This window comes from Aureimonas phyllosphaerae (assembly GCF_900113065.1).
Classification (GTDB): domain Bacteria; phylum Pseudomonadota; class Alphaproteobacteria; order Rhizobiales; family Rhizobiaceae; genus Aureimonas; species Aureimonas phyllosphaerae.
The window spans coordinates 1-56,665 of sequence record NZ_FOOA01000011.1 but is presented as its reverse complement, the minus strand read 5'-3'; the positions used below and the strand labels follow the sequence as shown (position 1 = coordinate 56,665).

Here is a 56,665-nt window from a genome sequence, read left to right as displayed (position 1 = left end):
AGAGATCCCGCTGCTCGTCAACCTGCAGCCGGCCGGCGAGTATCTGGGTGAGGACTACTACCACGCCGGCGGCGTGCCGGCGGTCGTCAACCAGCTGATGGAGAAGGGTCTCATCAAGGAGGACGCGCTGACCGTCAACGGCCGCACCATCGGCGACAACTGCCGCGGCGCGATCATCGAGGACGAGAACGTCATCAAGCCCTACGACAAGCCGCTGAAGGAAAAGGCCGGCTTCCTGGTTCTGAAGGGCAACCTCTTCTCGTCGGCGATCATGAAGACGAGCGTCATCAGCCCCGAGTTCCGCGACCGCTACCTCATCAACCCGAACGATCCCAATGCCTTCGAGGGCAAGGCCGTGGTGTTCGACGGGCCTGAGGACTACCACCACCGGATCGACGATCCCGCGCTCGGCATCGACGAGCACACGATCCTCTTCATGCGCGGCGCCGGCCCGATCGGCTATCCCGGCGCGGCCGAGGTCGTGAACATGCGGGCGCCCGACTACCTCATCAAGCAGGGCGTCACCTCGCTCGCCTGCATCGGCGACGGTCGCCAGTCCGGCACGTCCGGCTCGCCGTCCATCCTCAACGCCTCGCCGGAGGCGGCGGCGGGCGGCAACCTCGCGGTGCTCAAGACCGGCGACCGCGTGCGTATCGACCTCGGCCGTGGCACGGCGAACATCCTGATCTCGGACGACGAGCTCGCCGAGCGCCGCGCGGCGCTGAAGGCCGAGGGCGGCTACAAGTATCCCGAGCACCAGACCCCCTGGCAGGAGATCCAGCGCACGCTGGTGGGCCAGATGGAGACGGGCGCGGTACTGGAGAACGCCGTTCAGTACCAGCGCCTCGCGCAGACGAGGGGCGTGCCCCGCGACAACCACTGAGGCCTCCGGCGATGCAGGATCCGCAGAACGGCGCAACGGGGGCGGTCGAGGCCGCCCCCCTCCACATCCTCGACGCCCCCGCCTGCCACCTCGGCGAGGGGCCGACCTACGATCCCGCGAGCGACAAGGCTTGGTGGTTCGACATCGTCGGACGCCGCCTTTTCGAGAAGTCGTCAGCCAGCCCGGACGTTCGCGTCCATGAGCTGCCGATGATGGCGAGCCAGCTCTGCACGGTCGACGACAAAACGCAGGTCATCGCGACCGAGAACGGCCTCCACGTGCGCGACGTCGCCACCGGACGGCTGACGCATCACACGGCACTCGAGGCCGACGAGACCGATACGCGCTCGAACGATGGCCGCGTCCATCCCTCCGGCGCGCTCTGGATCGGCACGATGGGCCGCAAGGCCGAAGCGGGTCGCGGATCGATCTACTGGTTCCGTGGCGGCGAACTCCGTCGTCTCTACGCTCAGATTACGATTCCCAACGCCATCTGCTTCTCGCCGGATGGGACGGTGGGCTATTTCGCCGATACCGCTCGCGGCGACATCCATCGCGTGTCGCTCGATCCCGAGACCGGTCTTCCCGCCGGAGAGCCGTCGGTTTTCGTGCCGGCTGGCGCTTTCGCGGGTGGGCCCGACGGCGCGGTGACCGATGCCGAAGGCAACGTATGGAACGCTCGCTGGGGCGCCGGACGGCTGGAGGTGTTCACCCCCGACGGCCGGCACCTTCGCTCGCTCTCCGTTCCGGCACGTCAGCCGAGCTGCCCGGCCTTCACCGGCCGGCACCTCGACCAGCTGCTCGTGACCACAGCCTACGAGGGCATGGACGAGGCCGAGCGGGCAGGCGATCCCAATGCCGGCCGGACCTTCATCGTGCAGGCCGGCGTGCGGGGCGTGGCCGAGCCGCGCCTGCGGTTGACGCCATGAGCCGGCGAGCGGCCTACGCTCTCGTCGACTGGGGCACGACCTCGTTCCGGGCCTGGGCCTGCGCTTCGGACGGCACGGTCCTCAACGAGCGTCGCACGCCCGAGGGGCTCACCGGAGTCATCGACGGCGACTTCGCCGGTGTCCTGACCCGGCATCTCGCCGCGATGAACGTGGCGGGCGATACGCCGGCCATCCTGTGCGGAATGGTCGGCTCGCGGACAGGCTGGGTCGAGGCGGCCTATCTGTCGGTTCCCACGCGGCTCGACGACCTCGCGAACCGCGCGACGCCGGTTCCGAGTGCGGGCCGCCCGGTTCACATCCTGCCGGGCCTCGCGCAGCGCGGCGATGCGCCGGACGTGATGCGCGGCGAGGAAACGCAGCTCCTCGGCGTCGTGGCCGATGGTTTCGACACCGGGCTGGTCTGCATGCCGGGGACGCATTCGAAATGGGTGAAGTTGGACGGCGGGGCCGTCATCGGCTTCTCGACATTCATGACCGGCGAACTCTTCCAGCTTCTGCGCACCGGATCGATCCTGCGCCAGGCGGTCGAGGGCGCGGAGCCGCCGAGACCGGATACGGACGGGTTTGCCGAAGGATTCGCGCGAGGTTTCCGGCATCCCGCCGAGGCGACCAACGCGCTGTTCCAACTGCGGGCTGGCTGGCTTCTGGACGGCGCCGCGCCGTCTGGGCAGGCGGCTCGCCTGTCCGGTCTGATGATCGGGCTGGAGTTCGCCGGCGCGACCACCGTTCATGGGACCGGCGATCGGATGGCGCTGCTTGCGTCGGGTCCGATCGCGACGCTCTACGAGGCGGCATTCGCGGCGGCCGGCCTCTCGTTGGCTCGCCGATTCGACGCCGACCAGTGCGTGCGTCACGGGCTGCTGGCCGCCGCGCACCGTCTTCATTCCGATCGGAGTCCAACATGAGCGATGTTCCTGCGCGGGTCGTCTGGCCCTCCTTCAAGCGTTCGCTCGTCGCGATTTTGCGAGGGATCAAGCCGGAGGAGGTCGAGGCGTCGGTCGAGACGCTGATCGAGGCCGGCTTCGAAGCGATCGAGATCCCGCTGAATTCGCCCGATGCGTTCCGCTCCATCGCCTCCGCCGTGCGCCTCGGCGGACCGGAGCACTACATCGGTGCCGGGACGGTTCTCACCCCGGAGCAGGTCGACCGCTTGGCCGAGGCAGGCGGACGGCTTCTCGTCTCGCCTAATGTGGATGCGTCGGTGCTGCGGCGTGCTGCCGCGCACGGGATGGTGACGATGCCCGGCGTCTTCACGCCGACCGAAGCGTTTCAGGCGATCGCGGCTGGCGCGTCGGCCCTCAAGTTCTTTCCGGCCAGCGTGCTGGGGCCGTCCGGCGTCTCCGCCATCCGCGCCGTTCTGCCGAATGACATCGAGATCGGCGTGGTCGGCGGCGTGTCGGAGGACGACTTCGAAGGCTACGCCAAGGTCGGCGTGCGCAGCTTCGGCCTTGGCTCCTCGCTTTACAAGCCCGGCATGTCGGTTGGGGAGATCCGCGAGCGCGCCGACAAAGCCGTCTTGCTCTACGACCGAGTTTGCGGTTTACGATAAATCAGAGCGCAGAAAAAATTCATTGGCGACGTGAACGTCAATGCGATAATTCATCAGACAATTGGTCGCCGCCGCCGTGTATTCGGGAGCATGGCGGGGGAGGGGCCGAGAAGCGCATGGGCAGGGCCCGTGACGGTTCGAAGAGCTCGGCGCGAGGGGTTCGCGCTTTCGGACGCTCGCTGAAGGCGGCGTCGCGATGGGAGGACGACTATGATTCGAATGAAGACCCTGCTGGCGGCGGTGGCCCTCGGCGCGATGACCCTCTCCGGTGGCGCGTTCGCGCAGGAGAAGGGCACCGTGGGCGTGCTGATGCCGACCAAGGCGTCCGCCCGCTGGATCGCCGACGGCGACAACATGGTGAAGCAACTGCAGGAGCGCGGCTACAAGACCGATCTGCAGTATGCCGAGGACGACATCCCGACGCAGATCAGCCAGCTCGAGAACATGGTGGCCGCCGGCGTCCAGTCGCTGGTGATCGCCTCGATCGACGGCACGACGCTGACGGACGTGCTGCAGCAGGCGCACGACAAGGGCATCAAGGTCATCGCCTACGACCGACTGATCCGCAACTCGCCGAACGTCGACTACTACACGACCTTCGACAACTTCCAGGTCGGTGTGCTCCAGGCGCAGTCGATCGTGCAGGGTCTCAAGCTCGAGAGCGAAGCCGGACCGTTCAACATCGAGCTCTTCGGCGGCTCGCCGGACGACAACAACGCGTTCTTCTTCTACAACGGCGCGATGAGCGTGCTGCAGCCCTACATCGACAGCGGCAAGCTCGTGATCCCGTCGGGCGAGACCGGAATGGACCGCGTCGGTACCCTGCGCTGGGACCCGGCCGTCGCCCAGGCCCGCATGGACAACCTCCTGTCGTCCTACTACGGCGACAAGTCGGTCAACGCCGTGCTCTCGCCGTATGACGGTCTGTCGATCGGCATCATCTCGGCACTGAGCGCCGTCGGCTACGGCTCGGGCGACAAGCCGATGCCGATCGTATCGGGCCAGGACGCTGAGGTGCCCTCGGTCAAGTCGATCGAGAACGGCCAGCAGTACTCGACCATCTTCAAGGACACCCGCGAGCTCGCCAAGGTGACCGTGAACATGATCGACGCGATCGGCCAGGGCAAGGAGCCCGAGGTGACCGACACCAAGACCTACGAGAACGGCGTCAAGGTCGTTCCGGCTTACCTCCTGAAGCCGGTGCTGGTGACCAAGGAGAACATCAAGCCGGTTCTCGTGGACAGCGGCTACTACACGGAAGACCAGATCAAGCCCTGATCTGACGCTCTGGCGAGGCGCCGTATCGGTGCCTCGCCTTCGCCTTCGCGGGAGCCATCGGCTCCCGCTCCGTCGTTCTGCAAGCCGGGGAAGAACGCTTTGGCACCGATTCTCGAGATGCGCGGCATCACCAAGACGTTCCCGGGCGTGAAGGCGCTCGACAACGTCAATCTCGTCGTCGAGAAGGGCGAGATCCACGCGATCTGCGGCGAGAACGGCGCCGGCAAGTCGACGCTGATGAAGGTCCTGTCGGGCGTCTATCCGCACGGCACCTACGAGGGCGACATCGTCTATGACGGCGAGGTTCGCTCCTTCCGCGGCATCCGCGATTCCGAGCACGTCGGCATCATCATCATCCACCAGGAACTGGCGCTCGTGCCGCTTCTGTCGATCGCCGAGAACATCTTTCTCGGCAACGAGATTTCCAAGGCCGGCGTTATCAACTGGGACGAGGCCTTCCGCCGCTCGAGCGAGCTTCTCAAGCAGGTCGGCCTGTCCGAGCCGCCGACGACGCTGATCAAGGACATGGGCGTCGGCAAGCAGCAGCTGGTCGAGATCGCCAAGGCGCTCTCGAAGAAGGTGCGCCTGCTCATCCTCGACGAGCCGACCGCCAGCCTCAACGAGCGCGACAGCCAGGCACTTCTCGACCTCCTTCTGGAGTTCAAGAAGCAGGGGCTTACCTCGATCATGATCAGCCATAAGCTGAACGAGATCTCGCGCGTGGCCGACTCCATCACCGTGATCCGCGACGGCTCCACGGTCTCGACGCTCGACTGCAAATCCGGCGTCAGCGAGGATCAGATCATCCGTGACATGGTGGGCCGTCAGCTCGACGACCGCTATCCGCCGCGTCATCCGAAGATCGGCGAGGTCCTGTTCGAGGTAAAAGGCTGGAACGCGTTCCACCACCTCAACACGCAGCGCCAGATCGTGAAGGATGTCTCCTTCAACGTCCGCAAGGGCGAGATCGTCGGCATCGCCGGCCTGATGGGCGCCGGGCGCACCGAGCTCGCGATGAGCGTATTCGGCAAGTCCTACGGGCGCCACATCACTGGCGAAGCCTTCCTGCACGGCAAGCCGGTGGACGTCTCCACGATCCCAAAGGCGATCGAGGCCGGGCTCGCCTACGTGACCGAGGACCGCAAGCACTATGGGCTGCTGCTCGAGGACGACATCCGGCAGAACATCTCGCTCGCCAATCTTCCCGGCATCGCCAAGGGCGGTGTGATTGACGAGGATCGCGAGCGCAAGGTGGCGGAAGACTACCGGTCGAGCCTTCGCATCCGCTCGTCCAACATCTTCCACAAGACGCTGAACCTCTCGGGCGGCAACCAGCAGAAGGTCGTGCTGTCCAAGTGGCTCTTCTCGAACCCCGAGCTCCTGATCCTCGACGAGCCGACGCGCGGCATCGACGTCGGCGCGAAGTTCGAGATCTACTCCATCATCGAGCGGCTCGCGTCCGAGGGTAAGGGCATTCTGATGATCTCGTCGGAAATGCCTGAACTGCTCGGCATGTGCGACCGCATCTACGTCATGAACGAAGGGCGCTTCGTGGCCGAGCTGCCGCGCGGCGAGGCGACACAGGAAAGCATCATGCGCGCCATCATTCGTACCGCAGGGAGAGACGCGGCATGAGCATCAAGACCGTGGAAGCCCCGGGCGGGCAGGGGGGCGGGGCCAGCCTCGACTACTTCAAGAACAACCTTCGCGAGTACGGCATGCTGGTCGCGCTGGTCGCGATCATCCTGTTCTTCGCCGCCTACTCGGCCGCGACCGGCCGTCCGACCTTCGTGTCGGCCTCGAACCTAACCAACCTGTTCCTCCAGAACAGCTACGTCATCATCATGGCGATCGGCATGCTGCTGATCATCATCACCGGCCACATCGACCTCTCGGTCGGCTCCGTGGTCGGTTTCGTCGGTGCCGTCGGCGCCGTCCTGATGGTGCTCTACGACATACCCGTGCCCATCGCGGTGGTGATGTGTCTCGTGGTCGGCGCTGTGATCGGAGCCATCCAGGGCTACTTCGTCGCCTTCCTGCGGATCCCGTCCTTCATCGTCACGCTGGCCGGCATGCTCGTCTTCCGCGGCCTGACCTTCATGACGCTCGGGTCGTCGTCGTCGATCTCGCCGATCCCGGCATCGCTGCGCGCGATCTCGACGGGCACGATCCCCGACATCCTGCCGGTCATGGGCCTCGCCAACTCGACGACGCTGATCCTCGCGATCGTGCTCGCTGTCGGCTTTGCTATGTTCGCCGTCACCAAGCGTTCGGCTCGCAGCCGCGTCGGCCCGGTCGCCGAGCCGCAGGCGTTCTTCTACGGCCGCGTGGCGCTCGTCACCGTCGCCATTCTGTTCATGGGATACCTGCTCGCGACCAATCGCGGCTTGCCGAACGTCCTGATCCTGATGGCAGTCCTGATCGCGATATATGCGTTCGTCACGTCGCGGACCACGATCGGCCGCCGCGTCTACGCGGTCGGCGGCAACGAGAAGGCCGCCAAGCTTTCGGGCGTAAAGACCGAGCGGATCGTCTTCCTCGCCTTCGTCAACATGGGCGTCCTCGCCGCCATCGCCGGCCTCGTGTTCTTCGCGCGCGTCGGTTCGGCCACCGCCAAGAACGGCACGGGTCTCGAGCTCGACGTCATCGCGGCCTGCTTCATCGGCGGCGCTTCCGCCTACGGCGGCGTCGGCAAGGTGACCGGTGCGGTCATCGGCGCCTTCATCATGGGCGCGCTGAACATGGGCATGCAGACGTCCATGCAGCTGTCGATCGATTATCAGCAGCTGGTGAAGGGCCTCGTGCTTCTCGCCGCCGTCTGCTTCGACGTCTACAACCGCAATAAGGCCTGACGGTCCGTCACTAACATCGGAAGGGCGTGGCGCCGAGACTTCGGCGCCGCGCCCTTTTTCGCGTCGAGTACGTGGCAGGAGGATTGCGGGGCGCCGTCGGAGAGAGGTACGGCTCGAACGACGCGAACCAAGGAAGTCCTCATGCCGACCGCACGCGCCGTTGTTCCGACGACCCACGCCAGTCGATACCTGCAGCAGCTCTGCAAGCACTGGTCCCACAAGTTTGTGGTGACCTTCGATCCGCAGGAGGGCACGATCGACATGTCTTCTGCGCGGGTTTCGCTCCTGGCCGGAGATGACCGGCTCGAGATCGCCGTCGTCGCCGACGAGACCGAGACGCTGGACCGGATGGAAGGCGTCGTTGCCGACCATATCCGCCGCTTCGCATTCCGAGAGGAACTGACATTCGACTGGAAGCGCGAGGGTTGATCGATCTTCAAGATCGAGCCAGCCAGACGCAACGGTTATCGCGGGATGATGAAAGAGCGAAGCGGGCGTCGGTATCCCGGCCGGGTCTGACCCTCCATCATTAGGATTGTGAGATTGAAGCACGGTCCCCGAACGATATGGTTGAAACGCATATCGATCCCATCTCCACTTGACCCGCGCAGGAGTAGAGGCTGGAGAATGCCCTGACGCGTCTCACCGGCTCACGGGACTGACCGAAACCGCCCCGTCCTTGGTGCGCCTCGCGTTTTGTGCTGCAAGCGCGGCCATCATCGCCTATCCCCGGAAGAACCACGATCCGGAGAGATTCGAAGCCGAGGGGCGCGACGATGCTGCACGATATGCCGTTGATCGAGACGATCGTGGCCGGACTGGGCCTCGCCTTCGTGTTCGGTACGCTCGTGAACCGCTTCGGCATCTCTCCGATCGTCGGCTATCTCCTGGCCGGCATCAGCGTCGGACCGTTCACGCCCGGCTTCGTCGCTGATCAGGGGCTGGCGACGGAACTCGCCGAACTCGGCGTGATCCTCCTGATGTTCGGCGTCGGACTGCATTTCAGTTTGGCGGACCTGATGTCGGTGCGCGCGATCGCCCTGCCGGGTGCCGTCGTTCAGATCGCCTGTGCAACGCTCCTCGGCATGGGCCTCGCCTGGCTTCTCGGCTGGTCGGTTGGGGCGGGCCTCGTGTTCGGGCTTGCTCTCTCCGTCGCGTCCACCGTGGTGCTCCTGCGCGCGATGCAGGAGCGGCGACTGATCGAGACGGGAAAGGGGCGCATCGCGGTCGGCTGGCTGATCGTCGAGGATCTGGCAATGGTTCTGACGCTCGTGCTGCTGCCGGCGTTTGCCACGGCGCTCGGCAGGACCGCGCCGAGCAGCGGGAGCGGCGTCTTCACCGATCTCGGACTCGGCGTCTCCGGCGTCATCCTGATGACGGTGTTCAAGCTCTGCCTCTTCGTCGTTCTGATGCTGCTGGTCGGACGGCGAATCATTCCATGGGCGTTGCAGATGACGGCCAGCTCCGGGTCGCGGGAGCTGTTTCGTCTTGCCGTGCTTGCGATCACGCTCGGCGTCGCCTTCGGTGCGGCCTCGCTGTTCGGTGTGTCGCTGGCGCTCGGCGCCTTCTTCGCTGGCATGATCATGGCCGAGTCGGACCTCAGCCACCGTGCGGCCGAGGACACGCTGCCGCTGCGTGACGCCTTCGCGGTCCTGTTCTTCGTTTCAGTCGGCATGCTGTTCGATCCGCGAAGCCTGATCGAGGATCCGCTTCCAATCCTCGCGACGGTGCTGATCATCGTCTTCGGAAAGTCGCTCGCCGCCTTCGTCATCGTGCGCGCATTCGGACACCCCGTGTCGACTGCCCTCACGATCTCCGTTTCGCTGGCGCAGATCGGCGAGTTCTCGTTCATTCTCGCGGAACTCGGCGGGCGATTGAACATCCTTCCGCCCCAAGCTCGCGACCTGATCCTTGCGGGCGCGATCCTGTCGATCATGCTGAACCCGATCCTCTTCTCCTCGATCGATCGCCTCAGGCAGAGGCTCGAGCGCGGGGCGCTCGTGGAAGCAGCGCCGTCGGTCTCACCGGCGACGTTCGGCGGGGGCAGGGGGCACGAGCCGCAGACACAGCCAGCCGGTACGGTGCCGACGCACATCCCGGCCGGCAGCGTTGCGATCGAATCGGAGAATTTAAGACCGACCGCTCTCGTCGACCACCTCGTCCTCGTCGGCTACGGCCGTGTCGGTTCGCGGATCGCCCAGCGATTGGCGGATGCAGGACGGTCCTTTGTCGTGATCGAGGACGCGGACAAGCGCGTCGCCCGTATCCGAACGGCGGGTCTGGAAGCGGTCGTCGGAAACGCCGTGAAGCCGGAAGTGCTCGGCGCGGCCAATATCGCCAAGGCGCGCGATATCGTCCTTGCGTTCCCGAACAGCTTCGAAGCCGTTGCGATCATCAACGCGGCGCGCGCCGCCAACCCGTCGGTCCGCATCACCGCCCGCGTCCATTCGGGCGAACAACGCGAGCGACTGATCCACGCTGGAGCGGACACGGTAATCAACGGCGACGAGGTGACCGCAAGGGCCATCGCGGAACACCTACTCGATGCCCGGTCGGACCTGCCGCCTGGCGACGGTCCGATTCTGCAGGCGGAGGAGCCGATGAACGGCGCGGCATTGACAGCCGGGTCGGATCGCTTACCCTGAAGGCTTCCAGGGGGAGTTCCGACAGGGAACTGAGAGGCCGGCTCGAATGCCCGGCGACCCCATGAACCTGATCCAGTTCGCACTGGCGTAGGGATGGAGTGACCCGCTCCAGAAGGGCTTGCCAGACGCCGTCGAACGCGTCCGGCCCTTTGCCGCGGCGGGCGATTTCCCTTCCAGCCGCCATTACGACTGATCGCGGCTGGGGAGCGGCGATGACCATCCACGTGCTGGGAGCCGGTGTGGCCGGGCTCACGACGGCGCTGCGTCTCGTCGAGGCGGGGAGCGACGTCGTGGTTCACGAACGGGGCGCCGATCTCGGCGCTTCGGCCTCTTGGCTGGCCGGCGGGATGCTGGCACCCTTTTGCGAGGCAAGCGTCGCGGATCGCAGCGTCATCGTGCCAGGGGTCGAGGGGATCGGGTTCTGGAAGGGCGTGACGGACGTCCGAATGAACGGCACGCTGGTAATCGCTTCAGGCCGAGACGCCGCTGATCTCAATCAGTTCGCCGCACGGACGCAGGCGCACCGCTGGCTGGACGCCGAAAAGCTGTCCGCGCTGGAGCCCGATCTCGGCGGCCGTTTCCCGCGGGCGCTCTTCTTCGATGGCGAGGCGCATCTCGACCCACGCCGGGCGCTGAACGATCTCTGCCGGCGGATCGAGGCGGCCGGAGGACGCGTTTGCTTCCGGTCGGCCGTCGATCCCTCCGGTCTCGGAGGCGAACGGGTCGCCGACTGTCGAGGGCTTGCGGCCGCCATGCCCCGTCTTCGCTCGGTACGCGGCGAGATGGCAATCGTGCGATGCCCGGATGTCCATCTCAAGCGGCCGGTCCGGCTGCTTCATCCGCGCTGGCCGATCTACGTCGTGCCGCGCGACGACCATGTCTTCATGATCGGCGCGACGATGGTCGAGAGCGAGGCCGCCGGCGGCATCACGCTTCGCTCGGCCGTGGAACTCCTGACAGCCGCTTTCGCGCTGCACCCGGCGTTTGCGGAGGCGGAGGTGCTGGAGGTCGGCAGCGGGCGCCGCCCGGCGCTGCCGGACAACCTTCCTCGCGTCGACCGCACCGAGAACGGCGTCGCCTTTTCCGGCCTCTATCGCCACGGATTTCTCCTGTCCCCCGCCTTTTCGAAGATCGCTGCCGACATTCTCGTCGGCGCCAAGGAGCCCGCATGAAGATCCGGTTGAACGGCGAGCCCTGCGAGATTGCCTCTTCTGACCTCGATGCGCTGCTTGCCGAACTCGACTACCGACCCGAGGCTGTGGCGACGGCGTTGAACCGCGAGTTCGTGCCGCGGGCTGCGCGCGGAAGCACAATGATCGCGGAGGGCGACGCCGTCGAAATTCTGTCGCCGATGAAGGGGGGCTGAGATGCGCCTGTATGATCGGACCTTCGCCTCGCGTCTGATGCTCGGCACGGCACTCTACCCCTCGCCGGCCGCCATGCGCGAGGCGATCGTGGCGTCGGGCGCGGAGATCGTCACCGTCTCGCTCCGCCGGGAGGCGGCCGGGATCGGGAAGGGCGGACCGGGTTTTTGGGACGAGATCCGCGACCTCGATCTCGCGTTCCTGCCGAACACGGCCGGTTGTCACACCGTGAAGGAAGCGGTGACGACGGCGCAGATGGCCCGGGAACTTCTCGACACGGACCTCGTGAAGCTTGAAGTGATCGGCCACGCCGACACGTTGCAGCCCGACGTGTTCGGTCTCGTCGAGGCCGCCCGGATCCTCATCGGCGAGGGGTTCAAGGTTCTTCCCTATACGACCGAGGATCTTGTGGTGGCCGAACGGCTGCTCTCCGCCGGTTGCGAGGTGCTGATGCCCTGGGGATCGCCGATCGGTTCGGGTCTCGGCCTCAACAACCGCTACGGGCTTCGGTCGCTGCGGGCACAGTTTCCCGATGTGACGCTGATCGTCGATGCCGGTCTCGGCCGCCCCTCGCACGCGGCCGACGCGTTGGAACTCGGCTACGACGGCGTTCTTCTTAACACGGCCGTCGCCAGCGCTGCGGACCCTGTCGCCATGGCCCGGGCCTTCCGGCTGGCCGTCGAGGCGGGACGCATCGCATTCGAGGCCGGCGGGATGGAGCCCCGAGATATGGCCGCGCCGTCCACTCCCGTTTTCGGAAAGGGGGTGCTGGCATGATCGCCCTCGATCCGTTCTATCCCGTGCTGCCCGACGCGCACTGGATCGAACGGCTGGTGCCGCTCGGCATCCGCCTTGTGCAACTGCGGGCAAAGGACATGACGGTTCCCGAACTGCGCTCCCACATCCGGTGTTGCCGCGCGGTCTGCGCAGCGCACGACTGCGTCCTCGTCATCAACGATCACTGGCGGCTGGCGATCGAGGAGGGGGCGGACTTCATCCATCTCGGGCAGGAAGATCTGGCGGAGGCCGATCTGTCCGCGATCCGCGGAGCCGGGCTTCGCCTTGGGCTCTCGACCCACGACGAAGCAGAACTCGCGACGGCTCTGGAAGCCAAGCCCGACTACGTCGCGCTCGGTCCGATCTGGCCGACGGTCCTCAAGAAGATGAAGTGGGCGCCCCAGACGCCGGCGAAACTGCAAGCATGGCGCAAGGCGATGGGGCCGCTGCCGCTTGTCGCGATCGGTGGAATCACGGTTGAGCGATTGCCATCGGTCTGGGAGGCGGGAGCCGACAGTGCGGCCGTCGTCACCGATATCGTTCGGCATCCCGACCCGGAAGCGCGTACCCGGGAGTGGATCAGCGCGACGCGCTAGCGGTTGCAGCCGACCGATTAAACCCTCAAACGAGGCGCGCGAGAAAATTTCTGCGCACCATCACCCTCATAGGTTGCATTCTCGCATAGGTTGCATCTACAGTGTGCCGTCTTCCGTAGGATAGTAGACAGGAAACGGCCGGTGTCGCTCGCAAAACCCTTCAATACCCGCCCGCTCTACCAGCAGGTCGCGGACGAATTCATCTCCCGGATCGTATCGAAGACCTGGGCACCCGGCCAGGCGATCGAGAACGAGGCCGAGATCGCCCGTTCGCTCGGCATCAGCCTCGGCACGGTGCGCAAGGCCTTCGACATCCTGACCGAGCACAAACTGCTCGAGCGTCATCAGGGCAAGGGCACCATCGTCGCCGACTTCGAAGGCGGCAAGATGCGCAGCCGCTTCTCCAACGTCTTCGACCGGTCCGGAAACCGGATTTCGGGCGAGGTCTCCGTGGCCAAGGTCGTCCTCGCGACGGCGCCGCCGGAGGCCGCGGACATACTGGGTGTGAACGGCCGGACTCCTGTCCTCCAGTTCGAGCGACGCCGCACGCATCTCGGCCGCCTGTTCATGACCGAGGAGGTGTTCCTCCGGGTCGATGCGTCGGCGAAGACCATGTCGCAGGAAGGCCTCGAGAGCATGGCGACAGCGCGATGGACCGGCCAGGATCTGGCCACCCACAAGCGCGAAAAGGCGACTGCGGAAGCCGCCACCGCGGCCGACAAGCGCAACTTCAAGTTGACCGGCGAGGCCGCGATCCTGCGGCTTCAGCGCGTCATCTGTTCGTACCAAGATCGTCCGCTCGAGTTGCGTATCGCTCGCTGTCACCTCGGCAACGATCTCGTCTACGCCACTAGCTGACGCGGGGAGGCGCCGGCTCGCCAGCGCCTTAATTTTCCCTTAACGGTCGAGGGGCGGCATGTTGGTCCGCGCTTCGACCGTCGAGGAGCCGCATGGCTGCGTCCCATTCCTATACGCTGCGAGGGCAGGTCGCCCGGCTCGAGCTGACCACACGCATGACGCTGGCCATCCTCGCGACGGCCAGCGGCATCTTCACCTATCTCGGCGTGCGTGAACTTCTGGACGGCGACGCGACGACGGTCTTCTTCGGCGCGGTGATCTATTCCGTGTCGGTGTCCGTCGGCATCTACGCGTTCTGGTCCTATCTGATCCGCATCATGCCGCATGTCCGCCGGCCCTCGGGCCGCCGCATGCTCTATCTCGCGATGGCGATCGGCTCCTGCATGATCATGGCGATGTCGGCGTGGCTGAACGCCGCCGCGCTGGCGGGCGCGGCCGCGCTTGAGCAGCACATGTCGATCACGACGGAAGAGTATCAGAGCAAGCTGAACGAGGCGCATGAAAACGCGCTGGCGGCCCAGAGCCTTCTCCCGGATATCCAGCTCGCAGCCCAGCGCTTCGCCCGCCTGTCCGACGAGGAGCGCTCGTCCGGGGCGCTGACCGGCACGTCGGGCTCGGGCACCGTGGTGCAGCTTCTCAGCCAGATGTCGACGCAGCTGGTGAACCTCGCGCAGGAGATCGAGGCCTCGCGCGATGACGTCAGCGCCCTGTTCAATGAGGGTGGCGACCGGCTCGGCGAGATGCGCCGGTTGGTGGCCGCCGACGGCAGCGTCAAGGAGCGCGGCACCGATTACGCGGCGCAGGCGACCGAGCTCGCCGGCATCATCGGCTCGTTGCAGCAGACTTCGGTCGCGCCGTCGGTCAAGCGCGCGGCGGAAGACCTCGGGCGAACGTTCATCGCTCCCGCGGCCGATGGCGGCAATGCCGGACTGCAGGATCGTCAGACGGCGGTCGTCGGACAGGTCGAGACGGCCGTTCGCCAGCAGAGCCTCGCGCTCGCCTCCGCGGCCGACGCCATTCTGGAGCGGCCACGCGTCGAGACCGTGCGCTTCACGCCACTCTCCGCGCCCGATGCCGTCGTGATGTATGCGCGCGACTTCCTGCCGTCCTGGGCGGGCGCGATCGCGATCGATCTCCTGCCGGCGGTCCTCGTCTTCATCCTGTGCATCGTGCAGGACCAGATCCGCCGCGAGGAGGGAGAGGTGGATGCCGAGATCGGCGACATGAGCGCGGTCGACATGATGCGCGCGATGCGCATCCAGCGCCGTCTGATGAGCGAGGTGGCGGCGACGCCGATCGAGGCGCCGCCCGTCGATCCGGCCGACGACATCGTGCAGCAGAACGATCCGGCTCCCTTCGCCAAGACGGCGAGACTTTAGGCCGCCGTGAGCGACCATCTGGCGTCACCGGGCTGGATCGAGCGCCGGCTCCTCTCGCTGCCGGACGGCGCCGTGCTCCGCCTCGTCTTCTTCGGTGTCCTCGCCATGGGGGCCTCGATGCTGGCGCAGGACGTCCTGAACGTCGTCGGCGACGCGGGCGATCGCGACCGCCTGACGCGGACCGAGCCGCTCCGCCTGCCTCGTCCGCAACCGGGCGATCAGATCCGGCCCTATCTCCCGCGCGCGGTCCCCGTCGCGCCCGATCGCGGCGAACCCGTTCTTCCCGGCTACGACGCGCCTCCAGCCGGCGACGCCATGGCGAAGGCGATGTCGTTCCATCTTGGCTCCGATGGCGCAGCGTCCGCGGTCGGGCGGATCGACGCGGGCACGGCAGAGGCCTTCCGGCGGTTTCTCGACGGGGAGGGGCGGGACGTGCGCCGTCTGGCCCTGCATTCGCCGGGCGGTTCGGTGCGCGACGCGATCGAGATGGCGACTTTGGTTCGCGAGCGGAAGCTCGAGACCGAAGTGCCTGCCGACGGATATTGCGCATCGGCGTGTCCGCTCGTCCTTGCCGGAGGCGTCGCGCGACAGGCGGGCGAATCGGCATGGGTCGGGGTGCATCAGGTCTATGCGGTGCCGGGCGGCCAACCCGGCGGGGTGCGCGACCTCGACCGATCCGTCGCCCAGATCCAGGCGACGATCGCCGAATGCCAGAGCCTGCTGGTCGCGATGGACGTCGATCCGCGGCTCTGGATCCACGCCATGCAGACCCCGGCCAACGAACTCTACGTCCTGACGCCCGCCGAGCTCCGTGAGTTTCGCCTGGTGACGACGCCGGAGTCCGCGCCCGCAAGCTGAGGGTTCAGTCCGGCTCGACCGTCGTCGGTCGGGCCGGTGGCGTATCGAGGTGGCGTTCGACGAACGCTTCCAGCGCGTCCAGCGCCTCTGCGCGGAAGGGATCGATCTCGTTCAGGGTCTCGTGGCGCGCGCCCTTGACGATGGTCAACGAGACGTCGCGCGAGCCGGCCTCGCGCAGCCGATCCGCCAGACGCGTGACCTCGGCACCTCCCTCGGTAGCTGGATCGAGCGTGCCGCCGAGGCAATGGATCGGCAGCTCATGCGGGATCTGCGACAGGGCCTCGTGGCTGGCGTTTTCGCGAATCAGCGAGAGGATGTCCTCGGCCATCGAGACCGTCGGCGTCCATCCGCAAAGCGGATCGCCGATATAAACGTCCGCGACGGCCGGATCGTGCGTGAGCCAGTTCGCATCGGTCCGGCGGTTCGGCACTGTCCGGGCCCAGGCCTCGAAGGTCGCGCGGGCGAACACCAGGCTTGCGACGTCCGACCCTTTCAGCATCTTCTCGACCCGCAGCGCACTGCTGCCGAGCCGAGCCTGCCAGCCGAAGCGCATGCCGGCGTTCCAGACGAGGCAGCCGGACAGGCCGCCGCCGTAGCGGCGCGCATAATGGAGCGTGATGGCGCCGCCGAGCGAATGGCCAAGCACGAAGACGGGGAGGCCGGGGAAATCACGCTGCGCCCGTTCGCGAACCGCATGGCAGTCGCGCAGGATCTTGCGGACCCCGTCGCGCTTGGCGAAGCGGCGGAGCGGGGCGTCGTGGGCCGTCGTCGATCCATGGCCGCGATGATCATGGACATAGGTTGCGATGCCGAGCGCCGCGAGATCGTGCGCCGTCCGCTCGTAGCGCGCGCCGTGCTCGGCGAGACCATGGAACAGCAGCAGCACGGCCACCAGCTCGCCGGTCGGGGTGAAGGCGCGAACGTTCAGCGCCGCACCGCTCGGGCTGTCGATCACGAAGCGCGCTGGGGGATTGAAGGTTCGGGACATCGATGGAAATAGCTCGCGACGGGCCGGGTTCGGCATCCGAAGATGCCATGGAAAGGAACACCAGAGATGTCGCTGAGGACAGTTTCGGCGATGATCGCGACGGCGGCGGCACTTTCCGTCGCTGCGCCTGTGGCCGCAAGGGCACAGGTGCCGATGGTCGGCGTCTTCACCGCCGAGGCCAGCTGCTTCGCAACGCCGAGCATCCGCTCGGACGACAATCCGGGGCGGATCGTGACCGAGCCGGGGCGCAGCTACGACCTGATCGGGCGCAACGCATCGCCGGGCAGCCACTACCTCATTCGTGTTCCCGGCGCCGAGCCGGAGCGCCGCTGGGTTGCGTTCGGTTGCGGACGCGTGGAGGACGCGAGTCAGTCGGCGGAAGGGACGCGGCCGGATAAGGCTGCGACGCCGGCAGCGGGCAGGGGGCAGGTCGACCGCTACGTCTTGGCGGCAAGCTGGCAGCCCGCTTTCTGCGAAACCCGCCCGTCGGTGCGTGAATGCCGGACGGGCGGAGCGGCCGGCAACGGATTTTCACTTCACGGCCTCTGGCCCCAGCCGCGCGGACGCGAGTACTGCGGCGTTCCCGAGGACGTGCGCCGGACGGACGAGCGGGGTGAATGGCGGCGTCTGCCCGACTACAAGGCATCGGCGGGCACGCGGCGCGCTCTTGCCGAGGTGATGCCGGGCGTTCAATCGGGGCTGGATCGCCACGAATGGTGGTCTCATGGCACCTGCTTTCGCGGTGATGCCGAAACCTATTTCTCCCAGTCGATCCGACTGTTGGAAGACCTGAACCGGTCGTCCGTGCGGCGTCTGTTCGAGACGGCGATCGGCCGGGAGCTCTCCGCCGACGAGGTGCGCGCGAGCTTCGACGAGGCGTTCGGACGCGGAGCGGGTCGCCGCGTTCTCATCGATTGCGTCAACGATACGAACGGCGAGCCGATGATCCGGGAACTGCGCGTCGAACTGGAAGGCGATCTTTCGCGAGACGTTCCGCTCCGGCAACTGATCGTAGCGGCGGACGAGACCGGTCGCGGCTGCCGAAGCGGACGGGTCGACGCGCCCGGCTTCGGCTGACCGACGCGTCAGGCGCGGTCGGGGACCTCGTAGTCGGCGGAGTAGCGGATGTCGCGCAAGGGGCGCACGCGCTGCGTCGAGGCCAGGTAGATCGGGTCCGCCTTGTAGGCGTCGAGCGCCGCACGGTCGCGGAACTCGGCATAGACCACGACGTCGACGTCGTTGCCCATCGGATCGACGCGCGCGTTCTCGACGACCTCGAAGTGGTCGTGGTGGCGGATGCCGGCAAGCGTTCCGAGGCCTTCGAGGATGGCGGGCAGGTCGGCCTTGTCCTTGGCGCTGAAGAAGACGATGTGACGGATCATGGCGCGGGTCTCGTGCTCGCTGGGTTGGCGCCTCTTCGACCGCGACGGCGGGAAAAGCAAGCCACGGCACGACGGCGCATTTTCGCGCCCGTTGTTGCTCATCGAAGGCGCATGCCTTACCTGTGCGCCAACTCAATTCCTGACCGAACAACCCGGAGACGCGCGCGCGATGGCACGCCAGTTCATCTACCATATGGCCGGACTTACCAAGGCCTACGGCACCAAGAAGGTTCTGGAGAACGTCCATCTCTCCTTCTACCCCGACGCCAAGATCGGCATCCTCGGCCCGAACGGCGCCGGTAAGTCGACCCTTCTCAAGATCATGGCCGGCACCGACAAGGAGTTCACCGGCGAGGCCTGGGCCGCCGAGGGCGCGACCGTCGGCTACCTGCCGCAGGAGCCGAAGCTCGACGAATCGAAGACCGTCTTCGAGAACGTGATGGAAGGCGTGGCCGACAAGCAGGCCATCCTCGACCGCTACAACGAACTGATGATGAACTACTCGGACGAGACGGCCGAGGAGGGTGCCAAGCTTCAGGACGAGATCGACAGCCAGAACCTCTGGGACCTCGAAAGCCAGGTCGAGATGGCGATGGACGCGCTGCGCTGCCCGCCGCGCGACGCCGAAGTCGGCCCGCTGTCGGGCGGTGAAAAGCGCCGCGTGGCGCTCTGCAAGCTTCTCCTGTCGAAGCCGGACATCCTCCTTCTCGACGAGCCGACCAACCACCTCGACGCCGAGACGATCGCGTGGCTGGAAAAACACCTTCGCGAATACGAGGGCGCCGTGCTGATGATCACGCACGATCGCTACTTCCTCGACAACGTGACGGGCTGGATTCTCGAGCTCGATCGCGGCCGCGGCGTGCCCTACGAGGGCAACTACTCGACCTACTTGGAGAAGAAGGCCAAGCGCATGGCGCAGGAAGGCCGCGAGGACGACTCCCGCATGCGGGCGCTCTCGCGTGAGCGCGAGTGGATGCTGCAGGGCGCGAAGGCCCGCCAGACCAAGTCCAAGGCCCGCATTAAGGCCTATAACGAGTTGGTGGAGCTCGCCGAGCAGCGCCGTCCGGCCGATGGCAAGATCGTCATCCCGACGGGCGAGCGCCTGGGCCAGAAGGTCATCGAAGTCGACGGCATCACCAAGAGCTACGGCGACCGGGTGCTGATCGAGAACCTCTCGTTCAAGCTGCCCCCCGGCGGGATCGTCGGCGTCATCGGGCCGAACGGCGCCGGCAAGTCGACGCTGTTCAAGATGCTGACCGGTCAGGAGAAGCCCGACTCCGGTGAGATCAAGATCGGCGAGACCGTCGATCTCGGCTATGTCGACCAAAGCCGCGACCATCTCGATCCCAACAAGAACGTCTGGGAAGAGGTGACGGGTGCAGTCGATATCATGAAGCTCGGCAAGTACGAGATGAACTCTCGCGCCTATGTCGGCAATTTCAACTTCAAGGGCCCCGACCAGCAGCAGAAGGTCGGCACGCTCTCGGGCGGTCAGCGAAACCGCGTGCACTTGGCGAAGATGCTGAAGACGGGTTCGAACGTCATCCTTCTCGACGAGCCGACCAACGATCTCGACACCGAGACGCTGGCGGCACTGGAGGACGCGCTGGAGGAATACGCCGGCTGCGCCGTGGTGATCAGCCACGATCGCATGTTCCTCGATCGTCTGGCGACGCACATCCTCGCCTTCGAGGGCGACAGCCACGTCGAGTGGTTCGAGGGCAACTTCGAGGACTACGAGCAGGACAAGATCCGTCGCCTCGGCCCTGAGAGCGTCAACCCGAAGCGCCCGACCTACAAGCGCCTGACGCGCTGAACCTCAAGACGGCGCGAGGGCGTCTTTCCCCACGCGCCGCTCCCCCTATGTGGGCGAGGGTTAGGGCATCCGGGGCATGTCGTTGCACTGGGTCGGCTGGTGCAACGGCGCTGCGGCGGAACGCATTCGATGAACAGACTGAACTTCCATCAACTGTTCGACGCCCTTCCCAGCCCGCACATGATCGTGGATCGCGACCTCCATTTCGTCGCCGCGAACCCAGCCTACGAGAACGTGACGGGCCGAAAGCGCGATGAACTGATCGGACGCTTCCTGTTCGACTGCTTTCCCAGCGAAGGCCCTGAACGCAAGCGGCTCGAAGCTTCGATCAGGCGGGTGTTCGAAACCGGCAAGCCGGATACGCTGGCCTTCATCGAGTACGAGATTCCGATCTCCTCGGATCCGGCTGATGGTCTGGAAAAGCGGTATTGGTCGGCCGTCCACTCGCCCCTCTGCGACGAGGGCGGCCAAGTCATCTTCGCCCTTCAGAACACGGTCGACATCACCGAACTCGTGCGGCTTCGCACCGCGGCAGGCAGTTCGGCGTCCGTGCCCACAGAAGAGACGGCCCTCCTTCAGCGGACCCGCGAGATCGAGGAGGCCTATCGAACCTCGCGCAGCCAGCTCGACCGTTTCAGGCATCTCTTCGAGCAGGCGCCGGGCCTCGTCGCTCTGCTGCGCGGCCCCGACCACACCTTCACCTTCGCCAACCGGGCCTATCGACTTCTCGCCGGCGACCGGGAACTGCGTGGCCTTCCGACACGTGACGTCTTTCCCGAAGCTGAGGCCAAGGGCCTGATCGAGCTGCTCGATCGCGTGTACGCGACCGGTGAGGCCTTCGAGGGCAGTGGATTGCGGGTGCTGGCGAGCTATCCAACGGGTGGCCTGCGGGAGCTTTTTCTCGACGTGTCCTTCCATCCCGTTCGGGACGATGCGGGCGCGGTAGAGGGCATCTTCGTTCAGGGATACGACCGCACGGAGAGCGTGCGATCCCATCATCGGCAACGGCTTCTGATCGACGAGCTGAACCACCGCGTGAAGAACACGCTGTCCACGATCCAGTCGCTGGCGCGCCCCAGCTTTCGGGCGGATCGCGATCGCGAGGAGGCGCGCCGCGCGTTCGAGGCGCGTATCGTGGCTTTGTCGAACGCCCACAATCTCCTGAGCGAGCGGCACTGGGAATCGGCCGATCTTGAGACGATCCTCTTGTCGGAATTGCGCGCACTCGACCTCGACCGGATGGATGTCGAGGGCTCGCCGCTGCGTTTGAACGCCAAAGCCGCGATCGCCATGGCCATGGTCTTCCATGAGTTGGCATCGAATGCTCTGAAGTACGGTGCGCTGAGTTCACCCAACGGACGTCTGTCGGTTCGCTGGAGCAAGCAGGGGGATGCGGTCGTCGTCGAATGGCGCGAGAGCCTGGACGACGAACGATCCGTGGCGATCCAGCCGGGTTTCGGAATGCGCATGCTGGAGCGCATCGTGACCGGCGAACTGGAGGGCCAGCTGTCCGCCGACACGGGAGATGGCGGCTTGATCTGGACGCTCAGGCTGCCGGCGGTCGAACTCGAGGAAATTCCGCACCTTGCCCTTACCTGATCGAAGCCATCTTGCGGGCCTGCGGGTGTTCGCCGTCGAAGACGAAAGTCTCGTGGCGATGCAACTCGAAGATATGCTGGACGAACTGGGCTGCATCGTCGTCGCGCTCGCCATGCGAGTGAGCAAGGCGCTCGATATGCTCGATCGCGGTGCGGCCGTCGACGTCGCCGTTCTCGATGTCAACGTCGCGGGGGAAAAGGTCTTCCCCGTTGCCGAGCGCCTTCACGTCATGGGCGTGCCATTTCTGTTTGCGACGGGATACGGCCGGCCGGGTCTTGAGGGTCTCTGGCCCGAGCGCCCTGTCGTCCAAAAGCCCTACACGTCCGAACAGATCGCAAGCGCGATCCTGCAGGCGCGATCCGGCACAGGCGCTTGACCATTCCTGCTTCGGCTGCGTTTCGTCGAAGCCGTGGCCGTGCTACCCGAACACCGAACCGGACTGCCACCGGCCGGACCCATGAGAAAGAGGCCGAACCGCCGATGGATACCTTCGTTCAGAGCCTGATGCAGGACTACGGCGTGGTCGGCATCGCCTTCCTGATGTTTCTGGAGAACATCTTCCCGCCGATCCCGTCCGAGATCATCATGCCTCTGGCTGGCTATCAGGCCGCGACCGGGGACCATTCGTTCTTTTCGGTGGTCATCGCCGGAACGCTCGGATCCATCCTTGGGATTTTGCCCTGGTACTATCTCGGCCTCTGGTTCGGCGAGGAGCGCATCATCCGGCTGGCCGATCGATACGGGCGCTGGATGACGATGACGGCCGAAGACGTCGAAGCGGCCGACCGCTGGTTCAGGAAGTACGGGCTGTGGGCGGTTCTCTTCGGACGCCTCGTGCCCACCGTCCGCACGCTGATCTCCGTGCCGGCTGGTCTTTCCCGTATGCCGATGCCGACATTCCTGTTCTTCTCCGCGATCGGCACCCTCGTCTGGACCACCGGCCTTGCGCTTGCGGGCTATCTCCTGGCCCAGCAGTACGAGCTCGTCGACCAGTATGTCGGCCCTGTCTCGAACGGCGTGATTGCGATCGTGGTGCTCATCTACATCTATCGCGTCGTCACCTTCAAACCCTCGAAGCGCAGCCGCCCGATCGACCTTCAGGCCGGCGACGACAACCGCGCCGCGTGACGCAGGGCTTGATGTTCCGGCATCCTGCTCGCACGTTGGAAGCGCGCGTCGATGGCCTCTTCGCGGGCGCCGGACCCTCGTTCGAGACGGAGGCGCGGAATGCGGTCGACCTGTCGTTCGAGGGCCTCGCGAATGACCGGCACGGCGGACATACGCGGCGCACCGGCGGGCGCGAGCCCTGGTACCCGCGCCGGACGGAAATCCGGAACGAGCGGCAGATCTCGATTGTCGCACGTGACGAACTCGCGTCCATCGCCGCGGACATGGAGTTGGATCGCATCGAGCCGGAGTGGGTGGGGGCCAACATGAGTCTCTCAGGTGTTACCCGCCTCAGCTGGTTACCGCCCCGTACGCTGCTCTTCTTCGATGGCGGAGTGACGCTCAAGGTCGACGGCGACAACGCGCCGTGCCGCGCATCCGGCCGGTCGATCGCGCGCCGATTCGGCGATAATCCGGAGATCGAACGCGGGTTCGTGCGTCATGGTCGCCATCGGCGCGGCCTCGTGACCTGGGTCGAAAAGCCCGGCCGCATCGAGCTTGGAGCGCGGGTCGAGCTTCGGCTGCCGGAGCAGTGGATCTACGCCTGAGGCGGAATCAGTCGGCGTCGGGCCGCGGTCGCTGCCTAAGCTCGATCCTGCCTTCCGGATCGTCTTCGACGGCTTCGAACTCGTCTTCGCCAGGCTCCGACGTCAACTGCCGGGCCGACCCCCATCGGTCGAGAACCGCATTGATCTCGTCGATGACGAAGAACAGGGCCTCGTCCCGCTCGTAACCCTCGTCGCGCAGATCGTCGTAGTCGGTATGCTGATGCCGGATATGCGCCAGCGTCGATAACCACAGGGCGCTTGCCGTCGGCAGCTCCCGCATATGCCGCGAGCCAGCCGCCTCGCGGATCGCCTCGGCATCGACGAACGGGACGCGGGGAATCAGTTGGGTCAACTGCCGCGCGATGGATTTCTGGCGTTCGGTGGGCATCAGGTCTCCGGCGGGCGATCGACACCGGGAAGATAGGGCTTGAGATCGATGAGCGGCGTGCCGTCGAGAACGTCGATGGCGTCGAGGGTGAGCACGCCGCTGGACAGGTCGATCTCCACCAGATGCACCAGGTGAAGGCCGATCGGGTTCGGTCTGACAGGTGAGCGTAGAGCGAACGTGCCCTTGGGTCGTTCCGCATGGCGCGGCATCTGTAGCGCCAGATCCCGCCGGCTGCGGTGGAGCCACGTCAGAAGGTGGACCCAGTCGCCGACGTTCAAGCCTTCCAGCGCAGGGCGGAAGGGTGGGTCGATCAGCGCTCGCCCGCCACCGCCACGGTCTCGCGCCTCTCGCAGGTTGCGAGGACATTGCGATCGTTCGGTCCAGGGCGAACGCACGCGACCGATATATGCAAGCGACGCGTCCGGCACTTTTGCCGGATCGACGGCGAACTGCACCTCGCCAAGGCGCTGGTCGGTATGATCCGTCATGCCTCGCCACGTGTCGCCGGTCGCACTTGCGGCGTGGCGCGTTCACATATAAACATATCTTTATCTCTTTGGGGCGTCGCGAAAGGAGACCGCATGCCTGCCTCCTTCGACGACGCCGTTGAGATGATGAAGGCGCTGGCCGAACCGACGCGGTTCCGGCTCGTGCTCCTCGTATCGGAACAGGATCTGACCGTCTCCGATTTGACCGCCATCCTCGGCCAGTCGCAACCCCGGATTTCTCGTCACCTCAAGCTTCTGGTGGAAGCGGGTGTCGTGGACCGCCATCAGGAAGGGTCCTGGGCCTATTTCCGACTTTCGGATCGCCCGCTCGCGGGACGGCTGGTGCATTCGCTGAAGGACAATGTCGGCGGCGACGATAGCGCCTTGTCGCAGGATCGGGAACGCTTGACTGCCGTCCGGCGCGAGCGAGCCGAGAGGGCGGCGAGCTACTTTGCCCGCAATGCCGAGCATTGGGATCGCATCCGCTCGCTTCATGTGCCTGATGCGGACGTTGAGAGGGCCCTCATGACGGCGCTCGCGCCGGCGGGGCGGATCGAGGCGCATCTCGATGTCGGCACGGGCACCGGCCGTATGCTCGAACTTCTGGCGCCGTTCTCGGAGCGCGCGATCGGCGTGGATGCCTCACGCGAGATGCTGGCGATCGCGCGGGCGAAACTGGACGCTGCGGGCGTCACGCAGGCCACGGTGCGGCAGGGGGATGTGTATCGGCTGCCGGGCCCGCGCGGCAGCTTCGACCTCGTCACGCTTCACCAGGTGCTGCACTATCTCGACGACCCGGCAGCCGCTGTGCGCGAATGCGCAGGGGCCCTGCGTCCCGGCGGGCAGCTGGCCGTGGTGGACTTCGCTCCGCATGCGCTGGAGTTCCTGCGAGCCGAGCATGCGCATCTGCGCCTCGGCTTCAGCGAGGCGGCGCTGCGACACTGGATGCACGGGGCTGGACTGGTGGTCGAAACTTTGAAGACCCTGCCGCCCCACGATGACGAAGCGGGGCGTCTGACCGTCACCGTGATCGTCGGCCGCCGGCCGACCGAATCTTCGAACGAACTTGCGGACGCAGAGTCCGCGCTGGCCGTCGCCTGAGGAAGACACCATGATTCAACGCCGCGATACGCGTCCGCCCATCCGGGTCTCCTTCGAGTTCTTTCCGCCCAAGACGCCCGCCATGGAGCAGTCGCTCTGGTCGGCCATCGAGCGCCTCGCGCCGCTGCATCCGGATTTTGTCTCCGTCACCTACGGCGCGGGTGGTTCGACGCGTGAGCGCACGCATCACACCGTCGAGCGGATTCTGAAGGAAACGGATCTGGCTCCGGCCGCGCATCTGACCTGCGTCGATGCGAGCCGTGCCGAGGTCGATGAGGTTGTGCGGCAGTACCGCGCGACGGGCGTGAAGCATTTCGTGGCCTTGCGCGGGGACGGGCAGGGCGGCGCCGGCAGCGCCTACGTGCCGCATTCCGAGGGCTACCGGAACGGGGCGGAACTGGCGGCGGGCATCAAGGCGATCGACCCGGAGATCGAGGTTTCGGTGTCGGCTTATCCGGAGAAGCATCCGGAAAGCCCGGATTTCGCAACCGACATCGACCTTCTGAAGCGCAAGGTCGACAACGGCGCGACACGGGCCATCACCCAGTTCTTCTTCGACAACGACCTCTACGAGCGCTACGTCGAGCGGGCGCGTCGTGCCGGCATCTATGTTCCAATCGTTCCGGGGATCGTGCCCATTCACGACTTCAGCAAGATCGCCCGCTTCTCGGCCGCGACGGGAACCTCGATCCCACTCTGGCTGGCCGAACGCTTCGAGGGCTTGGAGAACGACGCCCAGACGCGCAGCCATGTGGCGGCTGCCGTGTGCGCCGAACAGGTGCTCGACCTCGTCGATCGCGGCGTGTCCGACTTCCACTTCTACACGATGAACCGGGCGGACCTCGTCTATTCCATCTGCCACATCCTGGGCCTTCGCGAGACCGCTCGGGTCGATGAGGCGGCGGCGGCCTGAGCCTTGGGCCGCGCACGAAAAAGGCCGGGTCAGAGACCCGGCCTTTTTCGTCGATGGCTATCGCCGCACTCCCTCAGGAGATCACGCCCGTCACCATGGCGGCGATGAAGACGAAGGCCGCGCAGATCATGAGGAAATTCACGGACCGTGTGAGTTCCAAGTTCAGCCTCCTGCTCACGAGTTGTTACGGATGTTAATCAACCCTTCAACTTCGTAAAAGACGTTTCGTTGCGGGCATGCGTGGCTGGCGGAGCAAAAACGTCTTCCGATTGTCGCATTCGTGAAAAATTGGCGGCGGCCGCGTTTCGGAATCGGTCTTCCTCCTGACATGCAGGAGGATTATCTCCCGCCATTCACCGCCGCGGAGAGTTCCATTGCAACGATTCGAGACCGCCAAGGACGCCGCGCTGGCGCTTCGCCCCGACGTGCCGGTCTACTGCTTCCGGCCGGACGTCCTCGTGGCGGATGCGCGCCAGTTCATGGATGCGTTTCCTGGTGAGACCGCCTATGCGGTGAAGACCAACGGCGAGCCGATGGTCCTCGAGGCTTTGGCGAAGGCGGGCGTGAAGACCTTCGACGTGGCCTCGCCGGGCGAGTTCGAAGCCGTGCGCGCCGTCGCGCCGGACGCCGAGATGCTCTACATGCATCCGATCAAGGCCCAGTCCGACATCCGCCTGGCTCTGGAACGCTATGGCATCCGGGTGATGTCGCTCGACCACGAGGACGAGATCGCCAAGATCCTGCGCATCGTGCGTGCCCTGGATCTCGACCCCGGCAGCATCACGATCTTCGTTCGTCTCCAGACGAAGGGTCACGCAGCCTACGAGCTCTCCAAGAAGTTCGGTGCGGCCCCCGCTCACGCCGTGGAGCTTCTGCAGCGCTGCCACAAGATCGGTTTCAAGGTCGGTCTGTGCTTCCACGTGGGATCGCAGATCGAGGATCCGGAGACCTACGAGCGGGCACTCGCGTCCGCCGACTGGGTGCGCAACCGGGCCGACGTCCCGCTGGCCGGCCTCGACGTCGGCGGCGGCTTCCCAGCCGAATATGGCCACGACCCGCGCCGCAAGAAGCGCGACATGCCCGGGCTCGACGAGATCATGTCGCGTCTGCGCGCCGACATGACCGAATGGGACTTCTCCGACCTACCGTTGGTCGCCGAGCCTGGGCGCGTCGTGGTGGCGCGCGCCTTCTCGCTGATCGTCCGCGTGCTCCTGCGCAAAGGACGGCGGCTCTACATCAACGACGGGATCTGGGCGTCACTGTCGGACTCGTGGACCGGCAAGATCACGCTGCCCGCTCGTTTCATTCCGGATCCAGCCCGCACGTCGCGTAACGGCAATCCAGATACGATCAGCGCCTTCCGCGTGTGCGGCGCGACCTGCGACTCGGTCGATATCCTCTCGCGTCCCTTCTGGCTTCCCGAGACGGTGGACACAGGCGACTGGATCGAGATCGGCCATATCGGAGCCTACTCGCTATCGCTGCGTACGCGATTCAACGGGTTCTATCCCGACACGTTCGTCGAAGTGGAGACCCCCTTCGACGCGGGCGAGCGCGCCGAAGGGTTCGCAAGTCTCGAGACGATGGCCGACTAGAGCTTACCGGCGCTCGGGCGTGACGTCCCGGATGTCCGCCCTCCTCATGTCGAAGTGGTCGAGAATGATCCCGATATTGCGCTTGTGGGCCTTGAAGTAGACGTCAAACACGTCGCCCGCCAGTGGAACGGCGCCGAACATCGCGTCCACCCCGAGATTGCCCACCATACGAGCCAGCTTGCGCTTCGGCAGGCCGAGGCGCCTGGCCTCGTTGACGATGAAGAGGCCGATCAACGCGCCGCCGGCGTCGCCGATGCCCGGCACGAGGCCAAGCAGGGCGTCGGCGCCGAAGCGAATGCCGGTGCCCGGGACGCGGATGGCCGTGTCCATCAGGCGGGCGAGCGCGTTGAGGCGGGCGATGCGGCGCTCGCGATCCTCGGCCCACACGGTTCCGGTATCGGCAAAGGCGGTCATGGCAGTTCCTGGCTCCTCTCGAAACGTCGTCTGACGTCGTCCCAAGAGATGTGGTGAGGGTTCGATCGCGTTGCGAGCACGTTTTCGTCATTCCCTCCAAGGCACCCACGCCTATCTGCGACCATAAGGGACCCTTGCCGGGAGTGCGGACATGGAATGGCGCGGCCGACGCGAAAGCAACAATATCGAGGACCGTCGCGGAACCGGTGGCGGAGGCGGGTTCAGCGGCGGGGGAATGCGGATCCCCATTCGCGCAGGCGGGGGCGGGGGCATCGGCCTGATCATCATCCTGGCCGTGTTGTGGATCGGCTTCGGTATCAACCCGCTGTCGGTGATCGGCATGGACGACGGCACGACCACGACGAGCACGCAGACGGCGTCGCGCCAAGGGCCGGGCGTTTCGGGGACGTCAGACGAGACGGACAACTTCGTCGCTGTGGTGCTGGGCGATACCGAGGACGTCTGGAACGCGCGTTTCAGCCAGATGGGCCAGACCTATCGCGAGCCGACGCTCGTCCTGTTCGACCGGCAGGTCGCTTCTGCCTGCGGCAACGCGACCTCGGCGTCCGGTCCGTTCTACTGCCCGAACGACCAGAAGCTCTACATCGACCTCGCCTTCTTCCGGCAGCTTCAAGGCCAGCTGAATTCGCCGGGCGATTTCGCGCAGGCTTATGTCATCGCGCATGAGGTCGGGCATCACGTCCAGAACCTTCTCGGCACCCTTCAGCGCACGACCGAACTGCGCCAGCAGTCGTCTGAGACGGACGCGAACGCCATCTCGGTGCGCGTCGAACTGCAGGCCGACTGCTATGCCGGCATCTGGGCGCATGACACGCAGCAGGCCGGCTTAGTTCAGGACGGCGACGTCGAGGAAGCCCTGAACGCCGCCAGCCAGATCGGCGACGACACGCTGCAGGAGCGCAGCCAGGGGACCGTTGTCCCCGACAGCTTCACCCACGGCACCTCGGCGCAGCGGGTGGAGTGGTTCCGGCGGGGCCTCACCTCCGGAGACATGAAGCAGTGCGACACGTTCCAGGGCCGCCTCTGAACCGACGCGCCCACGGCCGGCCGGAGCTTGCAATCCGGCCGGCGGCATGGTGTGACCCCACGCGATTGCCTCCAGACGCGACGTGTGACAGCCCATGCCCGACCTCCTTCTCGAACTTCGTTCCGAAGAGATCCCCGCCCGCATGCAGCGCAAGGCGGCGGGCGACTTGAAGAAGGCGGTGACCGACGCCCTCGTCGCGGCCGGGCTGACCTACGAAGGGGCCCGCGAATACTGGACGCCGCGGCGCATCACCCTCGACATCCGCGGGCTTGACGCAAGGTCCAAGGACACCCGCGAAGAGCGCAAGGGGCCGCGCACCGACGCGCCCGGGAAGGCCATCGAAGGCTTCCTGAAGGGCGCCGGGCTTGCCTCGGTCGATCAGGCCGAGCGGCGCAGCGACGGTAAGAAGGGCGAGTTCTTCGTCGCCGTGATCGAGAAGCCGGGCCGTCCGGCCGAGGAGATCGTCGCGGAGGCGATGCCTGGCATCATCCGCGATTTCCCCTGGCCGAAGTCGATGCGCTGGGGTGCCGCCTCGCGCGAGCCGGGCTCCCTGCGCTGGGTTCGCCCGCTCCAGTCGATCCTCTGCGTCTTCGGGCCGGAGAACGGCGAGACGGCGGTCATCGATTTCGAGGTGGCGGGCATCCGCTCCGGCGACCGGACGGTCGGGCATCGCTTCCATGCGCCGGCCGAGTTCAAGGTGCGCCGGTTCGAAGACTATATCGGCCAGCTCGAGAAGGCCTATGTCGTGCTCGATGCCGAGCGCCGGAAGGAGATCATCCGCACCGACGCCGACAATCTCGCCTTCGCGCAGGGGCTCGAGGTCGTGGCTGACGAGGGGCTGCTGGAAGAGGTCTCCGGCCTTGTCGAGTGGCCCGTCGTGCTGGTCGGCAGCTTCGAGGAGACGTTCCTCGAAATTCCGGCCGAGATGATCCAGCTGACGATCCGCACCAACCAGAAATGCTTCGTCACGCGACGTCGCGGACAGGACGGCCTGTCGAACCACTTCCTGATGGTCGCCAATATCGAGGCGGCCGATCATGGCGCCGAGATCGCGCGCGGAAACGGAAAGGTCGTGCGCGCGCGCCTGTCGGACGCGCTCTACTTCTGGAACACCGACCAGGGCGCGCTGCCGGATCTCGACGGCCTTGCCGCCTCGGCCAAGCGCTTCGGCCTCGACCTGTCGAAGCCCCTCGACCAGCGCATGGCCAAGCTCGACGCCCTCGACGTCACCTTCCACGCCAAGCTCGGCACGCAGGGTCAGCGCGTCGGCCGCATCGCGGATCTTGCCGCCGTCCTCGCGCCGATGGTGGGCGCCGACGCTGGCGAAGCGCGGCGGGCGGCGGTGCTGGCGAAGGCCGATCTCACCACCGAGGCCGTCGGCGAGTTCCCGGAACTGCAGGGGCTGATGGGCCAGAAGTACGCGGCGCTCCAGAACGAACCCGCTTCCGTGCAGCGCGCGCTCGTCGACCACTACAAGCCGCAGGGCCCCGGCGACAGCGTGCCGACCGACCCGGTCGCGATCGCGGTGGCTCTCGCGGACAAGCTCGACACGCTGGTCGGGTTCTGGTCGATCGACGAGAAGCCGACGGGTTCGAAGGACCCGTATGCGCTTCGCCGCGCCGCGCTTGGCGTCATCCGCATCATCCTCGACAACCAGCTTCGGTTGGGACTGGGATCGCTGCTGACCTCGGGCGACCTTCTGTCCTTCTTCCACGATCGCCTGAAGGTGCAGCTGCGCGAGCAGGGCGCGCGCCACGATCTCGTGGATGCGGTTCTGGGTGGCGCGGGCGAGGGCAAGGACGATCTTCTCGACGTCTCGCGCCGGGTGGCCGAACTCGGTCGCCTGCTCGAGACGGACGATGGTGCGAACCTTCTGGCCGCCTATCGTCGGGCCGCCAATATCCTCGCCGCCGAAGAGAAGAAGGGCACGCAGGTCGCCGCTTCGGTCGATCCCGCACGGTTCGTCGAACCCGAGGAGCGCGCGCTGCTTGATGCGATCGTCGAGGCGGAAGCGGAACTCGACGCCGCGATGCGGGTCGAGGACTACACCCGCGCGACGGCGGCTCTCGCCAAGCTCCGGGCCCCGGCCGACGCCTTCTTCGAGAAGGTTCTGGTGAATGCCGAGGACGAGAGCGTACGCGCGAACCGCCTGGCGCTTCTTGCCCGCATCCGATCGGCGGCCGGTCGGCTCGCCGATCTCTCGCGCGTCGCCGGCTGATTCGCCGGCGGACGAATCTCCCCGAGGGCTCTCAGTCCTGCGCAAGCCTTGCGCGCGAGGATCGGTCGCTGGCGAAGCTCACCGATCGCGCTTTTGTGAAACAAATTGTGATCGCGTCGCCTGCAACCCGCCGAATTGGCGGTAGAAGGATCGCCGCGATCGAAGTTGCCTGCGGGTCCTTCGATCTTCTCATGGAGGGGTGGGGCCAGCCGCAGTCGGCTGGGCTTCGTTTCGACTGACCTGATCTCGCTTGGCGGGCCCCTTGGGACCGCCGGCCCGACGAGGGGATGCCCGAATGCCGAGAATGCGCGCCGCCTGTGCGGTTGCCATGCGCTGGGTTTGCGCCATCGCAGCAGGAACGATGATGGCCGGCCTGAGCCCTGCGAAAGCGGAATTCGACCGACCCTGGCGCGACGACACCCGTGCCCTCGTGATCGACGCCTACGAGTTCAATCCGATCAACTGGAAGCAGATGACCGGCGACAAGCGGATTGCCGCCTTCATCAACAAGGCGTCCGATGGTCTGGCGCCTGCCTGGTCGTGCCGCGGCATGTCGGGCGACGACGAGAAGCTCTGCAAGAACCGGTGGTGGAAGTATTCGGTCACGCAGGAACTCTACATGACCCGCCGCGAGATGGCGAAGACGCTGGGTCTGAAGTGGGGTGCCTACCATCTCGGCCGTCCGGGCAACCCGCGCGAGCAGGCCGACCACTTCATCGATTTCGCCAAGCCCGAAGCCGACGAGTTGATCGCCCTCGACATCGAGGACAACGACCCGACGCAGTGGATGTCGCTCGCCGAGGCCGAGGAGTTCGCCCGCCAGATCAAGATCCGCCTCGACCGCTATCCGGTGCTTTACACCAACGGTTCGACGGCCGCCTATATCGCCCAGAACAAGGAGACCTATCCGCTCCTCTCGCGCCTTCAGCTCTGGTACGCGCGCTATCGCGACGACCTGACGGGCGTCTTCCCGGAAGGCCACTGGGACAAGTACGCCCTGTGGCAGTTCTCCTCCATGCACAACTGCAACAAGCGCGCCTGCCCCTATCGCGTCGCCGGCGCGAAGGACGACATCGACGTGAATGTCGCGGCCATGAACGTCGAGGATCTGAAGAAGGCTTGGCCATTCGACGGCCTCGTGGCGCCGGAGCCAGAACCGCTTCCCAATGCCGGGGCGCTGATCGCCAAGGTCGGCGAGGAGGCGCGCGGCGCGGTGGCCGCGATCGCCGAGGACGTTGCTGCGCTTGCCAAGCCGGGCGAGGCGCAGGCCGGCGGCGAGACCGTGCCGGGGACGCTGGCTGCTGCTTACGGGCCTTCGACCCACGCGCCGATCGATCCCCTCAAGCTTCTCACCGAGACCGCTCTCGAGGAGAAGAAGGCGGCCGAGCACCCTTCGCCGATCCTTTCGGCGGTGACGCAAGGGGCGAAGACCGAGCCGGCGCCCCCCGCCGATCGCCCCGTGGCAGGGCCCACGCAGGCGATCGGAACGATCGGCCAGCTTCGCGAGGAAATGCAGGCTGTCCGCGAGATCCTGAGCGACGAGAAGGTCGAAGGAGACGCCGCGATGACGACGCCTGCCGCGTCGGCGACTCCGGTCAAGGGAGCCGAGTTGAAGTCTCGGATCCTGGAATTGATGAAGGCTGCCGAGACGGCGGTCGAAGGCGTGCCCGGCGACAAGCCGGTCGAGGAGAAGAAGCCGGAGGAGCGGGCCGAGCTTTCGGCCCCTCGCGGCGGCTGGACTATCCTGTCCAGCTTTGCCGCGCCTGAACGGCGGGTAGCATCGGCGTTCCGCGCGACCCGTTGACGCCTGCCACCCTTGTCGATCTCACCCACCGATTCTCGGACCGCCACCTTGCCTGAAAATGGCGTGGGCGTGCTTTTCGATGGGGCCGCCTGCCTCTAAACCCGTCGGATGATGGAAACCCGCACCATTCCGCTTCAGGGCGAGGCGGCCGAACGTGACGTGGCCGAGCGGTTGGCGCGCGGCGAGCTTGTCGCGGTGCCGACCGAGACGGTCTACGGGCTCGCTGCCGACGCGGCGAACGGCGAAGCCGTGGCGCGCATTTTTGAGGCGAAGGGGCGGCCCCGCTTCAATCCTCTGATCGCTCACGTCACCGGACGCCCGATGGCCGAACGCTACGCGGTAACCGACGCGCTGGCTCATCGATTGATGGAAGCCTTCTGGCCGGGCCCGCTGACGATCGTCCTGCCGCTGCGGCCCGGCGCGCCGCTTCATCCGCTGGTGACCGCGGATCTGCCGACTGTCGCCCTTCGCTCGCCGCAAGGCGGGCTGTCGCGCATCCTCGCGTATCTCGACCGGGCCGTCGCCGCCCCAAGCGCCAACCGGTCCGGCCGCGTCAGTCCGACCTCGGCCGCGCACGTCCTGCGCACGCTGGACGGGCGCATCGAGGCGGTGGCGGATGGGGGCGCGGCCGCGCACGGCATCGAATCGACGATCGTTCAGCCGGGGGGCGACCACGTCGTGCTTCTGCGACCAGGAGCGGTGACGGCTGCTGAGATCGAGGCGGCCAGCGGGCTTCCCGTCCGGCGGCACGACGGCCACACGATCGTCGCACCGGGCCAGATGCGCTCGCATTACGCGCCGCACGGTCGTGTTCGGCTGGATGCACCCGAACCGCTGGCCGGCGAGCACTTCGTCGCCTTCGGTCGTCTCCCGGAAGCCGCCGCGGCGCGCGCGGCCGCCGTCTTCCAGTTGAGCGAGACGGGCGACCTCCGCGAGGCCGCAAGCCGCCTGTTCGACGCGCTGTCGACCTTCGACGCGCCTGAGATCGAGCGGATCGCGGTGGCGCCCATTCCGCGCGAGGGCCTCGGCGAAGCGATCAACGACCGTCTGTCGCGCGCCGCTGCCGATCGCTGATCTCGACGCGCGGCGGGCAGGGGCCTAAACCTCGCTCATGACCGAGCCCGCTCCCCTTCCGCTTCCCGACGCCCTTCGCGACCGTTTCGCCGCGCTCGTCCCGCCTGGCCGCGCGCTGACCGAAGCGGCGGATCTTGCGCCCTATCTGAAGGAGACGCGCGACCTCTTCCCCGGCCGCTCCCGGCTCGTTTTGCGACCGGGAACGGTGGAGGAGGTTTCGGCGATCCTGAAGCTCGCTTCCGAGACACGGACGCCGGTCGTGCCGCAGGGCGGGAACACCGGTCATGTCGGCGGCCAGATGCCACGCTCCGAGGCCGAGATCGTCCTGTCCCTGTCGCGCCTCGACCGGATCCGCGACCTCGATGCCGCGGGCCATACGATCACCGTGGATGCGGGCGTCGTGCTCCAGCGGGTGCAGGAGGCGGCCGACGAGGCGGGGCTGCTCTTTCCCATGTCGCTCGGCTCGGAAGGGTCCTGCCAGATCGGCGGCAATCTGGCATCCAATGCGGGCGGGACCGGGGTCATCGCCTATGGCAACAGCCGTGAACTCTGCCTCGGGGTCGAGGCGGTTCTCGCCTCGGGCGAGGTCTTCCACGGCCTCCGCCGCCTCAAGAAGGACAATCGCGGCTACGATCTTCGGCAGCTTCTGATCGGCTCGGAGGGCACGCTCGGCGTCATCACCGGCGCGGTGCTGCGGCTGTTCCCGAAGCCGAAGGGGCGTGAGGTCGCCTATGCCGGCCTCGCCTCATCGGAAGCGATGCTTTCACTTTTGGCGCGCGCTGAAGGTGCAGCCGGAACGCAGCTCACCGCCTTCGAGATCATGCCGCGGCTGGCGATGGAGTTCACCGTGCGCCACACACGCGGCGCACGCGATCCCTTGCCCGGTCCGCACGCCTGGTACGTGCTCCTCGAAGTCTCGTCCAACCGGTCCGGCGACGATGCGCGCGAGACGATGGAGGGCATCCTGTCCGGCGCCCTCGAAGCCGGCGAGATCGAAGATGCCACGATCGCGCAGTCCGGGGCCGACGCGACACTCTTCTGGCGCATGCGCGAAGAGATGAGCTGGGCGCAGAAGCCGGAAGGTGGATCGATCAAGCACGACGTGTCGGTGCCGGTGGCGAGAGTGCCGGAGTTCCTGAGCCGGGCGGATGCGGCGGTGAGCGCGGCGATCCCGGGGGTTCGAATCGTCTCGTTCGGGCACCTTGGCGACGGCAACATCCATTACAACCTGTCGCAGCCCGTCGGCGCCGACAAGCAGGGCTTCCTCGACCGCTGGGGCGAAATCAACGCGCTGGTGCACGGCATCGTCGCGGACATGGACGGCAGCTTCGCCGCCGAGCACGGCATCGGCCAGCTGAAGCGCGACGAGCTGGCCCGGACGAAGCCCGCGCTGGAGATGGAACTGATGCGCGGCATCAAGCAGCTCTTCGATCCTTTCGGAATCCTGAACCCCGGAAAGCTCGTTTAAAGTTCTCTTCAAAGTTACGGTTTGGACACCCTGATGTTGGTCAGGTTCACTTAACTGAACTTCTTAGCCCGAGCGCAACTCGCTCTCGTTAGTCTGCAAGCATCGAAGGCCGGGATACATCGGCCGAATGAGCAAGACCTCTCAAGGTCTGCGGATCAACAGACGAGGACACGACATGAGCGTGGTTCACCATCAGACGTCCGTGAAGCCCGAGTGGGCCAGCACGCCGATCCGCCTCGATCCCGCGCTTGCCGACCGCAAGCAGAGCTTCGAACTGGTGCAGGACGGCGAGGTCGTCTCCTACCGGATCGATCGCCGCGGCGCGGTGATCCGGCGCACGCTGCAGAAGAGCGGCCTGCCGGTGTCGATCGCTCTCGCCGCCCGCTCGTTCCGCGGGATCGCGGCCCGCGCGATGGAGAACAGCGAAGGCGAGATCACCGTCACGCTCGAACTGCATCACGAAGACCCGACGATGTCGGTGCCCCTTCTCGTCGCCTCCGACCTCTACGACGTCGCGGCCGACTGGCGCGGCTGGTCCGAACTCTTTCGCCTGCCGATGCTGATGGTCGAGGCCGACGGCTCGGTGACGGCGCTGGAGGACTCGCTCGGCCAGGTCCGCCGCAACGATCCGATCGAACGCCGCGGCAACGCCCACCGCGGCCGTCGCCCCCGCTTCCTCGCCCGTCGCAAGCCGGGTGGTCTCGGCGTACGCCTGATGGTTCAGGGCGAGGAGATCATCGCCCGCGGCTGACCCGTCAGTAGAGACGGGGGAACGAGAGCATCCACAGGCTGGAGAAGACCAGCCCGAGGAAGATGATCCAGCCGAACAGTCCGTTCGACTTGAAGAGCTTCAGACACTCGTCGGCATTGTCGATGTCGAGGCTGCGGATCTGCCAGCCCATCTGCACGGCCCCGAGGAGCAGCCCGGCATAGGCCGGCCACGCGGGACCGGCGCTGCCCACGCCCGCCTGCCGGAAGGCCAGCGCGAAGAGGACGAGCGCGCCGCCGTAGAGGAGAACCAGCGCCGTTTTGGTGCGTCGACCGAACAGCCGTGCCGTCGAGCGTACGCCGACGAGGGCGTCGTCCTCGCGGTCCTGATGGGCGTAGATCGTGTCGTAGCCGACCGTCCAGAGCACCGCCCCAAGATAAAGCAGGAGCGGGCTCAAGGAGAGCGTGCCCCAGAAGGCCGCCCAGCCCATCAGCGCGCCCCATGAGAAGGCGAAGCCAAGGCCGAGTTGCGGCCAGTCCGTCACCCTTTTCAAGAACGGATAGACCGCGACGACCCCGAGCGACGCGATGCCGAGCACAATCGCGAAGAGATTGAATTGCACAACGACGAGGAGGCCGACCAGCGCCTGTGCCACCAGGAACGCCTTCGCACGTCCGGGTGTGACCCGGCCCGACGGCAACGGGCGCGATCGGGTGCGCGCGACCATCGCGTCGATTTTCTGGTCCACGAGGTCGTTGTAGGTGCAGCCGGCGCCGCGCATGGCGATGGAGCCGATCAGGAACAGGATGAGGTGCCAGAGGTCCGGTAGTCCGGTGTGCACGGCCGAGGGTGCCGCCCATTGGGGCGCCAGCGCTGCCGACCACCAGCAGGGCCAGAGAAGGAGCTGCCAGCCGATCGGCCGGTCCCAGCGCGCCAGCTGCGCATAGGGCCAGAGCGCCCGGGGCAGCAGGCGGTAGACCCAGTTCTCGGACGGGGCATCCACCACCCGGTCGACCGGGTTTCCCCTTGAATCATCCTGAAAACGCATGGGACAGGCAAAAGCCCTCCGAGGTCCATCCCGTCAAGCCCCGGCTCGCGGAGCGGGCAAATCACTTGACCCCCCGCGCACCGAGCCTCTATCGCCGCCCCATGGTCGCTCTTCGCGCAACGGGCATGGAAACATCATGGCTATCGACGTCCTTCTGATCGGCTCCGGTGGCCGCGAACATGCGTTGGCCTGGAAGTTGCGGCAGTCGGCCGAACTCGGCCGCCTCTTTGCCGCGCCGGGCAACCCCGGAATCGCGAAGGTCGCGGAACTCGTCCCCCTCGATGCCGCCGACCATGCGGCCGTCGTGGCTTTCTGCAAGCGCGAGGCGATCGGCCTGGTGGTCGTCGGGCCGGAAGTACCGCTCGTCGCGGGTCTCGCCGACGCCCTTTGCGAGGCCGACATAGCCGTGTTCGGTCCGAGCGCCGCCGCCGCGCGCCTCGAAGGATCCAAGGGCTTCACCAAGGATCTGTGCGCCAGGAAGGACATCCCGACCGCGTGCTACCGTCGCTTCTCGAATGCCGGGGAGGCGAAGGCCTATGTGACGGCAGAGGGCGCGCCGATCGTGATCAAGGCGGACGGGCTGGCCGCCGGCAAGGGGGTGACGGTCGCCGCGACCGTCGACGAAGCGTGCCGCGCCGTCGACGACTGCTTCGCCGACGCTGCTGATGGCGTCGAAGTGGTGGTCGAGGAATGCATGGTGGGGCCGGAGGCCTCGCTCTTCTGCCTCTGCGACGGCGAGAACGCGATCGCCTTCGGCACGGCGGAAGACCACAAGCGCGCTTTCGATGGCGACCGGGGACCGAACACTGGCGGGATGGGCGCCTACTCGCCCTCCGGCCTGATGACCCCGGAAATGACCGAGCGGGCGATGCGCGAGATCGTGCGCCCGACGCTAGAGGGCATGCGCGACCTCGGCACGCCGTTCCGCGGCGTTCTCTATGCCGGCCTGATGCTGACCGCCGATGGGCCGAAGCTCATCGAATACAACGTCCGCTTCGGTGACCCGGAGGCGCAGGTGCTGATGATGCGCCTCGAAAGCGATCTCCTGCCGATCCTTCTCACCGCGGCCACCGGCTCGCTCGAAGAGCTGGAACCGCGCTGGTCGCCGGAACCTGCGGTCACGGTGGTTCTCGCCGCCAAGGGCTATCCCGGCGCGGTGGAGAAGGGGACGGCCATCGGTTCCGTCCCGGAGGAGGGCAAGGGCGAGATCGTCTTCCACGCAGGAACGGCCTTGAAGGACGGGCGACTCGTCGCCAACGGCGGTCGTGTCCTGAACGCCACGGCGCGTGATGCCGACATCGGCCGGGCGATCGAGCGCGCCTACGCCCTCGTCGACGCCGTCGACTGGCCGGACGGCTTCTGCCGCCGCGACATCGCGCATCGCGCGCGGGGATGAACCGACCGACATTGACGTGAACGGCATGGCATTGACCGCTCGCCACCATATGTGACGAACGAGCGCATCGCGCGGCCGGCGACCCGTGGGAGGAGAACCATGTCGTTTCGAAAAGAGCGTCTGACCCGTCCGGTCTTCCGGTGGGCGCAGACCGCCATGCCGCCGATCTCGGACACCGAAGCCAAAGCGATCGATGCCGGCACGGTCTGGTGGGACGGCGAGCTCTTCAGCGGCGCTCCCGATTGGGACAGGCTTCTCGCCATGCCCCCGGCGCGGCTGACGGACGAGGAACAGGCCTTCCTCGACGGCCCAGTCACCGAACTCTGCGCGATGATCGACGAGTGGAAGATCGTCTGGGAAGATCATGATCTGCCTCCGGAAATCTGGGATTTCCTGAAACGCGAGAAGTTCTTCGGGATGATCATTCCGAAGGAATACGGCGGCCTTGGCTTCTCCAATACGGCCCATTCCGAGGTGGTGCGAAAGGTGTCGTCGGCGAGCGTGGCGGTCGGCGTGACCGTCATGGTGCCGAACTCGCTCGGCCCCGGCGAACTGATGCTGCATTTCGGCACGCAGGCGCAGCGCGACCACTGGCTGCCGCGCCTTGCCGACGGGCGCGAAATCCCATGCTTCGGCCTCACCTCCGACCGGGCCGGCTCGGATGCCGCGGCGATGACCGATCGCGGCGTCGTGGAGTATGGCGAGTTCGAGGGGCAGCGGACGCTTGGCATCCGTCTGAACTTCGCCAAGCGCTACATCACGCTCGCGCCCGTCGCGACCGTGATGGGCCTTGCGTTCAAGCTGTTCGACCCCGAGGGCCATCTCGGCCGAGGCGAGAACCTTGGCATCACGGTCGCCCTGATCCCAACGACGACGCCGGGCGTGCGCCACGGCGACCGACATATCCCGCAATTCACCTTCTTCCAGAACGGCCCGCTTTACGGGGAGGACGTGTTTATTCCGATGGACTGGATCCTCGGCGGCGAAGCGCAGATCGGCGAGGGGTGGACCATGCTGATGAAGGCGCTGGCGACCGGGCGCGGCATCTCGCTGCCCTCGCAGGCCGCTTCGGCGACGGCGATGACCGCGCGCATGGCCGGCGCCTATGCGCGCGTGCGCCAGCAGTTCGGTCTGCCCATCGGCATGTTCGAGGGCATCCAGGAGCCGCTCGCGGAACTCGCCGCCAATGCCTATCAGGTGGACGCAGCGCGCAGGCTGACGGTCGCCGCGCTCGATGAAGGGCACCGGCCTTCCGTCATCTCCGCCATCATGAAGCAGAACGCGACCGAGTTGATGCGCAAGTCCGTCGCGCACGCGATGGACATTCTGGGCGGCAAGGCGATCATCGACGGGCCGTCCAATCCGATCGGCGCCTCGCACCGCTCGGTTCCGATCGGCATCACGGTCGAGGGCGCCAACATCCTAACCCGTAACCTGATGATCTTCGGGCAGGGTGCGATCCGTGCCCACCCTCACATGCTCGACGAGATGCGTGCTTTGTCCAACCCCGACCGTGAAATGGGGCTGGCCGAGTTCGACCGGCATTTCTGGAAGCACGTCGGTCATTCCACGACGAACCTCCTGCGCACGTTCCTGTTCGGCTGGACCGGTGGGCTCGCCGCGCCTGCGCCGCGTGGCTCCGCGTTCACCAGCCATTGGCGGCAGCTGACCCGTTATGCCGCGACATTCTCCATGCTGGCCGACCTCGCATTGTTGACGCTTGGCGGCAGCCTCAAGCGGCGCGAGATGATCTCGGCTCGTCTCGGCGACATCCTGTCGGAACTCTATCTCCTCGGCGCCACGCTGAAGCGCTTCGAGACAGATGGCCGCCCGGAGGTCGACAAGCCGGTCGTCGAGTTCGTGATGCAACGAGGCTTCAACCGGATGGGCCTCGCCTTCGCCGGCGTCTTCGCCAACCTGCCGGCGCGCTGGGCCGCGATGGGAGCCCGCATCATCGCCTTTCCGCTCGGCGTTCCGCTCCGCCCGCCGGCCGACGAGCTGGTGACGGAGGTCGCTGAAATCCTGATGCGTCCGTCATCGCAGCGGGACCGGCTGACGCCGGATCTCTATCTCGGCGAAGGACGACCCGACCATCCGATCGCCGTTCTGGAAGAGGCGTTTACAAAGGTGACCGAGACCGCTGCGATCGCCAAGCGGATGCGCGAAGCCAAGCTGCGTGATCCGCAGGCAGCGCTGGAGGCCGGTGTCATCACGTCGGAGGAATTCACGGAGCTCGCCGTCGCCGAGGCCGCGGTCGCCCGCGCGGTGGCCGTCGACAGCTTCCCGATGAAGATGGTGTCGCCGCTCGCCGCGCAGCATCGGCGCCCGAACGAAGGACGCCGGGACGACGACGCGCGCGCCGAGGCCGCCGAATGACGAGAGCCGTCTATCTCGTCGACGGTGCCCGCACACCCTTTATCAAGGCGCGTGGCAAGCCGGGACCTTTCACGCCGGTCGATCTCGCAGTCCAGTGCGGCCGCCCGCTGTTGATGCGTCAGAGGTTCGATCCCGCTCTGATCGATCTCGTGGTGCTTGGATGCGTCAACGTCATCGCCGATGAGATGAACCCGGCGCGCGTTGCGGCGCTGCGACTCGCATTGCCCGATACCGTCCCGGCGCACACCGTCCAGATCAATTGCGGGTCCGGCATGCTCGCGATCGACGATGCGATGCGCGCCGTCGCGGACGGTCGATCGGAGATCGCGCTGGCGGGCGGGGCGGAGGCGCTCAGCCACTCGCCGCTCGTCCTCAGCGGCGATGCGGTCCAGTGGTTCGCGCGTCTCAACGGCGCTCGCTCGACGGGCGCGCGTTTGAAGGCTCTCGCCGGACTGAAGCCTGGCTTCCTGAAGCCCGTGATCGGGCTGGAGCGCGGCCTCACCGATCCCATCACCGACCTCAACATGGGCCAGACCGCCGAGAAGGTCGGCCACCTCTTCGGCGTTACGCGGCGCGAGGCGGACGAGTACGCAGCGGAAAGCCATCGCCGGCTTGCCGCCGCACAGACGGATGGCACCCTCGCGGGCGAGGTGGTTCCGGCCTTCTCGCGCGACGGACGCGCGTTCGATCGGGACGACGGCGTTCGGCCGGACTCGACCACTCGCAGCCTCGGCGGGCTGAAGCCGGTGTTCGAGCGGCCCTACGGCAACGTCACCGCCGGCAATTCCTCGCAGATCACCGATGGCGCGAGTTGGACGCTTCTCGCCTCGGAAGATGCGGTCGCCGCTCACGGGTTGACGCCGCTTGCCCGGATCGTCGATTGCCGCTGGGGTGCGCTCGACCCGTCGATCATGGGGCTCGGTCCGGTGATCGCGATCGCGGCGCTTCTGAAGGAGAACCGACTCTCGCTTTCCGAGGTCGGACTGTTCGAGATCAACGAGGCGTTTGCCGCTCAGGTCCTCGCCTGTGTCCGGGCGCTTGGCGACGAACGCGTCGGGCGCGAGGTGCTCGGGTTCGGTGGCGCAGTCGGCGAAATCGCAAGTGACAGACTGAATGTTGACGGCGGCGCCATTGCGCTTGGGCATCCTGTCGGCACGTCGGGCAACCGCATCACGCTCCACCTCGCCAACGCCATGCGCAGCCGCGGCGTCCGCTATGGCATCGCCAGCCAGTGCGTCGGCGGCGGACAGGGTGGCGCGTTGCTTCTGGAGGCCGCATGAAGACCGAGGACCTCCGCATGACCGGCGCGAGCCTGCTCGATACGCTGTCGGATCGCGCCCTCGAACTCTCAGCGGCCGCCGACGTCGAGCGCCGGGGAAACTGGCGTCAGGCGGTGGACGAAGACGGGGTTGCCTGGTGGGTCCTCGATCGGCCCGGCAAGTCCGTGAACACGATCGACCGAAGCGTCCTCGAAGAGCTCGACGCCCTGATCGACGGTGCGGACGCCGCGCCGCCGCGCGGCATCGTGATCCGCTCTGCCAAGCCGTCCGGCTTTGCGGCAGGCGCCGACATTGCTCAGTTCGTCGGCGCCGGGAGCGCCGAAATCGCCTCGATGCTTGGGGAGGGGCATCGCGTCCTCGACCGCCTCGCCGCCCTTCCGCTGCCGACGATCGCCGTCATCCATGGACACTGCCTCGGCGCCGGCCTTGAGCTCGCGCTCGCCTGCCGCCTCCGAATTGCCGTGTCCGACGCCTCGCTCGGTTTTCCGGAGGTCATGCTAGGCTTGCATCCGGGGCTCGGCGGGACGTTCCGCTCGCTCGCGGTGGCCGACCCGCTGGAGGCAATGGCGATGATGCTCACCGGCAAGAGCGCGCCGGCGCGACGCGCGCGCCGGATCGGGCTGGTCGATGCCGTGGTCGAAGAACGGCATGTTCTCAATGCGGTGCGCGCGGCGGTTGGCGGCGAACTTCATCCGGCCGGTACCGGTTGGAAGGGCAAGGCTTTTGCGCTGCGCCCGGCCCGGAGCCTCGCCGCCCGACGCATGCGCGCCGAAGCGGCGAAGGCGGCACGACCCGAGAATTACCCGGCTCCGTTCCGGCTGATCGATCTTTGGGAAGCGCATGGTGACAACCCGAACCGAATGCGCGCGGCCGAACTCGACAGCTTCTCGCAGCTCATCGAGACGCCGACGTCGCGCAACCTCGTCCGCGTCTTCTTCCTGCGCGAGGCGATGCGCGGCCTGAAGGACGGGCCGTCCGGCATCCGACGGGTCCACGTCATCGGTGCGGGCGCGATGGGGGGCGACATCGCGGCCTGGGCAGCGCGGGAAGGCTTCCGTGTCTCCCTGTCCGACATCGATGCGAAGCCGATCGGCGAGGCGCTGCGCAAGGCGGCGTCGATGCTGGAAAAGACGCTGAAGGACAAGCTGAAGGTCCGCGACGCGTTGGACCGGCTGGTGCCCGATCCCGCCGGCTTCGGCATCGTCGGCGCCGATCTGGTGATCGAGGCGGCCCCGGAGCGGCTGGACCTCAAGCAATCGATCCTGCTGGATGCCGAGGCGCGGATGAAGCCCGGCGCGATCCTCGCCACCAACACGTCGGCTTTGCCGCTGCCCGACCTCGCCGCGGGGCTCGCCGATCCGTCGCGGTTCGTCGGCCTGCACTTCTTCAATCCCGTATCGCGCATGCAGCTGGTCGAGGTGGTCCGGCACGATGGGCTCTCGCCCGAGACGCTGCGCCGCGCGACGAGCTTCGTCGCGGAGATTTCGCGCTTGCCGGCGCCCGTGAGGCCGACCGCCGGTTTCCTCGTGAACCGGGCGCTGACGCCGTATATCGCGGAGGCGATCCTCCTGATGGGCGAGGGCATCCCCAAGGAGCGGATCGACGCCCGCGCCGAGGCGTTCGGCATGCCGATGGGGCCGGTCGAACTCGCCGATCGCGTGGGGCTCGACATCGCGGTCGAGGTCGCACAGACGCTGGCCGAGCGGCTCGGCATGCCCCTGCCGGAAATGCCGGGTTGGCTTCACCAGATGGTGCGCGAAGGCCGGCTCGGGGTGAAGACGGGGGCAGGGCTCTACGACTACGACGCACAGGGCAAGCCGAAGAAGATCCACCCGGATGCCCTGCCGGACGGCTCCGCCGACGACCCCGCTCTCGAGGATCGGCTGATCCTGCCGATGGTCAACACGGTCGTCGCGTGCCTGCGCGAAGGCGTCGTCCAGAGCGAGGAGATCGCCGATGGCGCGATGGTCTTCGGGACCGGTTTTGCCCCGTTCCGCGGCGGTCCGATCCGCTACGCGAGAGAGCGCGGTGTCGATACCGTGATCGCGCGGTTGCGTGAGCTCGAAATGGCGCATGGACCGCGGTTCCGGCCGGACGCCGGGTGGGATCGGATCTGACGCTCCTGACACAAACTTTGACGTTCACGTCAAAGTCCGGTAGCCATGAGCCAAGCTATGGCGTTCGGGAGGACGACGAATGTATCGGGCACCGGTGGGCGAGATCGGCTTCACGCTTCGGCATGTGGCGGGGCTCGAGGAGGCAATGGCGCGAGGCGCGACGGGAGACCTGACGCCCGATCTCCTCGATGCGATCCTGGATGAGGCCGGACGGTTCGCCGACAGCGAGATCGCCCCGATGGCCGCAGGGGGCGACAAGACCGGCGCCGTCTGGCGCGACCGCGCGGTGACCATGCCGCCGGGCTGGCGCGACCTCTATCACCGCTGGATCGACGGCGGCTGGAACGGCTTGACCGGTCCGGTGGATCATGGCGGGCAGGGCCTGCCGACCTCGCTGTCGGCCGCGATCTACGAGATGTGGAACGGCGCGTCGATGGCCTTCGGCATTGGGCCGACCCTCACGCTCGGCGCGGTCGACGCGCTGGAAGCACATGGCACCGACGCGCTTCGCGCGACCTATCTCGACAAGCTCGTGTCCGGCGAATGGATGGGCACGATGAACCTCACCGAGCCGCAGGCCGGCTCGGACCTCTCGGCGCTCCGCACACGGGCCGAGCGGCGGGACGACGGCACCTATCGCATCTTCGGCTCCAAGATCTTCATAACCTTCGGCGAGCACGATCTGACGGACAACATCGTCCATCTCGTCCTGGCGCGCCTACCCGACGCCCCGGCCGGCGTGAAGGGTATCTCGCTGTTCCTGGTTCCCAAGCGCCTCGTCAATGCGGACGGCTCGCTTGGCGCCCGCAACGACGTGTTCTGCCAGTCGATCGAGCATAAACTTGGCATCCACGCCTCGCCGACCTGCACGATGGTCTACGGCGACGGCATCGGCGAGACGGGGGAGGCGGGTGCCGTCGGCTGGCTGGTCGGCGAAGAGAACAAGGGTCTCGCCTGCATGTTCACGATGATGAACTCGGCGCGCCTCTATGTCGGAATCCAGGGGCTCGGCGTCGCGCAGGCGGCCTTCCAGAAGGCGCTGGACTTCGCCCGCGAGCGTCGGCAGGGCCGCTCGGCCGTCCCCGGCACGACGGACATGGCGCCGATCGTCGAGCACGCCGACGTCGCGCGCATGCTCCTCACGATGAAGGCGCTCGTCGGATCGGCCCGGGCGATCGCCTACTCCTGCGGTCATGCGATCGATCGATCGCGCCAGGACGGCGAGGACAGGCGCTTCTGGGCGGAGCGCGCGAGCCTTCTGACGCCGATGGCCAAGAGCTTCCCCACCGATGTCGGCGTCGAGGTCGCTTCGCTCGGCATCCAGGTGCACGGCGGCATGGGTTTCGTGGAGGAGACAGGCGCTGCGCGACTCCTGCGCGACGCGCGCATCGCACCGATCTACGAGGGCACCAACGGCATCCAGGCGATCGACCTCGTGACGCGCAAGCTGCCGCTGTCCGGCGGCGAGACCGTGCGCGCCTACATCGCGGAACTTGAGGAGATCGTGACGAGCGTCGAGCAAAGCAACCGGCCGGATTTCGGCCGGTCGTCGGAGCGCCTGCGTGCCGCCATCGCCGCGCTGCGCGAGACGACGGAGCGTCTGCTCGAATGGATGGCGCGGGGCGAAACCGGCGCGGCGCTGGCCGGCGCCACCGCATACCAGCGCCTGTTCTCGCTGACCGCCGGCAACTGCTATCTCGCCAAGGGCGCGCTGGCGGACGCTGACGTCCCTTCGCGCGCCGCACTGGCCCGTTTCATGGCGGAGACGCTTCTGCCCGACGTCCACGCCCTGTCGGCCGAGGTGATGGACGGGGGCGAAAGCCTGCGTGCCGCGACCGTGGCCCTGAACTGAGGATCGACATGAGCCAGCACATTCGCGTCGAGACCAGCGACGGCGTTTGCCGCATCCGCATCGACCGCGCCGAAAAGAAGAATGCCCTCGACCGGGCGATGTATCGCGCGCTGGACGACGCCTTGTCGCGCGCCGACGCCGACCCGTCCGTCGGCTGCATCCTCTTCTGCGGTTCTCCGGGCGCCTTTTCCGCCGGCAACGATATCGCCGACTTCGTCGCCTTCACCGGGTCCGACCGCCCGATGGGCGAGCTGATGGACTTCCTCCACACGCTGGCCGGTGTCGGGAAGCCGATGATCGCGGCGGTCGACGGGCTGGCGATCGGGATCGGCACGACGCTGCTTCTCCACTGCGATCTCGTCTACGCCACGCCGCGTTCGCTGTTCCGCACCCCGTTCTCCGATCTCGGCATCGTGCCGGAGGCGGCCTCGAGCCTCCTCGGACCCCTGGCGATGGGGCACCAGCGTGCCTTCGCGCTTCTCGTGATGGGCGAGACGTGGGACGCGGAGAAAGCGCGCGAGGCCGGTCTAGTGCTCTCGGTAGTAGTCGACGCGGAAGCCGATGGCGAAGCGGCGGCGCGTCGTCTCGCGGCGAAACCGCGCGAGGCGGTGCGGATCGGCCGCGATCTCCTACGGGCGACGCCGGACGCCGTGCGTGAACGCATCGTGCTGGAGGCGGACCATTTCCAGGAGCGTCTCCGTTCCCTCGAGGCGCAGGCGGCCTTCGCCGCGTTCCTGACGCGCGGTTAGGACGGTTTCTCGCGCTGAGCCTTCAGTTTGCGGCGGAACTGGAGCACGGTCCCGCCGCTGAGGATCAGGAACACGGCTGCGATCGCCGCATACGCCCATGGGCTGCCGTGGAGATAGGTGTCGATCCGGTCGCCGAGAACGTAGGCACCGAAGCCGTAGGCGCCCGACCAGAGGGCAGCGCCGAGAGCGTTATAGAAGAGGAACGACCACCACGGGAAATGCAGCGTCCCGGCCGCAAAGCCGCAGACTTGGCGTAGGATCAGGATGAAGCGGGCGATCAGGACGATCGGCGGCCCGACCGTGCGGAACCGCTCCTCGACATAGCGATACTTTTCCTGCGTCAGCCCGATGCGATGGCCGTGCCGCGCGACGAGTTGGCTGCCGTAACGGTAGCCGAGCCAGTAGCCGAGATTGTCGCCGAGCGTACCGCCGAGCCAGGCGGAGAAGAAGACGCCCCAGACATTCAGCTGGCCGTGCCCGGCCATGATGCCCGCCGCGATCAGGATGCTCTCGCCCGGAAACGGCAGTCCGGTCGATTCCAGAAAGATAGACAGGAACAGGATGCCGTAGCCGTATTCCTGCAGAAAGCCGGTGATCCAGTTCAGCATCGCGCCCTCAACGCTCGAAGAGAGCGACCGCCTCGACATGGTGAGACCAGAGGAACTGGTCGATCGGCGTGACCGACAGGAGCCTGTACCCGCCGCCGACCAGGATCGCGGCATCGCGCGCGAGGGTCACCGGATTGCAGGATACGGCGGCGATCCGCTTGACCGTAGAAGCCGCCAGTTCGCGAGACTGCGCCTCCGCGCCGGCGCGCGGCGGATCGAACAGGACACCGTCGAACTTCGACAGCTCCTTGACGGTTAGCGGACGGCGATAGAGATCGCGCCGCTCGATGGCGATCGGCTTCAGCCCGCTCGCGCCGCGCTTGGCTTTTTCCAGCGCGGCGAGAGCCGGCGCGTCGAACTCGGCCGCGTGCACCGCGTGGCGCTGGGCTAGTCGCAGCGAGAAGGCGCCGAAGCCGGAGAAGAGATCGGCGACCGACTTCGACGGCGCGAGATGCGCCAAGGCGATCTCGGCCATGTGCTCCTCGGCCCGGCCGACCGCCTGCAGGAATGCGCCGGGCGGGAAGGGGACGGCGATGCCGGCCACGTCGATCACCGGGACGCGGTTCTCGATCAGCGTCTCGCCATCGACGGAGAGGCGTGCGACCGCGCCATCCTCCGCGCCCCAGGCGATCGTCGCCTGCCGGAGGTCGCCGGTGAGCTTGGCGGTCTGCTCGATGGCGACGTCGAGCCCGGTCGTGGTGCGCGTGACCGTCATCCGCAGCTCGCGCTTGCGGTCGATCAGAAGCGTCGCCAGCCGTTCGAAGCGCTTCAGCCGCGCGACGATCTCCGGCACGACGACGAGGCAGGTTTCGATCGGCGCGATCCGGTGGCTCAGCGCCTCGTGAAAGCCGAAGAGAACCCTCGGTCCCGCCCGCACGGCGGTAAAGACGGCGCGGCGGCGCGAGGCGGGGTCGCACGGCACGAGCGGCGCGACATCCGGCGACAAGCCTTCGCGCGACAGGGCGTCGACCACGAGGTCGCGCTTGAACGTCGCGTAGAGATCGTCACTGAGATGCTGCAGGTCGCAGCCCCCGCAGCGGCCGAAATGGGGGCACGGCGCCTCGCGCCGGTCGGGCGAGGGCGCGTCGACCGACAGGAGCTGGCCGCGGCCCCCCTGGCGCTCGATCGTCACGCGCTCGCCCGGCAGTGCGAACGGGACGAAGACCGTGGTCGGCTGGCGCGCGATGCCGTCGCCGCGCGTTCCCAGCGCATCGATCGCAACCTGCTCGCTCACGCCTTCACTCCACCCAACAGAAATTCCATGTTGCCGTCGCCTCCTGTGATCGGCGACGGAACGATCCCGAGAGACCGCCAGCCGGGCTGCTCGTTCAGCCACTCCGCCAGTTCGGCCGCGATCGAGGGCGCCGTGGTCGGATCCCGCAGCAGGCCGCCCTTGCCGATCGCCTCGCGCCCGGCCTCGAATTGCGGCTTGACGAGGAGCACGGCCTTCGCGCCGCTCTCAGCCAGCGCGAGGGCCTGGGGGAGCGCCAACCGCAGCGAGATGAAGCTCACGTCGGACGCGACGAGACCGATCCGGCGTCCGCCGAGATGCTCGGCTGAGAGATCACGCGCGTTCAGCCCTTCGAGGCATGTGACACGCGCATCCTCGCGCAACGTCGTGTGCAACTGCCCGTGGCCGACATCGACGGCGATCACATGCGCGGCGCCGTGCTCCAGGAGAACTTGCGTGAACCCGCCGGTCGAGGCGCCGACATCGAGGGCGTCGAGCCCGTCCGCGTGAATGTCGAACGCTTCGAGGCCGGCGAGGAGCTTCAGCGCCGCACGCGACACGTAGGCCGCTGCCGGGTCGTCGAGTTCGACCTGCGCGTTTTCGTCCACGCTCTGGCCGGGCTTCGAGACCACGACGCCCTCGACGCGGACACGGCCGCGCAAGATCGCATCGCGCGCCCGCGCGCGCGAATCGAGAAGACGACGCTCGGCGACGAGCTGGTCCAGGCGGATGCGCTGTGCGTTCATTCCGACCCGTCTCAGGCGCGCATGACGCGCTGCGCCGTGTCGCCTAGCGCGCGGAACACTGTCTCGACAATCGCAGCGCGGTCGAGGCCGGAAACCTTGATCATGGCCTCGGGCGCGGCATGGTCGACGAAGCGGTCGGGCATCGTCATCGGCCGGACCTTGACGCCGCGATCCATCAGGCCGTGGCGCGCCATATGCTCCAGAACCTGCGCAGCGAATCCACCGGAGGCGCCTTCCTCGATCAGGATCAGCACCTCGTGGTGTGCGGCGAGGCGCCGGATCAGGTCGGTGTCGAGCGGCTTGGCGAAGCGCGCATCGGCAACCGTCGTCGACAGGCCGAAGCCTTCCAGTTCCTCGGCCGCGGCAACCGCTTCGGCGAGACGCGAGCCGAAGGACAGGATGGCGACCTTCGAGCCCTCGCGGACGATCCGGCCGCGGCCGATCTCCAGCGCGCGCCCGCGCTCGGGCATCTCGACACCTGTGCCGTTGCCGCGCGGATAGCGGAACGAGATCGGGCCGTCCTCGTGCTCTACGGCGGTGCGAACCATGTGGCGCAACTCCGCTTCGTCGGCCGCCGCCATCACCACCATGCCGGGAAGCGGGCACAGGAACCCGGTATCGAAGGAGCCGGCATGGGTCGGTCCGTCGGCGCCGACGAAACCCGCGCGGTCGATCGCGAACCGCACGGGCAGATGCTGGATCGCCACGTCATGGACGATCTGGTCGTAGGCGCGCTGCAGGAAGGTCGAATAGATCGCGACGAAGGGCTTGTAGCCTTCGGTGGCGAGCCCCGCCGCGAAGGTCACCGCATGCTGCTCGGCGATGCCGACGTCGAACGTGCGCTTCGGGAACGCCTGCCCGAAGAGGTCGAGGCCGGTGCCGTCGGGCATCGCGGCGTTGATCGCGACGATCTTTTCGTCCTCGTGCGCTTCCTGAATCAGCGTCTCGGCGAAGACCTTGGTGTAGCTCGGGGCATTCGACTTCGGCTTGGATTGCGTGCCGGTCACCACGTCGAACTTCGACACGCCGTGATACTTGTCGGCGCTGGCCTCGGCCGGCGCGTAACCCTTGCCCTTGCGGGTGACGACGTGGATCAGCACCGGCCCGTCGCCGTTGTCACGCACGTTCCTCAAAACGGGCAGGAGATGGTCGAGGTCATGCCCGTCGATCGGGCCGACATAGTAGAAGCCAAGCTCCTCAAACATCGTGCCGCCGGTCAGGAAGCCCCGCGTGTATTCCTCCGTCTTGCGCGCGCCCTCGCGAACGAACTCGGGCAGGTGGCTCGTCACGGTCTTCGCGCGGTTGCGCAGCGTGCGGTAGGTCTTTCCCGAGACCAGTCGCGCAAGATAGGCGCTGAGCGCGCCGGTCGGCGGCGCGATCGACATGTCGTTGTCGTTGAGGATCACGATCAGCCGCGCATCGAGCGCGCCGGCGTTGTTCATGGCTTCGTAGGCCATGCCCGCCGTCATTGCGCCGTCGCCGATCACCGCGATGACGTTGTTGCGGCGACCGTCCATCTCGGCGGCGACGGCCATGCCGAGGCCGGCCGAGATCGAGGTCGAGGAGTGGCCGGCGCCGAACGGGTCGTACTCGCTTTCCGTGCGCTTGGCGAAGCCGGAGACGCCGCCCTCCTGGCGAACCGTGCGCATCGCCTCGCGGCGGCCGGTCAGAATCTTGTGCGGATAGGCCTGATGGCCGACGTCCCAGATCAGCCGATCGGCAGGCGTGTCGAAGACGGCATGGATCGCGACTGTTAGTTCGACGACGCCGAGACCGGCTCCGAGGTGCCCGCCGGTGCGCGAGACCGCGTCGATCAGGTCCAGGCGCAGTTCATCGGCCACCTGCCGAAGCGATGTCTCGGGCAGGGCCCGGAGATCGGCCGGGGAGGCGATGCGGTCGAGGAGCGGCGTGGAGGGACGCTGGGACAAGGACATCTCCTGATGCGAAGGCCGACGCAGATGCGCGCCCCGAAGGTCGGGCTTGTTAGACTGGTTTCAAGATGGCTTGTCCACCGGCGGTCCGTCGCATCAGGCCGGGTCGAGAGGCTCGACGTCGATAGCCTTGCCGCCGCGCGAAAGCTTGATCTTCTCGACCTTGTCCTCGGCAGCCGAGAGCAGCCGATCGCAATGTGACTTCAGCTTCTCGCCCCGTTCATAAATGCGGATCGAGTGCTCGAGCGCCACGTCGCCGCGCTCGAGATCCGAAACGATGCGCTCGAGAGCCGACAGCGCTTCCTCGAAGCTCATGCGTCGGATGTCGCTGTCGTCGGCGGGCAGGGGGGCGATCGTGTCGGACATGATGAACCTTTGTAATGCTCGCGGTCAGCCGACCATCAGCCGCTGCACGTGCGCGGCGACCGATCGTTCCAGGCCGACGAGGTCGTAGCCGCCCTCCAGCACGCTCACGAGACGGTTGCCGGAAAAGCGAGATGCGATATCGAGGAGCTTGCCGGTCGCCCAGTCGAAGTCGGCCTCGATGAGATTGAGCCCGGCGAGCGGATCACGGTGATGCGCGTCGAATCCGGCGGAAATGATGACGAGGTCGGGCCGGAACCGGATCAGCGCCGGAAGGACGCGCTCGGCGAAGGCCGCCCGGAACTCGTCGGTGCCGTCTCCCTCGCTCAATGGGATGTTGACGATATTGCCGGCGCCCGTTTCGGCTTCCGCGCCGGTGCCGGGATAGAGCGGCGCCTGATGGGTCGAGACGTACATCACCGACGGGTCGGACCAGAAGATGTCCTGCGTCCCGTTCCCATGGTGCACGTCCCAGTCGACGATCGCGACCTTCTCCAGTCCGTGGACCACCTGCGCATGGCGGGCGGCGACGGCGGCCTGATTGAACAGGCAGAAACCCATTGCGGTCTCGCGCTCGGCGTGGTGGCCGGGCGGTCGGGCTGCGACGAATACGTTGCGCGCCTCGCCCAAGACAACATCGTCCACCGCGGCACAGGCGGCACCGACCGCATGCAGCGCCGCGGAGAAGCTCTTCGGGCTGACGACGGTGTCGCCGTCGATGCGCGTCATTCCCTCAGCCGGCGTCGCGCGTGCGATCTTGCGGACATGATCGACGGAATGGCAGCGATAGACCGCCTCCACCGAACCTTCGGGCGCGAGCACCCGGTCGAGGTTCTGGAAGGCCTCCGCCTCCAGGGCGGCCGCAACGGCGGCCATGCGTTCGGGACGCTCGGGATGGCCGGGGCCGGTCAAATGCTCGGCGAAGATCGGGTGGTGGTAGAGACGCGTCATCACGGGCAAACGTCTCCGATTGAAAGGACGGACATCCGAACGCTTCGAGCCGGTTTCATCGGCCGGTTTGCGCCCGGTGCCTCAGATAGTGATCCGCGATCGCGCAAGCCACCATGGCTTCGCCGATCGGCACCGCCCGAATGCCGACGCAGGGGTCGTGCCGGCCCTTGGTCATCACGTCGACCTCCTGCCCGTCGGCATCGACCGAGCGGCGCGGGGTGAGGATCGAGGACGTCGGCTTCACCGCAAAGCGCGCGACGATGGGCTGGCCCGTCGCGATGCCCCCGAGGATGCCGCCGGAATGGTTCGACAGGAACTGCGGTCGTCCGTCATCGCCCATGCGGATTTCGTCGGCATTGTCTTCGCCGGAGAGAGTGGCCGAGGCGAAGCCGTCGCCGATCTCGACGCCCTTTACGGCATTGATCGACATGAGGCCCGCGGCAATGTCGGCATCCAGCTTGCCGTAGAGCGGGGCACCGAGACCGGGCGGCACGCCGTCCGCGACCACCTCGACCACGGCACCGATCGAGGAGCCGCGCTTGCGCACGCCGTCGAGAAGATCGGCCCAGCGTTCCGCCGTCTGCGCATCGGGACAGAAGAACGGGTTGCGCCGCGTTTCGTCCCAGTCGAAACGCGAGCGGTCGATGGCGACGTCGCCGATCTGGACGAGCGCCCCGCGCACGACGAGGCCGGGCAACACGAGGCGGGCGATCGCGCCGGCAGCAACCCGCGTCGCCGTCTCACGCGCCGACGAGCGACCGCCGCCGCGATAGTCGCGGACGCCGTACTTCATGTCGTAGGTGATGTCGGCGTGACCCGGGCGATACCGCCGCGCGATCTCGGAATAGTCCTTCGAGCGCTGGTCGACGTTGTCGATATGGAGGGCGATCGGCGTGCCGGTCGAAACCAGTTCTCCATCCGCTTCGCCGGGCATGACGCCCGACAGGACGCGCACCTGATCGGGCTCCTGCCGCTGCGTCGTGTAGCGCGACTGGCCGGGGCGGCGCTCGTCGAGGTAGCGCTGGATCTGCGCTTCCGAGAAGCGCAGGCCCGGCGGCGTTCCGTCCACGACGCAGCCGATCGCGGCGCCGTGGCTTTCGCCCCAGGTCGTCACGCGGAAGAGGTGGCCGAAGCTGTTATGCGACATGAAAAGTCTGCCGATCCCGTTGGCGCACAGATGTCGGCACGACGGCCGCATGGGCGGGGTTGATGCAGCGAATTTGCCGGCGCGGCAAGCCGCCGGCCGCCCGAAAAAACCACAATCGTCGCGGAACCTCGCATCGTTCGAATCGAGCCGGGGGCCCAGCACTCCCCCGAGCCGCTGCGGGAGCTGCCGGATGACGAGACGGGTCGTCGCCTTCTTCGCCTGTTCTTTTCTCAGCGTGTCCGCCAGCTATCCGGCGGCCGCGCGCGAAGTGGACGGTACGATCGAACGGATCGATCGGGAAGACGAAACCCTGAAGCTTTCCGACGGGGTGACCTATCAGCTGCCGGAAATCTTCGACTATTCCGCCGTCAGGCCGGGCATGCAGGTCGTCGTGGTCTACGAGGCCGGGGCCTAGACCCAGTCGAAGTGCCCGTTGGACGCGCGAAGAATGCGGTCCTGCGGGATGTCCGCCTGCGAAGCCTCCGCGGGCGACATGCCCGCGAAGACGTTGAGGAAGGCGCGCGTGATGCCGCCGTGCGCGACGACAATGGTCGGGCGGACGAGTTCGCGGAAAACGGGAGCCACGCGTCCGGCAAGGCTCTGATAGGTTTCCGCTCCGGCGCCGGGCGGCTGGAAATTCCATTTGTCGGCCTTGCGCCGGGCGGACTCTTCCGGAAACCGCTTCGCCAGTTCGGCGACCGTGTAGCCCTGCCAGTCGCCGAAATGGATTTCCATCAGGCGCTCGTCGGTGCGGAAGCTATCGATCTCCAGTCCCATCTCTCGACGAATTGCACGCATCGTCGCGGATGCACGGAGCATCGGACTGGAAACGAAGTCGAAGGTTCCGCCACCCGCGCCAAGGACATTGGCGAGGTAACGACCGTTGCGCCGAGCTTGCGCCTCACCGGTCCGATTAAGCGGAATGTCGCTCTGGCCTTGAAGGCGCGCCGCGGCATTCCAGTCCGTCTGCCCATGACGGCAGAGGTAGATCAGGGGGAGTTTGGTCACTGCGGAATGTCCGTCAGTCCTTGATGACGGAAATGTCGGGCGCGTCCACCGCTTTCATGCCGACCACATGGTAACCGGAATCGGCATGGTGCACTTCGCCGGTGACCGAGCGTGACAGGTCCGACAGGAGGTACAGGCCGACATCGCCGACTTCCTCGATCGTCACCGTCCGGCGGAGCGGCGCGTTGTACTCGTTCCACTTGAGAATGTAGCGGAAGTCACCGATGCCGGAAGCGGCCAGGGTCTTGATCGGGCCGGCCGAGATGGCGTTGACGCGGATGTTCTTCGGGCCGAGATCGACCGCAAGATACTTCACGCTCGCCTCGAGCGCGGCCTTGGCGACGCCCATGACGTTGTAGTTCGGCATCACCTTTTCGGCGCCGTAGTAGGTGAGGGTCAGCATCGACCCACCATCGGTCATCAGTTTCTCGGCCCGCTGCGCGACCGCCGTGAAGGAATAGACCGAGATGTTCATGGTCTTGTTGAAGTTGGCTTCCGTCGTGTCGACGTAGCGCCCGGTCAGTTCGTCCTTGTCGGAGAAGCCGATCGCGTGGACGAGGAAGTCGAGCTTGCCCCACTTCTCTTCGAGCGCCTTGAAGCAGGCATCGATGGTGGCAGGATCACCGACGTCGCAGTGGCCGCAGACGAAGGCGCCGAGCTCGGCGGCCAGCGGCTCGACACGCTTGCGCAACGCATCGCCCTGATACGTGAAGGCGATTTCGGCGCCCTGGGCGGCCAAGGCCTTGGCGATTCCGAAGGCGATGGAGCGGTTGTTGGCGACGCCGAGGATGACGCCGCGCTTTCCCTTCATCAGGCCCAACGAATCTACCATGGCCTGAACTCCTTCGTTACGTTTTGCATTTTCCCGCTGGGGCGGCGGTATGGCATAGCCACCCGCGGCCAGCAAGCGGCGGGAACACTTGGTCGGCTGAGCTCAGGCGTCGCCCTGACCGTCCCGCCGCTTTTCGAACAGTGCGACGAGTTCCGGCATCGGTTCGGCAGGAAGCGCGATCGACAGTGTCACGAGGATGTCGCCGCGACCGCCGTCCTTGCGGGTCAGTCCCTTGCCGCGCAGGCGCAAGGTGCGACCCGATGTCGTCCAGGGCTGGATCTTCGTGGCAACCCGTCCATCCAGCGTCTCGATGGTCAC

Annotated in this window: 54 protein-coding genes and 1 riboswitch (1 of these 55 cut by a window edge); of the genes, 38 read left to right on the top strand and 16 right to left on the bottom strand. The window is 66.8% G+C overall.

The window, feature by feature from the left end:
* The 16 genes from BM175_RS14025 to BM175_RS13950 form a co-directional block, all read left to right on the top strand.
* A protein-coding gene (locus tag BM175_RS14025) for an IlvD/Edd family dehydratase (RefSeq protein WP_425285276.1) crosses the window boundary here: on the top strand, positions 1-883 show its 3' end. It extends 977 nt beyond the left edge of the window; the window shows 883 of its 1,860 coding nt (coding positions 978-1,860); the start codon falls outside the window, past its left edge; its stop codon occupies positions 881-883.
* Between the two features lie 11 nt (positions 884-894).
* The gene (locus BM175_RS14020) at positions 895-1,812 is read left to right on the top strand and encodes an SMP-30/gluconolactonase/LRE family protein (protein ID WP_090964053.1); all 918 of its coding nucleotides are present in this window, start codon (positions 895-897) and stop codon (positions 1,810-1,812) included.
* Complete coding sequence (locus BM175_RS14015; RefSeq protein WP_090964051.1) at positions 1,809-2,738, top strand: 2-dehydro-3-deoxygalactonokinase; 930 nt, start codon at positions 1,809-1,811, stop codon at positions 2,736-2,738. Before BM175_RS14020 ends, BM175_RS14015 begins: the two co-directional genes overlap by 4 nt.
* Positions 2,735-3,382, top strand: coding sequence for a 2-dehydro-3-deoxy-6-phosphogalactonate aldolase (locus tag BM175_RS14010; protein ID WP_090964049.1), 648 nt, complete (start codon positions 2,735-2,737; stop codon positions 3,380-3,382). Before BM175_RS14015 ends, BM175_RS14010 begins: the two co-directional genes overlap by 4 nt.
* Before the next feature lie 210 nt (positions 3,383-3,592).
* Complete coding sequence (gene chvE / locus BM175_RS14005) at positions 3,593-4,660, top strand: multiple monosaccharide ABC transporter substrate-binding protein (RefSeq protein ID WP_090964047.1); 1,068 nt, start codon at positions 3,593-3,595, stop codon at positions 4,658-4,660.
* A gap of 117 nt (positions 4,661-4,777) precedes the next feature.
* Positions 4,778-6,295 carry a multiple monosaccharide ABC transporter ATP-binding protein gene (gene mmsA / locus BM175_RS14000; RefSeq protein ID WP_090964191.1) on the top strand — a complete coding sequence of 506 codons (1,518 nt, stop codon included), beginning with the start codon at positions 4,778-4,780 and terminating at the stop codon, positions 6,293-6,295.
* On the top strand, positions 6,292-7,512 hold the full coding sequence (gene mmsB, locus BM175_RS13995; RefSeq protein ID WP_090964045.1) for a multiple monosaccharide ABC transporter permease: 1,221 nt from the start codon (positions 6,292-6,294) through the stop codon (positions 7,510-7,512). The genes mmsA and mmsB overlap by 4 nt, the downstream gene beginning before the upstream one ends.
* Before the next feature lie 141 nt (positions 7,513-7,653).
* Complete coding sequence (locus BM175_RS13990; protein ID WP_090964043.1) at positions 7,654-7,941, top strand: DUF2218 domain-containing protein; 288 nt, start codon at positions 7,654-7,656, stop codon at positions 7,939-7,941.
* Between the two features lie 347 nt (positions 7,942-8,288).
* A complete protein-coding gene (locus BM175_RS13985; protein WP_090964041.1) occupies positions 8,289-10,157 on the top strand; it encodes a cation:proton antiporter domain-containing protein in 1,869 nt (622 codons plus the stop codon).
* A riboswitch (TPP riboswitch) is annotated at positions 10,157-10,268 on the top strand. (Overlaps the previous gene by 1 nt.)
* 101 nt (positions 10,269-10,369) lie before the next feature.
* Positions 10,370-11,329: an FAD-dependent oxidoreductase gene (locus tag BM175_RS13980; RefSeq protein ID WP_090964040.1), complete on the top strand. Its 960-nt coding sequence runs from the start codon at positions 10,370-10,372 to the stop codon at positions 11,327-11,329.
* Positions 11,326-11,523, top strand: a complete 198-nt coding sequence (gene thiS, locus BM175_RS13975; RefSeq protein ID WP_090964038.1) for a sulfur carrier protein ThiS — start codon at positions 11,326-11,328, stop codon at positions 11,521-11,523. Before BM175_RS13980 ends, thiS begins: the two co-directional genes overlap by 4 nt.
* Position 11,524: 1 nt before the next feature.
* On the top strand, positions 11,525-12,298 hold the full coding sequence (locus tag BM175_RS13970; protein ID WP_090964037.1) for a thiazole synthase: 774 nt from the start codon (positions 11,525-11,527) through the stop codon (positions 12,296-12,298).
* Positions 12,298-12,894 carry a thiamine phosphate synthase gene (locus tag BM175_RS13965; protein WP_090964189.1) on the top strand — a complete coding sequence of 199 codons (597 nt, stop codon included), beginning with the start codon at positions 12,298-12,300 and terminating at the stop codon, positions 12,892-12,894. Before BM175_RS13970 ends, BM175_RS13965 begins: the two co-directional genes overlap by 1 nt.
* A gap of 141 nt (positions 12,895-13,035) precedes the next feature.
* Complete coding sequence (locus tag BM175_RS13960) at positions 13,036-13,752, top strand: GntR family transcriptional regulator (protein WP_175526859.1); 717 nt, start codon at positions 13,036-13,038, stop codon at positions 13,750-13,752.
* 92 nt (positions 13,753-13,844) lie between these two features.
* A complete protein-coding gene (locus tag BM175_RS13955) occupies positions 13,845-15,131 on the top strand; it encodes a hypothetical protein (protein WP_090964034.1) in 1,287 nt (428 codons plus the stop codon).
* A gap of 6 nt (positions 15,132-15,137) precedes the next feature.
* Positions 15,138-15,989 carry a COG3904 family protein gene (locus BM175_RS13950; RefSeq protein WP_090964031.1) on the top strand — a complete coding sequence of 284 codons (852 nt, stop codon included), beginning with the start codon at positions 15,138-15,140 and terminating at the stop codon, positions 15,987-15,989.
* Positions 15,990-15,993: 4 nt separating this feature from the next.
* On the opposite strand, the gene BM175_RS13945 is transcribed toward BM175_RS13950, so the two are convergent.
* The gene (locus BM175_RS13945; protein ID WP_090964029.1) at positions 15,994-16,977 is read right to left on the bottom strand and encodes an alpha/beta fold hydrolase; all 984 of its coding nucleotides are present in this window, start codon (positions 16,975-16,977) and stop codon (positions 15,994-15,996) included.
* 66 nt (positions 16,978-17,043) lie between these two features.
* Here BM175_RS13945 and BM175_RS13940 point away from each other — a divergent pair, with 66 nt between their 5' ends.
* A complete protein-coding gene (locus tag BM175_RS13940) occupies positions 17,044-18,054 on the top strand; it encodes a ribonuclease T2 family protein (RefSeq protein WP_175526858.1) in 1,011 nt (336 codons plus the stop codon).
* 8 nt (positions 18,055-18,062) lie between these two features.
* Here BM175_RS13940 and BM175_RS13935 read toward each other — a convergent pair whose 3' ends face one another.
* The gene (locus BM175_RS13935) at positions 18,063-18,359 is read right to left on the bottom strand and encodes a Dabb family protein (protein WP_090964024.1); all 297 of its coding nucleotides are present in this window, start codon (positions 18,357-18,359) and stop codon (positions 18,063-18,065) included.
* A gap of 169 nt (positions 18,360-18,528) precedes the next feature.
* Here BM175_RS13935 and ettA point away from each other — a divergent pair, with 169 nt between their 5' ends.
* The 5 genes from ettA to BM175_RS13910 all read left to right on the top strand — a co-directional run bounded on the left by ettA (position 18,529) and on the right by BM175_RS13910 (position 23,492).
* Positions 18,529-20,178: an energy-dependent translational throttle protein EttA gene (gene ettA / locus BM175_RS13930; protein WP_090964022.1), complete on the top strand. Its 1,650-nt coding sequence runs from the start codon at positions 18,529-18,531 to the stop codon at positions 20,176-20,178.
* Positions 20,179-20,307: 129 nt separating this feature from the next.
* Positions 20,308-21,777 carry a sensor histidine kinase gene (locus BM175_RS13925; RefSeq protein ID WP_090964020.1) on the top strand — a complete coding sequence of 490 codons (1,470 nt, stop codon included), beginning with the start codon at positions 20,308-20,310 and terminating at the stop codon, positions 21,775-21,777.
* Positions 21,778-21,835: 58 nt separating this feature from the next.
* The gene (locus tag BM175_RS22990) at positions 21,836-22,153 is read left to right on the top strand and encodes a response regulator (protein WP_090964187.1); all 318 of its coding nucleotides are present in this window, start codon (positions 21,836-21,838) and stop codon (positions 22,151-22,153) included.
* A gap of 104 nt (positions 22,154-22,257) precedes the next feature.
* Entirely contained in the window at positions 22,258-22,905 is a 648-nt protein-coding gene (locus tag BM175_RS13915; RefSeq protein WP_090964018.1) for a DedA family protein, read from the top strand.
* A 35-nt stretch (positions 22,906-22,940) separates the two neighbouring features.
* On the top strand, positions 22,941-23,492 hold the full coding sequence (locus BM175_RS13910) for an MOSC domain-containing protein (protein ID WP_244546008.1): 552 nt from the start codon (positions 22,941-22,943) through the stop codon (positions 23,490-23,492).
* 7 nt (positions 23,493-23,499) lie between these two features.
* On the opposite strand, the gene BM175_RS13905 is transcribed toward BM175_RS13910, so the two are convergent.
* Positions 23,500-23,880, bottom strand: coding sequence for a DUF2293 domain-containing protein (locus BM175_RS13905; RefSeq protein ID WP_090964017.1), 381 nt, complete (start codon positions 23,878-23,880; stop codon positions 23,500-23,502).
* A complete protein-coding gene (gene tsaA / locus BM175_RS13900) occupies positions 23,880-24,368 on the bottom strand; it encodes a tRNA (N6-threonylcarbamoyladenosine(37)-N6)-methyltransferase TrmO (protein WP_090964015.1) in 489 nt (162 codons plus the stop codon). The genes BM175_RS13905 and tsaA overlap by 1 nt, the downstream gene beginning before the upstream one ends.
* A 93-nt stretch (positions 24,369-24,461) precedes the next feature.
* On the opposite strand from tsaA, the gene BM175_RS13895 reads away from it, so the two are divergent.
* The 3 genes from BM175_RS13895 to BM175_RS13885 all read left to right on the top strand — a co-directional run bounded on the left by BM175_RS13895 (position 24,462) and on the right by BM175_RS13885 (position 27,977).
* Positions 24,462-25,469, top strand: a complete 1,008-nt coding sequence (locus tag BM175_RS13895; protein ID WP_090964013.1) for an ArsR/SmtB family transcription factor — start codon at positions 24,462-24,464, stop codon at positions 25,467-25,469.
* A 10-nt stretch (positions 25,470-25,479) separates the two neighbouring features.
* Positions 25,480-26,382, top strand: coding sequence for a methylenetetrahydrofolate reductase [NAD(P)H] (metF, locus tag BM175_RS13890; RefSeq protein WP_090964011.1), 903 nt, complete (start codon positions 25,480-25,482; stop codon positions 26,380-26,382).
* Between the two features lie 374 nt (positions 26,383-26,756).
* A complete protein-coding gene (locus tag BM175_RS13885; RefSeq protein ID WP_090964009.1) occupies positions 26,757-27,977 on the top strand; it encodes an alanine racemase in 1,221 nt (406 codons plus the stop codon).
* Positions 27,978-27,980: 3 nt separating this feature from the next.
* Here BM175_RS13885 and BM175_RS13880 read toward each other — a convergent pair whose 3' ends face one another.
* Entirely contained in the window at positions 27,981-28,391 is a 411-nt protein-coding gene (locus BM175_RS13880; protein ID WP_090964007.1) for a DUF4112 domain-containing protein, read from the bottom strand.
* Between the two features lie 151 nt (positions 28,392-28,542).
* On the opposite strand from BM175_RS13880, the gene ypfJ reads away from it, so the two are divergent.
* The 6 genes from ypfJ (at position 28,543) to BM175_RS13850 (ending at position 36,754) form a co-directional block, all read left to right on the top strand.
* Complete coding sequence (gene ypfJ / locus BM175_RS13875) at positions 28,543-29,439, top strand: KPN_02809 family neutral zinc metallopeptidase (protein ID WP_090964005.1); 897 nt, start codon at positions 28,543-28,545, stop codon at positions 29,437-29,439.
* Positions 29,440-29,533: 94 nt separating this feature from the next.
* Positions 29,534-31,657: a glycine--tRNA ligase subunit beta gene (gene glyS / locus BM175_RS13870; protein ID WP_090964002.1), complete on the top strand. Its 2,124-nt coding sequence runs from the start codon at positions 29,534-29,536 to the stop codon at positions 31,655-31,657.
* Positions 31,658-32,021: 364 nt separating this feature from the next.
* Positions 32,022-33,461, top strand: a complete 1,440-nt coding sequence (locus BM175_RS13865) for a glycoside hydrolase family 25 protein (RefSeq protein WP_244546007.1) — start codon at positions 32,022-32,024, stop codon at positions 33,459-33,461.
* A gap of 111 nt (positions 33,462-33,572) precedes the next feature.
* Positions 33,573-34,535 (top strand): L-threonylcarbamoyladenylate synthase, encoded by a 963-nt coding sequence (locus tag BM175_RS13860; RefSeq protein ID WP_244546006.1) that lies wholly within the window; start codon positions 33,573-33,575, stop codon positions 34,533-34,535.
* A 37-nt stretch (positions 34,536-34,572) separates the two neighbouring features.
* Positions 34,573-36,003: an FAD-binding oxidoreductase gene (locus tag BM175_RS13855; protein ID WP_090963999.1), complete on the top strand. Its 1,431-nt coding sequence runs from the start codon at positions 34,573-34,575 to the stop codon at positions 36,001-36,003.
* Between the two features lie 175 nt (positions 36,004-36,178).
* The gene (locus BM175_RS13850) at positions 36,179-36,754 is read left to right on the top strand and encodes a DUF6101 family protein (protein WP_090963997.1); all 576 of its coding nucleotides are present in this window, start codon (positions 36,179-36,181) and stop codon (positions 36,752-36,754) included.
* Positions 36,755-36,758: 4 nt separating this feature from the next.
* Here the strand turns inward: BM175_RS13850 and ubiA are convergent, their stop codons facing one another.
* A complete protein-coding gene (ubiA, locus tag BM175_RS13845; RefSeq protein ID WP_090963996.1) occupies positions 36,759-37,760 on the bottom strand; it encodes a 4-hydroxybenzoate octaprenyltransferase in 1,002 nt (333 codons plus the stop codon).
* A gap of 142 nt (positions 37,761-37,902) precedes the next feature.
* Here ubiA and purD point away from each other — a divergent pair, with 142 nt between their 5' ends.
* The 6 genes from purD (at position 37,903) to BM175_RS13815 (ending at position 47,530) form a co-directional block, all read left to right on the top strand.
* Positions 37,903-39,156: a phosphoribosylamine--glycine ligase gene (gene purD, locus BM175_RS13840; protein ID WP_090964181.1), complete on the top strand. Its 1,254-nt coding sequence runs from the start codon at positions 37,903-37,905 to the stop codon at positions 39,154-39,156.
* 99 nt (positions 39,157-39,255) lie between these two features.
* Entirely contained in the window at positions 39,256-41,532 is a 2,277-nt protein-coding gene (locus BM175_RS13835; RefSeq protein ID WP_090963994.1) for an acyl-CoA dehydrogenase, read from the top strand.
* Entirely contained in the window at positions 41,529-42,812 is a 1,284-nt protein-coding gene (locus BM175_RS13830) for an acetyl-CoA C-acetyltransferase (protein WP_090963992.1), read from the top strand. Before BM175_RS13835 ends, BM175_RS13830 begins: the two co-directional genes overlap by 4 nt.
* Positions 42,809-44,929: a 3-hydroxyacyl-CoA dehydrogenase NAD-binding domain-containing protein gene (locus BM175_RS13825; protein ID WP_244546005.1), complete on the top strand. Its 2,121-nt coding sequence runs from the start codon at positions 42,809-42,811 to the stop codon at positions 44,927-44,929. The genes BM175_RS13830 and BM175_RS13825 overlap by 4 nt, the downstream gene beginning before the upstream one ends.
* Positions 44,930-45,008: 79 nt before the next feature.
* Positions 45,009-46,781, top strand: a complete 1,773-nt coding sequence (locus BM175_RS13820) for an acyl-CoA dehydrogenase family protein (RefSeq protein WP_090963990.1) — start codon at positions 45,009-45,011, stop codon at positions 46,779-46,781.
* An 8-nt stretch (positions 46,782-46,789) separates the two neighbouring features.
* Positions 46,790-47,530, top strand: coding sequence for a crotonase/enoyl-CoA hydratase family protein (locus tag BM175_RS13815; protein WP_090963988.1), 741 nt, complete (start codon positions 46,790-46,792; stop codon positions 47,528-47,530).
* Here BM175_RS13815 and BM175_RS13810 read toward each other — a convergent pair.
* From BM175_RS13810 to aroC, 7 genes are all read right to left on the bottom strand, one after another.
* Entirely contained in the window at positions 47,527-48,138 is a 612-nt protein-coding gene (locus tag BM175_RS13810) for a DedA family protein (RefSeq protein WP_175526856.1), read from the bottom strand. The two genes, BM175_RS13815 and BM175_RS13810, sit on opposite strands and share 4 nt — an antisense overlap.
* A gap of 7 nt (positions 48,139-48,145) precedes the next feature.
* A complete protein-coding gene (locus tag BM175_RS13805; RefSeq protein WP_090963984.1) occupies positions 48,146-49,372 on the bottom strand; it encodes a class I SAM-dependent RNA methyltransferase in 1,227 nt (408 codons plus the stop codon).
* On the bottom strand, positions 49,369-50,115 hold the full coding sequence (locus tag BM175_RS13800) for a TlyA family RNA methyltransferase (protein ID WP_090963982.1): 747 nt from the start codon (positions 50,113-50,115) through the stop codon (positions 49,369-49,371). The genes BM175_RS13805 and BM175_RS13800 overlap by 4 nt, the downstream gene beginning before the upstream one ends.
* A gap of 11 nt (positions 50,116-50,126) precedes the next feature.
* Entirely contained in the window at positions 50,127-52,049 is a 1,923-nt protein-coding gene (dxs, locus tag BM175_RS13795) for a 1-deoxy-D-xylulose-5-phosphate synthase (RefSeq protein WP_090963980.1), read from the bottom strand.
* A gap of 93 nt (positions 52,050-52,142) precedes the next feature.
* Positions 52,143-52,412 (bottom strand): exodeoxyribonuclease VII small subunit, encoded by a 270-nt coding sequence (locus BM175_RS13790; RefSeq protein WP_090963978.1) that lies wholly within the window; start codon positions 52,410-52,412, stop codon positions 52,143-52,145.
* Positions 52,413-52,436: 24 nt separating this feature from the next.
* Complete coding sequence (locus BM175_RS13785) at positions 52,437-53,363, bottom strand: histone deacetylase family protein (protein ID WP_090963976.1); 927 nt, start codon at positions 53,361-53,363, stop codon at positions 52,437-52,439.
* Between the two features lie 52 nt (positions 53,364-53,415).
* Entirely contained in the window at positions 53,416-54,507 is a 1,092-nt protein-coding gene (gene aroC, locus BM175_RS13780; protein ID WP_090963974.1) for a chorismate synthase, read from the bottom strand.
* A gap of 190 nt (positions 54,508-54,697) precedes the next feature.
* Between aroC and BM175_RS13775 the strand changes: the two genes are divergently transcribed.
* Positions 54,698-54,922: a DUF1344 domain-containing protein gene (locus tag BM175_RS13775; RefSeq protein ID WP_090963972.1), complete on the top strand. Its 225-nt coding sequence runs from the start codon at positions 54,698-54,700 to the stop codon at positions 54,920-54,922.
* Here the strand turns inward: BM175_RS13775 and BM175_RS13770 are convergent.
* The 3 genes from BM175_RS13770 to BM175_RS13760 all read right to left on the bottom strand — a co-directional run.
* Positions 54,919-55,515 carry a histidine phosphatase family protein gene (locus BM175_RS13770; RefSeq protein ID WP_090963970.1) on the bottom strand — a complete coding sequence of 199 codons (597 nt, stop codon included), beginning with the start codon at positions 55,513-55,515 and terminating at the stop codon, positions 54,919-54,921. The two genes, BM175_RS13775 and BM175_RS13770, sit on opposite strands and share 4 nt — an antisense overlap.
* Positions 55,516-55,528: 13 nt before the next feature.
* Entirely contained in the window at positions 55,529-56,347 is an 819-nt protein-coding gene (fabI, locus tag BM175_RS13765) for an enoyl-ACP reductase FabI (protein WP_090963968.1), read from the bottom strand.
* Positions 56,348-56,449: 102 nt separating this feature from the next.
* Positions 56,450-56,665: DnaJ C-terminal domain-containing protein (locus tag BM175_RS13760; RefSeq protein ID WP_280141113.1), on the bottom strand; the 216-nt coding region annotated here is incomplete at its 5' end.

What these genes read in the sequence shown, in the direction of transcription:
- BM175_RS14020 (WP_090964053.1), top strand. Translation starts at nt 895, where the DNA reads ATGCAGGATCCGCAGAACGGCGCAACGGGGGCGGTCGAGGCCGCCCCC.
- BM175_RS14015 (WP_090964051.1), top strand. Translation starts at nt 1,809, where the DNA reads ATGAGCCGGCGAGCGGCCTACGCTCTCGTCGACTGGGGCACGACCTCG.
- BM175_RS14010 (WP_090964049.1), top strand. Translation starts at nt 2,735, where the DNA reads ATGAGCGATGTTCCTGCGCGGGTCGTCTGGCCCTCCTTCAAGCGTTCG.
- chvE (WP_090964047.1), top strand. Translation starts at nt 3,593, where the DNA reads ATGATTCGAATGAAGACCCTGCTGGCGGCGGTGGCCCTCGGCGCGATG.
- mmsA (WP_090964191.1), top strand. Translation starts at nt 4,778, where the DNA reads ATGCGCGGCATCACCAAGACGTTCCCGGGCGTGAAGGCGCTCGACAAC.
- mmsB (WP_090964045.1), top strand. Translation starts at nt 6,292, where the DNA reads ATGAGCATCAAGACCGTGGAAGCCCCGGGCGGGCAGGGGGGCGGGGCC.
- BM175_RS13990 (WP_090964043.1), top strand. Translation starts at nt 7,654, where the DNA reads ATGCCGACCGCACGCGCCGTTGTTCCGACGACCCACGCCAGTCGATAC.
- BM175_RS13985 (WP_090964041.1), top strand. Translation starts at nt 8,289, where the DNA reads ATGCTGCACGATATGCCGTTGATCGAGACGATCGTGGCCGGACTGGGC.
- BM175_RS13980 (WP_090964040.1), top strand. Translation starts at nt 10,370, where the DNA reads ATGACCATCCACGTGCTGGGAGCCGGTGTGGCCGGGCTCACGACGGCG.
- thiS (WP_090964038.1), top strand. Translation starts at nt 11,326, where the DNA reads ATGAAGATCCGGTTGAACGGCGAGCCCTGCGAGATTGCCTCTTCTGAC.
- BM175_RS13970 (WP_090964037.1), top strand. Translation starts at nt 11,525, where the DNA reads ATGCGCCTGTATGATCGGACCTTCGCCTCGCGTCTGATGCTCGGCACG.
- BM175_RS13955 (WP_090964034.1), top strand. Translation starts at nt 13,845, where the DNA reads ATGGCTGCGTCCCATTCCTATACGCTGCGAGGGCAGGTCGCCCGGCTC.
- BM175_RS13945 (WP_090964029.1), bottom strand. Translation starts at nt 16,977, where the DNA reads ATGTCCCGAACCTTCAATCCCCCAGCGCGCTTCGTGATCGACAGCCCG.
- BM175_RS13940 (WP_175526858.1), top strand. Translation starts at nt 17,044, where the DNA reads ATGTCGCTGAGGACAGTTTCGGCGATGATCGCGACGGCGGCGGCACTT.
- BM175_RS13935 (WP_090964024.1), bottom strand. Translation starts at nt 18,359, where the DNA reads ATGATCCGTCACATCGTCTTCTTCAGCGCCAAGGACAAGGCCGACCTG.
- ettA (WP_090964022.1), top strand. Translation starts at nt 18,529, where the DNA reads ATGGCACGCCAGTTCATCTACCATATGGCCGGACTTACCAAGGCCTAC.
- BM175_RS13925 (WP_090964020.1), top strand. Translation starts at nt 20,308, where the DNA reads ATGAACAGACTGAACTTCCATCAACTGTTCGACGCCCTTCCCAGCCCG.
- BM175_RS22990 (WP_090964187.1), top strand. Translation starts at nt 21,836, where the DNA reads ATGCAACTCGAAGATATGCTGGACGAACTGGGCTGCATCGTCGTCGCG.
- BM175_RS13915 (WP_090964018.1), top strand. Translation starts at nt 22,258, where the DNA reads ATGGATACCTTCGTTCAGAGCCTGATGCAGGACTACGGCGTGGTCGGC.
- BM175_RS13905 (WP_090964017.1), bottom strand. Translation starts at nt 23,880, where the DNA reads ATGCCCACCGAACGCCAGAAATCCATCGCGCGGCAGTTGACCCAACTG.
- tsaA (WP_090964015.1), bottom strand. Translation starts at nt 24,368, where the DNA reads ATGACGGATCATACCGACCAGCGCCTTGGCGAGGTGCAGTTCGCCGTC.
- BM175_RS13895 (WP_090964013.1), top strand. Translation starts at nt 24,462, where the DNA reads ATGCCTGCCTCCTTCGACGACGCCGTTGAGATGATGAAGGCGCTGGCC.
- metF (WP_090964011.1), top strand. Translation starts at nt 25,480, where the DNA reads ATGATTCAACGCCGCGATACGCGTCCGCCCATCCGGGTCTCCTTCGAG.
- BM175_RS13880 (WP_090964007.1), bottom strand. Translation starts at nt 28,391, where the DNA reads ATGACCGCCTTTGCCGATACCGGAACCGTGTGGGCCGAGGATCGCGAG.
- ypfJ (WP_090964005.1), top strand. Translation starts at nt 28,543, where the DNA reads ATGGAATGGCGCGGCCGACGCGAAAGCAACAATATCGAGGACCGTCGC.
- glyS (WP_090964002.1), top strand. Translation starts at nt 29,534, where the DNA reads ATGCCCGACCTCCTTCTCGAACTTCGTTCCGAAGAGATCCCCGCCCGC.
- BM175_RS13865 (WP_244546007.1), top strand. Translation starts at nt 32,022, where the DNA reads ATGGCCGGCCTGAGCCCTGCGAAAGCGGAATTCGACCGACCCTGGCGC.
- BM175_RS13860 (WP_244546006.1), top strand. Translation starts at nt 33,573, where the DNA reads ATGGAAACCCGCACCATTCCGCTTCAGGGCGAGGCGGCCGAACGTGAC.
- BM175_RS13855 (WP_090963999.1), top strand. Translation starts at nt 34,573, where the DNA reads ATGACCGAGCCCGCTCCCCTTCCGCTTCCCGACGCCCTTCGCGACCGT.
- BM175_RS13850 (WP_090963997.1), top strand. Translation starts at nt 36,179, where the DNA reads ATGAGCGTGGTTCACCATCAGACGTCCGTGAAGCCCGAGTGGGCCAGC.
- ubiA (WP_090963996.1), bottom strand. Translation starts at nt 37,760, where the DNA reads ATGCGTTTTCAGGATGATTCAAGGGGAAACCCGGTCGACCGGGTGGTG.
- BM175_RS13835 (WP_090963994.1), top strand. Translation starts at nt 39,256, where the DNA reads ATGTCGTTTCGAAAAGAGCGTCTGACCCGTCCGGTCTTCCGGTGGGCG.
- BM175_RS13830 (WP_090963992.1), top strand. Translation starts at nt 41,529, where the DNA reads ATGACGAGAGCCGTCTATCTCGTCGACGGTGCCCGCACACCCTTTATC.
- BM175_RS13825 (WP_244546005.1), top strand. Translation starts at nt 42,809, where the DNA reads ATGAAGACCGAGGACCTCCGCATGACCGGCGCGAGCCTGCTCGATACG.
- BM175_RS13820 (WP_090963990.1), top strand. Translation starts at nt 45,009, where the DNA reads ATGTATCGGGCACCGGTGGGCGAGATCGGCTTCACGCTTCGGCATGTG.
- BM175_RS13815 (WP_090963988.1), top strand. Translation starts at nt 46,790, where the DNA reads ATGAGCCAGCACATTCGCGTCGAGACCAGCGACGGCGTTTGCCGCATC.
- BM175_RS13810 (WP_175526856.1), bottom strand. Translation starts at nt 48,138, where the DNA reads ATGCTGAACTGGATCACCGGCTTTCTGCAGGAATACGGCTACGGCATC.
- BM175_RS13800 (WP_090963982.1), bottom strand. Translation starts at nt 50,115, where the DNA reads ATGAACGCACAGCGCATCCGCCTGGACCAGCTCGTCGCCGAGCGTCGT.
- dxs (WP_090963980.1), bottom strand. Translation starts at nt 52,049, where the DNA reads ATGTCCTTGTCCCAGCGTCCCTCCACGCCGCTCCTCGACCGCATCGCC.
- BM175_RS13790 (WP_090963978.1), bottom strand. Translation starts at nt 52,412, where the DNA reads ATGTCCGACACGATCGCCCCCCTGCCCGCCGACGACAGCGACATCCGA.
- aroC (WP_090963974.1), bottom strand. Translation starts at nt 54,507, where the DNA reads ATGTCGCATAACAGCTTCGGCCACCTCTTCCGCGTGACGACCTGGGGC.
- BM175_RS13775 (WP_090963972.1), top strand. Translation starts at nt 54,698, where the DNA reads ATGACGAGACGGGTCGTCGCCTTCTTCGCCTGTTCTTTTCTCAGCGTG.
- fabI (WP_090963968.1), bottom strand. Translation starts at nt 56,347, where the DNA reads ATGGTAGATTCGTTGGGCCTGATGAAGGGAAAGCGCGGCGTCATCCTC.